Here is a 57671-nt window from a genome sequence, read left to right on the forward strand (position 1 = left end):
GGTCGGCAATGGCTTGCAGCCGGACAGCGAGATGGGGCCGCTGGTGACCGCAGAGCACAAGGCCAAGGTCATTGGTTTTATCGATCAGGGCGTGGCCCAGGGCGCGCAGTTGATCGTCGACGGTCGCGACCTGAAAGTGCCGGGCGCAGAACAGGGCTTCTTTGTCGGCGCTACCTTGTTCGATAACGTCACCACTGAGATGAGCATCTATCAGCAAGAGATTTTCGGACCGGTGCTGGGCATTGTCCGGGTGGCGGATTTCGCCAGCGCCGTGGCGCTGATCAATGCCCATGAGTTCGGCAACGGCGTGTCCTGCTTCACCAGCGACGGCGGTGTGGCCCGGGCCTTTGCCCGCACGATCAAGGTTGGCATGGTGGGCATCAACGTGCCGATTCCGGTGCCGATGGCCTGGCATTCATTTGGCGGCTGGAAGCGCTCATTGTTTGGTGATCATCACGCCTACGGCGAAGAAGGCATCCGCTTCTACAGCCGCTACAAAAGCGTGATGCAACGTTGGCCGGACAGCATCGCCAAGGGCCCGGAATTCAGCATGCCGACGGCCAAATAAACAACCACCCCACCTGACCTGCAGGAGCGAGCTTGCTCGCGAGCTTTTCAAGATCAAAAGATCGCGAGCAAGCTCGCTCCTACAGTCCGTAGTCGGGATATGTATTTATTCAAGGTGACAGCATGAGTACGACACGACTGACCATGGCCCAGGCCCTGGTGAAATTTCTCGATAACCAGTACGTCGAAGTCGATGGGGTCCAGAGCAAGTTTATCGCCGGTATTTTCACCATTTTTGGTCACGGCAACGTACTGGGGCTGGGCCAGGCGCTGGAGCAGGACAGCGGTGATCTGGTGGTGCATCAAGGTCGCAACGAGCAGGGCATGGCCCATGCTGCGATCGGGTTTGCCAAGCAGAACCTGCGGCGCAAGATTTACGCCTGCACCTCATCGGTTGGCCCGGGTGCCGCCAATATGCTCACTGCGGCAGCCACTGCCACCGCCAACCGGATCCCGCTGTTGCTGCTGCCGGGCGATGTCTATGCCAGCCGTCAGCCGGACCCGGTGCTGCAACAGATCGAGCAATTTCACGACCTGAGCATCAGCACCAACGACGCCTTCAAGGCAGTGAGTAAATACTGGGACCGCATCAACCGCCCCGAGCAGTTGATGAGCGCCGCCATCCAGGCCATGCGTGTGCTGACGGACCCGGCTGAAACCGGCGCGGTAACCCTGGCCCTGCCTCAGGATGTACAGGCCGAAGCCTACGATTACCCGGATTACTTCCTGCAAAAACGCGTACACCGCATCGATCGCCGGTTGCCGACCCCGGCGATGCTGGCTGACGCCCAGGCCATCGTGCAACGCAAGCGCAAGCCGCTGATCATTTGCGGTGGCGGGGTCAAGTACTCCGGCGCCAATGCCGCCTTGCAGGCTTTCGCCGAGCGCTTTGATATCCCGTTCGCTGAAACCCAGGCCGGCAAAAGCGCCATTGTCTCGGCGCACCCGCTGAACGTCGGCGGGATTGGCGAGACCGGCTGCCTGGCCGCCAACCTGCTGGCCCGGGATGCCGACCTGATCATCGGCATCGGCACCCGCTATACCGACTTCACCACCTCGTCGAAATCGTTGTTTCAGCACCCGGAAGTGGAGTTTCTCAACCTCAACATCAGCCCTTGCGATGCACTGAAACTTGATGGCGTGCAATTGCTGGCCGATGCCCGGGAGGCACTGCAAGCGCTGACCGGGATTCTCGAGCAACAGGGCTATCGCTCGAGCTGGGGCGATGCTCCCAGGCTGGCCCGGGCGCAACTGGACGCAGAAGTCGACCGGGTTTATCAGGTCGATTATCAGCAGCCGGACTTCGCCCCCGAGATCACCGACCACCTTGACCCGGCGGTACTGCGCGAATTTATCGAGCTGACCGGATCATGCCTGACCCAGAGCCAGGTGCTGGGCGTACTCAACCACAGCCTGGCCGACGACGCGGTGATCGTGGCAGCGGCAGGCAGCCTGCCCGGTGACTTGCAACGGGCCTGGCGCAGTAAGGGGGTCAACACCTATCACCTTGAGTACGGCTACTCGTGCATGGGCTACGAAGTCAACGCAGCGTTGGGGGTCAAGCTCGCCGAGCCCGGGCGTGAGGTCTACGCGCTGGTAGGGGACGGCTCGTACATGATGCTGCACTCCGAGTTGCCGACGTCGATTCAGGAGCGGCGCAAGATCAACGTGGTGCTGTTCGACAACATGACTTTCGGCTGCATCAACAACTTGCAGATGGGCAACGGGATGGACAGCTTCGGCACTGAGTTCCGGTATCGCAATGCTCAGACCGGCAAGCTCGACGGCGGCTTTGTACCGGTGGACTTCGCCATGAGCGCGGCCGCTTACGGTTGCAAGACCTACAAGGTCAGCACCCTTGAGCAGTTGCATGAAGCGCTGGCCGATGCGCGTTTGCAAACGGTATCGACCCTGATCGACATCAAGGTGCTGCCCAAAACCATGATTCACAGCTACCTGACATGGTGGCGGGTCGGCGTGGCGCAGGTGTCCACCAGCCCGCGCACCCATGCGGCGGCACAAAAACTCAACCTCGCACTTTCCAAAGCCCGGCAGTACTGATCGCAAACCTCTGATAAAAAATCCAACAGGAGCAGGCAAATGTCGTTGAACACTCAAGCACTGAAATTGGGCGTGATCGGTACCGGCGCCATCGGTCGAGACCACATCCGTCGTTGCAGCCAGACCTTGCTTAACAGCCAGGTGGTGGCCGTCACCGATATCGATTTGCAGCAAGCCGCCCGGGTAGTTGCTGATCTCGGGCTAACCGCCGAGGTGTATCCCGACGGTCATGCACTGATCAATGCACCTGAAGTCGATGCGGTACTGGTGACATCGTGGGGGCCAAGCCACGAAGAGTTCGTGCTGGCAGCGATCAAGGCCGGCAAGCCGGTATTTTGCGAAAAGCCGCTGGCAGTGACGGCGGCCGGTTGCCGGGCCATCGTTGATGCTGAGGTTGCCCATGGCAAGCGTCTGGTGCAGGTCGGTTTCATGCGTCCGTATGACGAAGGCTACCGGGCACTCAAAGCGGTGATCGACAGTGGCCAGATCGGCGAGCCGTTGATGCTGCACTGTGCGCACCGCAACCCGACGGTGGGCGAGAACTACAAGACCGACATGGCGATTACCGACACCCTGATCCATGAACTGGACGTATTGCGCTGGTTGCTGGATGACGACTACGTGTCAGTGCAAGTGGTGTTCCCGCGCAAAACCAGCAAAGCCCTGGCCCATCTCAAAGATCCGCAAATCGTGCTGCTGGAAACAGTCAAGGGCACACGCATAGATGTTGAAGTGTTTGTTAACTGCCAATACGGCTATGACATTCAGTGTGAAGTGGTGGGCGAGACCGGGATTGCCAAACTGCCAGAGCCGTCGCAAGTGCAACTGCGCAGCGGCGCCAAACTGTCCAACGCCATTTTGATGGACTGGAAAGACCGTTTCATCGGCGCCTACGACGTTGAGTTGCAAGCCTTTATCGACGCCGTGCGGGCCGGCCGTGTAGGTGGCCCGTCGGCATGGGACGGTTTTGCCGCAGCGGTGGCAGCGGATGCCTGCATCGAAGCGCAGCAAAGCGGGGCGATAGTTAAAGTCCAGCTGCCTGAGCGCCCACAGTTTTACGGCCCCGACGCCAAATAAACAACACACCAAATACCCTGTAGGAGCGAGCTTGCTCGCGAGCGCTTCAAGATCAACAGCTCGCGAGGCAAGCTCGCTCCTACAGGAATCAAGTTCGCCCAGGCGAATGGAGGCTTTATGCGTATTGGACTCGTCGGTTTTGGCCATGGCGGCCGCTTTTTTCATGCTCCGTTGATTGCCAGTTTGCCCGGGGTCACTTTCGCCGGGGTGGTTACCCGTTCGCCCGAGCGTCGCCAGTTGCTGGCCAATGAATACCCCGGCGTACCGGCCTGGGACAGTCTCGGCCAACTGGTCGAAGCCGGGGTTGACCTGCTGGTGATTTCAACCCCGCTGCACGGTCGCCCGGAGCTGATGATGCAGGCCATCGAGCTGGGCGTGCCGGTGGTCAGTGACAAGCCTTTCGCCGCCGACACTGCTCAGGCCGAACAATTAGTGGCCGCAGCTCAGCGCCAGAACGTGCTGTTGAGCGTGTATCAAAACCGGCGCTGGGATTCGGACTATCTGACCATCCGCAAGTTGCTGGATGCCGGGGCCCTGGGCCAGGTCAGCCGCTTTGAATCATTCGTCGAACGCTTTGCTCCCGACGCAGTGGGCGATGCCAGTGGTGGGGGCTGGCTCCGGGATCTGGGCAGCCACCTGGTTGACCAGGCGCTGCAGTTGTTCGGCCCGGTGAAGACGGTTTATGCCGAGCTTGCCGACAGCCCCGGGCATCCCGGTATCGACCACAGTTTCTTTATCGCGATGACCCATACCAATGGCGTGGTCTCCCATGTCGGTGGCAGTTGCCTGCAAAGCAGTCCGCGCCCCAGGTTCCGGGTTACCGGCACCCTCGGCTGCTATAGCGTTGAAGGCTTTGACGGGCAAGAGGCGGCAGTTCTGGCCGGGCTTTCGCCTAAAACCGAAGGCGAGCGCTGGGGCGCCGAAGAACATCGGCGCTGGGGCTGGTTCGAGCAGGGGGCTGAACGTGAGCGGGTACCCACTGAGCATGGCCGCTGGCAGCAGTTCTATACGCAAATGATTGACGCGGTAAAACACCAGGGAGCAGTGCCGGTGGATCCGCAGGATGCGTTGCAGGCTCTGCAGGTGCTGGACGCGGCGCGCTTGAGTGCTGAGCGAAAGCAGGTGATACGGCTGGACCCGTAAAGTTTAAATAGAATTATTTTTTCATTAAGTTCCAAATCATGTTGATATAGAAATTATTTTCCAATAGAGTCGATTCCAGTTCAGCGAGACCTTGCCTCACCCGTCATTCAAGTACGTACCGCATCTATAAAACCAACAAGAATGTGGAGACTGCCCTAATGAAACACCGCCTACGTTTTGCTTCCCTTGCACTGTCGATGACGCTGGCCAGCGGCGCCGCCATGGCCGATGTAAAAATCGGTGTGAGCATGTCCCAGTTCGATGACACTTATCTGACTTACTTGCGTGAGTCGATGAACGAAAGAGCTAAAAGCAACCCCGAAGGCGTGCAGTTGCAGTTTGAGGATGCGCGCGCTGATGTGGTCAAGCAGCTGAGTCAGGTCGAAAACTTTATCAGCCAGAAAGTCGATGCCATTGTGGTTAACCCGGTGGACACTGCTGCGACCCGCAAAATCACGGAAGCAGCGGTCAAGGCCGGGATTCCGCTGGTCTATGTCAACCGCCGTCCGGATGACGAAAAGCTGCCCTTGGGCGTTGCCACCGTAGCTTCCAAAGACATGGAAGCCGGTCAGATGCAGATGGAATACCTGGCGAAGAAAATGGGCGGCAAGGGCGATATCGTCATCCTGTTGGGCGACCTGGCCAACAACGCCACCACCAACCGCACCAAAGGCGTGAAAGAGGTGCTGGCCAAGTACCCGGATATCAAGGTCGATCAAGAGCAGACCGGCATTTGGTTGCGTGACAAGGGCATGACCCTGACCAATGACTGGCTGACCCAGGGCCGCAAGTTTGATGCGGTGATTTCCAACAACGACGAGATGGCCATCGGTGCGGCAATGGCCTTGAAGCAAGCCGGCATCGAGCCCGGGACTGTGCTGATTGCCGGTGTCGATGGCACCCCCGACGGCGTGCGCGCGGTGGAGAAAGGCGAGCTGGCAGTCACGGTGTTCCAGGACGCCAAGGGCCAGGCTTACGGCTCCGTCGACACAGCCCTGAAAATGATCAACAAAGAGCCGGTAGAGCAGGCGGTCTGGGTGCCTTTCCAGCTGATCACCAAAGACAATGCCAAGGATTTCAAGTAGTCGTCATCTCAATCCAATAACAACAATATGCGGCAGGGCTCACGCCTTGCCCGCTGTCTCGGACACTGCCCGAGGCATCTGAGGAGTACTGGCTATGCTCGCGTCAGCGACTGTTTCAAGCACCTCGACCATGGCGCCCGCGGCTATCGCTCAAGAGGTTCCCTACCTGCTGGAAGTGATCAATGTCAGCAAGGGCTTCCCCGGTGTGGTGGCGCTTGATGACGTGCAACTGCGGGTTCGCCCCGGTTCGGTGCTGGCCCTGATGGGCGAAAACGGCGCCGGCAAGTCAACCCTGATGAAAATCATCGCCGGTATCTATCAACCCGATTCCGGTGAGCTGCGACTGCGGGGCAAGCCGGTGACCTTCTCCGGTCCGCTGGCTGCATTGCAGGCCGGGATCGCCATGATCCATCAGGAACTGAACCTGATGCCACACATGAACATTGCGGAAAATATCTGGATCGGCCGCGAGCAGCTCAACGCGCTGCACATGATCGACCACCGCGAGATGTTCCGCTGCACCGCGCAACTGCTGGAGCGTCTGCGCATCAACCTCGACCCGCAGGAGCTGGTAGGCAACCTCAGTATCGCCGAGCGGCAGATGGTGGAGATTGCCAAGGCCGTGTCATACAACTCGGACATCCTGATCATGGATGAACCGACCTCGGCCATTACCGACAAGGAAGTCGCGCACCTGTTTTCGATCATTGCCGACCTCAAGTCCCAGGGCAAAGGCATCATCTATATCACCCATAAAATGAACGAGGTGTTCAGCATCGCCGACGAGGTGGCGGTGTTTCGAGACGGTGCCTATATCGGTCTGCAGCGGGCCGACAGCATGGACGGCGACAGCCTGATTTCGATGATGGTGGGGCGCGAGCTGAACCAGTTGTTTCCGGTGCGGGAAAACCCGCTGGGTGAATTGCTGCTGTCGGTGCGCAACCTGAGCCTGGACGGTGTGTTCAACGGGGTTTCGTTTGACTTGCACGCTGGCGAGATCATGGGCATAGCCGGTTTGATGGGTTCGGGGCGGACCAACATCGCCGAAACCATTTTCGGCATCACCCCCAGCAGTGGCGGTGAAATCCAGCTGGACGGGCTGCCCGTGCGTATCACCAGTCCCAACATGGCCATCGAGAAGGGCTTCGCCCTGTTGACCGAAGACCGCAAGCTGACCGGGCTTTTCCCCTGCCTGTCGGTGCTGGAAAACATGGAAATGGCGATCCTGGCGCATTACGCCGACAACGGATTTATCCAGCAAAAAGCCCTGCGCGCACTGTGTGAAGACATGTGCAAAAAGCTGCGGGTCAAAACCCCTTCCCTTGAGCAATGCATCGACACCCTGTCCGGTGGCAATCAGCAAAAAGCCTTGCTGGCGCGCTGGCTGATGACCAACCCGCGGGTGCTGATTCTGGATGAACCGACCCGGGGCATCGACGTCGGCGCCAAGGTCGAGATTTACCGGCTGATCTCCTTGCTGGCCAGCGAAGGCATGGCGGTGATCATGATTTCTTCGGAACTCCCCGAAATGCTGGGCATGAGCGACCGGGTGATGGTCATGCACGAAGGTGAACTGATGGGCACCCTGGACCGCAGCGAGGCGACCCAGGAGCGAATCATGCAATTGGCGTCCGGTATCACCGCGATTCATTAACGACTTCAGTGCTGCGGCCCGACAGGGCCAGTGGCGCAGCAGAACAAGAGAGAAAACGTCCATGAACGCAATAACTGAAAACAAGCCTGCCGTGGCCCCGCCCAAAACCAAAAGCCGTCGTCGGTTCCCGACCGAGCTGAGCATCTTTCTGGTGCTGATCGGCATTGGACTGGTGTTTGAAGTCTTTGGCTGGATCGTGCGTGACCAGAGCTTTTTGATGAACTCCCAACGTCTGGTACTGATGATCCTGCAAGTATCGGTGATCGGTTTGCTGGCGATTGGCGTCACCCAGGTGATCATCACCACTGGTATCGACCTGTCATCGGGTTCAGTGCTGGCGCTGTCGGCGATGATCGCCGCCAGCCTGGCACAAACCTCCGATTTCACCCGCGCGGTATTCCCTTCGCTGACCGACCTGCCGGTATGGATCCCGGTGCTGGCGGGGCTTGGCGTGGGGCTGCTGGCAGGGGCGATCAACGGCAGCATCATTGCGATTACCGGGATACCGCCCTTTATTGCGACCCTGGGCATGATGGTGTCGGCCCGAGGCCTGGCGCGTTACTACACCGAAGGCCAGCCGGTGAGCATGCTCTCGGATTCCTACACTGCCATCGGGCATGGCGCGATGCCGGTCATCATCTTTCTGGTGGTGGCGCTGATCTTCCACATTGCGCTGCGTTACACCAAATACGGCAAGTACACCTACGCCATTGGCGGCAACATGCAGGCGGCGCGTACCTCGGGGATCAACGTCAAGCGTCACTTGATCATCGTCTACAGCATCGCCGGGCTGCTGGCGGGTCTGGCCGGCGTCGTGGCTTCGGCACGGGCAGCCACCGGGCAGGCAGGCATGGGCATGTCCTATGAACTGGACGCGATAGCCGCGGCAGTGATTGGCGGCACCAGCCTGGCGGGCGGGGTAGGGCGCATTACCGGTACGGTGATCGGTGCATTGATCCTTGGGGTCATGGCCAGTGGTTTCACCTTTGTCGGGGTCGATGCCTACATCCAGGACATCATCAAGGGCCTGATCATTGTGGTGGCCGTAGTGATCGATCAATACCGCAACAAACGCAAACTCAAGCGCTAAGCGCACAACACCTGTAGGAGCGAGCTTGCTCGCGAGCTTTTCTGGCGCAGCCCCGAAGAGCTCGCTACTACGGTCAGGTCATGTACCTGGCCTGCCCAAAGAGGCTCAGTCCTGGCAGAAGCGGATGCGATTGCCGAACGGATCATGGACTTCCAGCACCTGGCCCCAGCCCTGCTGAACAATCTCGGGGCGTCCGTAGCCGTAGCGTTTGCCCTGCAATTCGTCCTGCAGCAACTGGATATTGTGCATCGGCACAAAGATCGTTGAACCGGGGCTTGCATCGCCGTGATGCTCGGAAAGATGCAACTGCAGACCGTTGCGGCTGATCCCCAGATACAGCGGCAAGTCAGCCTCAAACCGGTGTTCAAACTCGACACTGAAACCCAGAAAATCCAGATAAAACTCACGCGCCTTGCCTTCGTCAAACATCCTCAGGATCGGGATGGCCTTGTCGAAGGTAATCGCGGGCACAGGATCTTCACCGGGCAGCATTGCTGACGCCGTATTCCAGTCCTTGTGGCCCAGTTGGTGGGCCACGGTTTCCAGCGCCATGGCGTGTGTCATCGGTTGCTGGCGCAACTCATGCGAGGCACGCAGCCGCTTGGCCATCTGCTTGGCTTGTTCGATCGAAATCATGCTTGCTCTCCTGAGGTCGAGGTGTACGGTGCTCGCATTGCCAAACCTCGACTGTCAAAAGAAGCGGGAGGATTCGGGAAGAGAAGCAATACTTTCACCTTTCCTTACGGACGCGAGCGGCAGGCAGTATCAGCCTGCGCTGATAATACATAGGCCGCATCTGCTGCGGAAGAGGCGCGCAGTGGCCACTGCGCAATCCAGGCATGAGCGTCATCTTCAGGGGGGCGGTTATGATTGTCGGTCAGGTTTTGTCACAATGGGCAGCCACAACCAAACGTCAACAGACCCCTGGCCAAAGGTGTCGGACATTCGTGGTGAAAAGGAACTGCAGTTGAACGAACATACATTGTCCATGCGCCTTGAACGCGTGGCGGCGAATGTGCCAGCCGGTGCGCGGCTGGCCGATATCGGCTCGGACCACGGCTACCTGCCGGTGGCCTTGATGCGCCGAGGCATGATAGCGGCAGCGGTGGCCGGTGAAGTGGCATTGACCCCATTCAGCGCGGCGCAACGCACCGTGCGCGACAACGGCCTGGAGCAGCGGATCACAGTGCGCATGTCCAATGGTCTGGCGGCAATCGAGCCGGGCGACGGGATCACCGCCGTCAGCATCTGCGGCATGGGCGGCGAGACCATCCGCGACATCCTCGACAGTGGCAAGGCGCATCTGAGCGGCCAGGAACGCTTGATCCTGCAGCCTAACGGCGGTGAGCAGCCACTGCGCCAATGGCTGATGGAAAACGGCTACCGGATCCTCCGCGAGGAATTGCTGCAGGAAAACCGTTTCGACTACGAAATCATCGTCGCCGAACATGACGGGCCTGTGGTGTACACCGCCCGGGAGCTGTTTTTCGGCCCGCTGCAGATGCAGGCCCGCAGTCCGGCGTTCCTGCTCAAGTGGCAACGTATCCTGCGCCACAAGCAGCAGAACCTGAGCAATCTGGCCCGGGCGCAACAGGCCGTACCCGAGCACAAGGTGCAAGAGATCGCACGGGAAGCTGGATGGATTATCGAGCTGCTGGCAGGCGCCTGAATATCAGCTGCCCGCTTGGCTACGACGGCAGGTTGTTATCGACCCGCAGCGGTGATTCGCGCCTGGCACCTGATTCGATGGGGGTGTACCAGTGAACACTGGAGGCAACATGGAGGTGTTGTTGCTTTGGCGGCGTAAAGGGCGTGTCCAGTGTGCCCAGCGCTATCGAAACCCAGTCGCTGAATTCGCCCTCAGTACGTGACCAGAACAGGGTCGAACCACAGTGCGCACAGAACTCGCGCAGCACTGACTCCGATGAGGCATAGGAGGTGATGCTGGCGCTGCCACTGAGCATGCGCAGTGCGCTGCGGGGCACGCTGGCATAAGACGCGAATGCTGCGCCGTGGCCTTTGCGGCACTGGCTGCAATGGCAGTGACTGACCGCTTTTGGCGCAGTGAGCAGCGCGTATCTGACTGCCGAGCACAGGCAGCTGCCCTGGTGGGTACCGGTCATATATTTCTCCCTGAAAAGAACCCCAGCTTAACCATCCTGTTGCTCTCGCGGTCAACGTTTGTTCATCGACTATTCCTACATTCCCTTGGCGCGCTACCCGAAATTTGACCAGCGCTACCAGCCCGGGCACTCCACCTATCAACTGCTGCATGACGACTACGAGACCAGCGTGCGCAGTGACCGCAAGGTCATCGACGTATACACCGCCACCAAGGCCGAAGCCAAATGGCTGGGTTGCGAGCCCGGCGAGCCATTATTGCGCATCGGCAAAACCGCCTACGACCAGCACGGTCGTCCCGTGCACTGTTCCGAGCTTTACTGTCGGGCTAACCGGGTGAGTTTGACCATCGATAACACTTCCCGTTGAAGCAATTCTCAGCTCACCGCCGGTAGTACGTGCTGCGGGAAACCGGGCGGGTGGAATGAGCCGTGGATGTGTTGCGTTTCTGAAAACGCGAACGGGTGAGATGACTGCGGCGCACGTGCGGCCATCGCGGGCAAGCCCGCTCCCACAGGGTTTTATGCCGTCTCTGTAGGAGCGAGCTTGCTCGCGAGCTGTTTAAAGACTGGCGCAATGACTGCGGCGTACTTGCGGCCTGGGCCACTGTAAACAGGCTGCTATATTCAATCCAGCCGATCGCCCGCGTGTCCGCGGCCCCAAAAAAAACTGGATTTAAAACAGCATGATTGAATTGCTTATGGCTGTTCTGGAACTGCTGGGTCTGATTGATTCCCAGGCTAAAGAAGAGGGGCCCTTCAGATGGTATCGGCGTTATCCGAAACTGATACGCGGGGTTGTCATCACGTGCTGGACCCTGGTTTGTGCAGTGCTTTTGGTTTATCTGGTTGATTGGCTGGGCACGCTGCCCCTGTGGGGCAAGAGTCTGGTGATCGGGGTGATCGCAAGTCAGCTCGCAGGGCTTTTCATATTGCTGATTCGCCGGAACAAAGCTGGGCGCTGATTTCTCTGGATCATGCCACCTGAGCGGGAGTTTGTACCTTGGGCGAAGATGGAAAAATAAAAGGGCCAGCCTCGTAATTCCCGGCCATTGAAAAAAAGTATGGGCATCCCGTCACCCACTGGCTGAATCTGCTCGATACCGTAAAAGACATGAAGCATATGCACATGGTGGCCCTGCTCAATACAGAGCATGGCATGGCATGGGCCATGGCCATGCCAACGCGTTGGTTGCCTACTATTTGGCGGCCGGTAAACCCGGCTGAGTATCCCGGACCCCCGTGATGATCCGGTGTAACGGGGCTCGCCCCGGCTGACCTGAAGGCCTGCGCCCGTGGCCGTGGCAACCTGAGCAGGGGTATGCTTGGCCGCACCATAACAATACATATGCGCTGGCGTTTGCACATTGCAGCCGCATAAGGAGAGTCGTCATGTCCTTTCAGACCACGCAAACCGGGCCCGCTGACCTCAATGCATTTGTTGGGGACTATTTTGCCGACCGCAGCCTGCCGTCTGATGGCCTGATTGTTCAGTCTTGGTATCGCAGTGTCGTGGAGCACGGCCTGGAGCCAGCCGGGCTCGTCAACAAGGTCATTCTCAGCGCTGCCGAGATCCATCATCACCAGGAGTTCCACCACGATTACATGTCCATCGCCGGGCAGGGCGTAAGCGGCCTGGCCAGGCGGGTGGGGCAGGCCGGGTTTGCAGTGCTGCTGAGCGACGAGCGCGGTATCGCTCTGGACTCGCGGGTACCTGCAACCGGCAGTGTGTATGCCGACTCCGGGCTCATCGTCGGATCGCGCTGGGACGAAGCGCTGGTGGGCACCAACGGCATCGGCACCGGGCTGGCATCAGGCCGCGCGCTGATCATTCACCGCGATGAGCATTTTCTGCGCGAGAACGACCGGCTGAGTTGCTCGGTGTCACCGATCTTCGATTCACTGGGTAATGTGCGTGGTTGTCTGAATGCGTCCTGCCTCAACAGCAACGGCCCGAAGGCTGCGCAGTACCTGACCCTGCAGCTGGTGATCATGTACGCGCGGATGATCGAGAATGCGTATTTTCGCCACAGCCATCGCAATACCCTGACGCTTATGATCAAGCCCTGCGGGGAGCTCAGTGACCTGGCCAACGAGCAGCTACTGGCACTGGACGAGGAGGGCCGTGTCATCGGTGCCAATCGCTCTGCCTTCGTCGAGCATCAAACCCATGGCCAGGGCATCTTGCTGGGGCGCAAGCTCAGCGACCTGCTGGGGGTGGATGTAGACGAACTGCTGCGCCTGTGCAACGGCGGCGCCAACGTCGCACGGCTGCGGGCCGGGCAACAACGGCTGGTGGAGGTCGGTCTGCACATGCCAGTCAAAATCCGCCCGTCCCGATCCTCTGAACCCGCAGCGGCCTCACTTATCCACCGCGCACCGACCCTGCAACAATTAAGCGGTGACGATGCGCGTCTGCAGCAGAGCGTGGCGCGCCTGTACCGGGTGCTGGACAAGGATCTGCCGATCCTGATCAACGGCGAAACCGGCACCGGCAAGGAAGCTTTCGCGCGGGCGATCCATCTCGCCAGCCGGCGGCGCTCTGGGCCCTTCGTGGCGCTCAATTGCGCAGCCATTCCGGAAAGCCTGATCGAGAGTGAACTGTTCGGCTATCGCAGCGGCAGTTTTACCGGTGCCAGTAAAAAAGGCATGAAGGGCAAGCTGGAAATAGCCAATGGCGGCACGCTGTTTCTGGATGAGATCGGCGACATGCCCGCACACTTGCAAACGCGGTTGTTGCGGGTCCTTGCGGAGCGTGAAATCTCCCCCCTGGGGGCCGATACACCGTTGCCACTGGACATTCAGGTGATCTCTGCCACACACCAGAACGTGGCACAGATGATCGTCGACAAAACCTTTCGTGAAGACCTGTTCTACCGTCTTAACGGCATGACCCTGCAGTTGCCTGCACTGCGTGAGCGCAGCGATATTCAAGGGGTGATTGAAACGGTACTGCGCGAACAGCCCGGCGCAGAAAACTGCCGCATCGATGCCACCAGCATGGGGCTGCTGACCCGCTATGGCTGGCCGGGCAATATTCGTCAGTTGATCAACGTGCTGCGTTACGCCGTAGCCATGGCTGATAACAACTGGATCGATAGCGATTGCCTGCCCGTTGAATTGCTTGATCAGCCCGCCTATGGCCCGGGCCCGCCGCTCAGCCGCCCGCACCTGGTGGACGGTGGCGATGAGGGCCTGCGGTTGCTGGAGACGTTGCGCCGCCACCAGTGGAACATCACCGCCGTGGCCGATGAGCACGCAGTGGCACGCTCGACGCTGTACCGCATGATGAAAAAATACGCGATCGTGCCACCCAACCGCGGCATCTGAGGCTGTAGCGGGGCGGCCTCGATGTTTGCCCCGCTACGGATTCAACGCGTCAGATCTGGATATACACCACATGGGTATGGGTGAATTCGTAAAGCCCGTGCTTGCCATCGGCACCGCCGATTCCGGATTTCCGAACCCCGGCATGGAAACCCTGCATCGCCTCGAAATTTTCGCGGTTGATGTAGGTTTCCCCGAAGTCGAGCTCGTTGCTGGCGCGCAGGGCTGACGTCAGGTTACGGGTATAGATCGATGAGGTGAGGCCGAACTCGCAGTCGTTGGCCAGGGCAATGGCTTGGTCCAGGTCGTCGATGATCTGGATCGGCAACACCGGACCGAAGATCTCCTGGCGCATTATTTCCATCTCCTGGCGGCAGTTGGCGAGCACGGTGGGCTGGTAGTGAAACCCCTTGCCGTCACGGTCGGCGATGGCGCCGCCGGTAACCACCTGCGCGCCGTCTCCGACAGCGGTTTCAACCATGCGGGCCACTTTGTCGAGCCCGGCCTTGTTGATCAGCGGCCCCATATCCAGCCCTTCCTCGGCCAGCGGGTCACCGTATGTGGTGGCCGCCATGGCCGCGCTTATCTTCTCGACGAATTGATCCGCCACCGTGCGCTCGACGTAGACCCGCTCGGCGCAATTGCAGACTTGTCCGCTGTTGATCACGCGCGAGGCGGTGATTGCCTTCACGGCCAGATCCAGGTCGGCATCTTCCAGGACAATCGCCGGTGCCTTGCCGCCGAGTTCGAGGTTGAGCTTGGTGATATTTTGCGCTGCCGCCACCATGATCCGCTGACCGGTGGCGACGCTGCCGGTGAAGTTGACCATGTCCACTCCCGGGCTGGCACTGAGGGCATGGCCGACGGTGCCGCCGGTGCCGCAAACGATGTTGACCACGCCCTTGGGCAGATCCGTTTCGGCCAGCAGCCGGGCAAATTCGAAGCAGTTGATCGGTGTTTCTTCGCTGGGTTTGAGGATGATGGTATTGCCGGTGATCAGGGCAGGAGCGAGCTTGCGCGCGATCAGGAAAAACGGGAAGTTCCACGGCAGAATCCCGGCCACCACGCCCAGCGGTTTACGAAACACGAAGATGTTTTCGCCTGGTCGGTCGCTGGTGAGAATTTCCCCTTCCAGACGCCGGCCCCATTCAGCCATGTAATCCAGATAGTCGGCGGTGAAGTTGACCTCCACCAATGCCAGACCCAGTACCTTGCCCTGTTCGGCGGTGATGATCCGCGCCAGCCTTTGGGCATTCTCGCGGACCTTGCCGGCAATACGGTGCAGATAGCCTGCGCGTTCGTTGGCCGGCTTGCGGGCCCAGGCTTTTTGCGCGGTGCGGGCGGCGGTAATGGCACGCTCGACTTCGCTGAGGCTGGTTTGCGGTACCGCACCCAGCAGTTCACCGTTGGCCGGGTTGTAGACTTCAATCAGACTGTCGCCGGCGCTGAAGGCGCCGTCGATGTAGCTTTGATAGATGGGTAGCGGGCTGCTCATGGGTCTTGCCTCCGGGTTCTTGTTGTTTGTTGTGCACAGTGGCGGGTTTCTACTGCCGGGCTGACGTCTTTGCCGCCGCCATATCGCTCTTCAGATCATGGGCGCGCTTGATGATGTACTGGTGTACCAGCTCCACCTCATCCGGCTTGAGCTCTTCGGCGAACGACGGCATGCCGTCATTGACCCGGCCGCCGTAGACGATGCCGAGGAACATCTGGTGGTTCTCCTTGCTGAGCATGCGCAGATCTGGCAACACGCCGCCGCTGATGGCGTTAATGCCGTGACAGGTATCGCAGTGGCCGTTGAACAGCGCACGGCCCTGATCCACTTGTTCGGTGGTGCCGGTGAACGCCGGCGGGTCGACTTTGCGGTCGGCATATTTGTATTTCAGATCAGGCAGCCTGGCCGTGCCGCCGAGCTTGTAGGTCAGCACCTGGGCATTGGGCTTGACTCCGGCGCGTAACGACAGCGCCCCGGCAAAGGTGGAAAAAGCACCGCCCCAGCCCGCCATGAATGTCACGTACTGCTCGCCATCGACCTCATAAGTGACGGGCCCGGCCATTACCCCGGTGTTGGCCGGCTGCTCCCACAGGACGTCGCCCTTGTCCGCCGAATAGGCCACCACACGGCCGTCCGCCGTACCCTCGAACAGCAGATTGCCCGCTGTGCTCAAGGTGCCTCCGTTGAAGATGGTGGAGTACGGCACTTCCCAGCGAGCCTGCTGTTTGACCGGGTCCCAGGCGATCAGTTTGCCGGTCCAGGTATCCGCCAGCTTGCGCAGCCCCTTCGGGTCTTCAGGCATCATTCCGGTGTTGACCTGCAACTGGTACATGCTTTTGAATTTTTTGCGTGGAGGCTGGCCGTCGACGTCCTGGTACAACGCCGACATGATGTGTGCCGGGATGTAAACCAGCCCGGTCTGCGGGTTATAGGACATGGGCTGCCAGTCATGGGCGCCCCAGAATCCGGGCTGCACCCGCAGTGCTTTGTTCTGCGGATCGCGCCAATAGACGGCGGCTTTTTCGTCGACGATCGGGCGCCCGGTTTTCATGTCGACCCCGGTGGCCCAGTTGATAGGGACGATGTTTTTGGCTGACAGCAATTCGCCGGTCTTGCGGTCGAGAACGTAAAAGAAACCATTCTTTGGCGACTGCATCAGCACCTGGCGCTGTTTACCGTTGATCTTCAGGTCCGCGAGCATGATGTGGGCGGTGGCGGTGAAGTCCCAGGCGTCGCCGGGAGTGGTCTGGTAGTGCCAGACGTACTCGCCGTTGTCGGGGTTGATGGCGACGATAGAGGACAGGAACAGGTTATCGCCCTTGCCCTCGGAGCGCAGGCGCGGATTCCACGACGAGGCATTGCCGACGCCGATATACAGCAGGTTAAGTTTCGGGTCGTAGGACATCGAGTCCCAAACCGTACCGCCGCCCCCCTGCTCGACGAACTTGTCGCCGAACCAGGTCTTGCCGGCGATTTTCATGGCCCTGTTTTCGGGCGGCAGTTTCGGATCACCCGGGACGGTAAAGAACCGCCAGTCCTGTTTGCCGGTGTTGGCGTCGTAGGCGGTGATGTAGCCGCGCACGCCATATTCGGCACCGCCGTTGCCGATGATTACCTTGCCTTTGACCACGCGCGGAGCGCCAGTGATGGTGATACTGCGAGCGGGGTCGGAGCGGGTGTCCACCGACCAGACCTTTTCCCCGGTCCGGGCGTCGATCGCTTCCAGGCGCCCGTCGAGTACGCCGACGAAGACTTTACCGCCCCATACCGCCACGCCGCGATTCACCGCATCGCAACAGGCTTCGCCAGCACGACTGCGGTCGGAATGCGGGTCGTACTTCCACAACAGTTTGCCGTTACGGGCATCCAGCGCGTAGACCACCGAAAACGGTCCGGTGGTGTACATCACGCCGTCGACCACAATCGGTGTTGCCTCCACGCCACGGTCGATGTCCAGCTTGTAGGTCCAGGCCAGGCCCAGCCCCGCGACGTTGCTATCGTTGATTTTTTTCAGCGGGCTGAAGCGCTGCTCGTCGTAAGTGCGGCCGTGACTCATCCAGTTGCCGGGCTCCTGATCGGCAGCGCTGATGCGTGCACCATCCACGGCGGCGGGTTGATCGGCGGCGTAGCTTTGGGAGGTAAAGGCGACACTCAGGGCAATGGCAGTGATCAGCAGTCTGGCCGGTGCGCGGGGCAGACGAAGATATGGGCCGGATCGGTTCATGGGGCTCTCCGTTCTTATTAGAGCCGGGAGCGCATGTACTCCCGGCTGAACAGAGCAAAAGCAAAGGCTGTGCCATGCGAGACAATTGCCAATATTTCAAAGGCTTAAGAGATTTATGGTGTGGAGATACTGTCTTGTTGCGCTACACCTGTTGCGTTTCGCAGAGTCCGCAGCGCTACAGCTGTTTCACGGATAGTGTGTTTGTTCGGCCTTGCTCCGGCTGTCAGGTAGTCGATGTCTCAGGCGAGGCGAGCCTGATTTCTCGATGTGAACAAGGCCAACACCGCAGCGAGCACCAGCAACATAGCGCTTGCGAAAAAGGTCATGCGGTAGCCACTCCCGTCGAACAACAGGCCGCCGAGGGTAGAGCCCAGTGCAATGGAGAGCTGGATGACCGCCACCATCAGTCCACCACCGGCTTCAGCATCCTTGGGCAGCGCCCTGGCCAGCCATGACCACCACCCCACAGGTGCAGCCGTTGCAATCAGGCCCCACAGCCCCAGCAAAACAAAAGCTGCCACCACTGAGCTGCCAGCGACAATCAAGGAAAGGGCAATGGCGGCCATCAACAGTGGGATGCAGACCAGGACGCGGTACATGCCGGCTTTCAGGAAAGTACCGATCACAAGGGTTCCGACAACCCCCGCCACACCGATAACCAGCAGGATCATCGACAACCGGGAGACATCTACGCCTGTGACGGTTTCCAGGAACGGGCGCAGATAGGTGAACAATACAAACTGCCCCATGAAGAAGGTGCCCACACTCAACATGCCGAAACGGATCAAAGGGCTCTTGAGCAATCGAAAGACATTGCCAGCCCCCGTTTTACGCGGCGCCGCCGGCATGGCTGGCAGGCTGATCCACTGCCAGATAAACGCAATGATCGCTACCGGAATCAGGCAGAAAAAAGCCCCTCGCCAACCGATGACACTCCCCAGGTAGCTTCCCAGCGGGGCGGCCACTACGGTTGCCAAAGCATTGCCGCCGTTGAAGATTGCCAGCGCCCTGGGCACGCTACGGGGCGCAACCAGGCGCATGGCCATGGCTGCCGACATCGACCAGAACCCGCCAATCACCACCCCTATCAGCGCACGCCCCATCAGGTAGACCGTATAGTTTGGCGCCAGGCCGACCACCAGCCCCGACACGCACATGATTGCGGTCAGTAGCAGCAACAGCGTCTTGCGGTCCATAGCGCCCGCCAGCCTGGAAATCCAGAGGCTTGTCAGCACCGCGAAGGCACCGGAAATGGCAATGCCATACCCGGCCAGCCCTTCACTGATGTGCAGATCCGAAGCAATCGGTGTGAGCAAACTGACAGGCATGAACTCCGAGGCAATCAACGCGAATACGCACAGAGTCATCGCCAAGATGCCACCCCAGTGATCGGGGAGCGATTCAGTCTGCGGCGTGCCGGTGGCATCACCTGTGGGGGTGTCTAGTGGTTGAGCCGTCATTCAAAAAAATCTCATCAAATAGCTGTTGGCTTGTTCCTGGGAATCAAGTTCACGCGACCGTACAGATCCACGTGACCGGCGCCGATCAGGCTCTGCGGGGATCAAGGTTTTCATAGCTGCATTGAGGGGTGTCTCGCCATCATCAGTGTTGCGCTCCAGACAGGTGACAGAGCTTGACGTATTCGAGATATCTTGATTAGTAGGCATAATCTTCATGCAGTTTTGAGAAAAACTCAGCAATGGCCCATACCAAAGTCAATGATATCCAGGCGTTTCTCGCGGTAGCCCGCGATCGAAGTTTTACCAAGGCCGCCGCCAAACTGGGGGTTACGCCTTCTGCGCTGAGTCATACGATCCGCGCGCTTGAACAAAGACTGGGGCTACGGCTGCTGGCCCGCACGACACGCAATGTGTCGCCGACAGAAGCCGGAGAAAGATTGATGCACTCGGTTGCTCCGCTTTTTGATCAGATCAACGCCGAGCTTGAAGCGTTGGGTGAGCTGCGGGACAAGCCCAGTGGCACGATCCGTATTTCCTGTACCGACGATCAAATTGAGTTGTGCATTCGGCCAATGCTTGCAGGCTTCCTCAAGCGCTACCCGGATATCACCCTTGAGTTCTACGTCGACTATGGATTTACCAACGTGGTCGAGGAGCGATTCGATGCTGGCATTCGCATGGGCGAATCGATCAGCAAGGACATGATCGCGGTCCGCATAGGGCCGGACTGGCGGTTGGCGGTGGTGGGCTCTGCAGAATATTTCGAACGCAACCCGGCTCCGGCTACCCCCCATGAGCTGACCGGGCATGACTGCGTGAATATCCGGCACCGACCATCAGGGGCGATCTACGCCTGGGAATTTGAAAACAATGGTCAGGCTTTTACGGTCAAGGCAGATGGACAGCTGGTGTTCAACAGCATCATCCATGTTCTGAATGCCGCCGTTGATGGCATTGGTTTGGCCTACGTACCAGAGCAACTGGTAGCACCGTATCTGGCCGACGGTCGACTCCAGCAAGTCCTGGCCCACTGGTGCCCCGAGTTTCAGGGTTACCACTTGTATTACCCCAACAGACGCCAGGCGTCTCCCGCCTTTACTGCATTGGTTCAAGCATTGAAATATAGAAGCTGACCGTTCCATCCCCAGGGGCGCTCTTAGCGGATGCGGGCTTCCCTTGGGCAGCGCCCGGCGGGCGAGGGCAAATATTTCAAAATGTAGAAAAAATGTCGAAGGCTTGGTTGCTATTGAGTTAGATTATCATTAGCGTTATCAAGAATGACGTCTTCCTTGAATATTCAGCCGTAGGAATTTCAGCTTGAAACATCGTCTCCCCGCCAGCCTTTTGCTTGCCGGCGCTTGCAGCGCCATGCCTCTGGTTTATGCCGCTGAAGATTTGACGTTACCTGCCATGCAGATTGAAGGTAGCAATGAATATGTTGACGCTCCCAGCGTGGGCTACAAGGGCAATCCGGCTTCCAGCACAACCCGTCTGGGGCTGACCGACAAGCAAACCCCGCAGGCGGTGACCACCATTACCCGCCAGGCACTCGACGACTTCAAGATCACCGGCATCAAGGATGCGCTGCGCTCGGCACCTTCAGTGACGGTTGAGCAGACTGAAACCGACCGGACCGAATTCACTTCCCGCGGCTTCGATATCAACACCTTCCAGTACGACGGCGTGGGCATGCCGTTCGTGGGGACCGTGCTGGTGGGTGACCAGGATCTGGCCGAGTTCGAGCAGATCGATATCCTGCATGGCGCCAACGGCTTGATGAGCGGGGCAGGCAACCCGTCGGCCACGGTCAACTTCGTGCGCAAGCGCCCGACCGAGACGTTCCAGGCGCAAGTCGACACCCGTGTCAGCTCCTGGGACGGGCGTCGTGTGGACGTGGATGTGTCCGGTCCGTTAACGTCCACCGCCAATGTGCGCGGCCGGTTTATCTATTCCCATGACAAGGGCAATTCATGGATGGATCGCTACAGCCACGAGCGCAACGTCGCTGCCGGCCTGTTGGCGTTCGACCTGTCCGATGCCGACACCGTGACCGTGGGCTTCTCCCAGCACAATAGCGATTCCAATGGCAGCACCTGGGGTAACTTGCCGCTGGTCGATAATGACGGCAAGCCCATCCACTATGGCAGCCGCAGCTCCAGCATCGGCCAGCCGTGGAGTTACTGGAACCTGCATACCCAGCGCGCATTCGCCGAGCTCAAACATGAGTTTGGCAACGGCTGGAACGCCACGCTCACGGCCACCGGCATCAATGAAAAGCAAGACACCAACATGATGTATGTCGCCGGGGTCAGCGGTGACGAGGCCTCGGTGTTTGCCGCCCACACCACCAGCGAGGCTCATCAATTACTGGGGGATGCCAAGGTCTCAGGCCCGTTCAGCCTGTTTGGCCGCGAGCATGAGTTGACCCTGGGGGCTGCCTACGGCCGTACCCATCAAAAGGCCCGGGAATACGACGCGGTTGAAGGGGGCTACTACGACGTATCGTTCCCGGACGTGTTGGCGGGGAATCTGGCCCGTCCGTCCTTCCTGTTTACCAGCGATACCAACACCCAGAACTTCAGCGACACCCAGAAAAGCCTGTACGCCGGTGCCCGATTCAGCCTGGCCGACGACCTGCACTGGATCGTTGGCGCACGAATGCTCAGCCTGGATGCTTCTGGCGACAGCTACGGTTCCGATTACTACACCCGCGCCCACGGCAAGGTCACACCTTATACGGGCCTGGTGTACGACCTCGACAAGCAGTGGAGCGTCTATGGCAGCTGGACGAAAATCTACAGCGCACAGTACAACCTGGGCGCCGACGGCAAGTTGCTTGCGCCACTGGAAGGCAAGAGCATGGAAGCCGGCGTCAAGGGCAGCCTGCTGGATAACCGCCTGAACCTCACGGCTGCTGCGTTCAAGACCGAACAGCAAAATGTGGCGGAGTACGCAGGCCTGGTCGACGGTCGATACGTCTATAACCCCATGGACTACAAGAGCCACGGCGTTGAGCTGCAAGCCTCTGGCGAAGCACTGCCGGGTCTTGACCTGCTGGGTGGCTACACCTACGTACGCATCGACAACGACGATGGCGACAGGGCGCGTAAATATGTGCCGACCCATAGCGTGCGCGGCATGCTGACCTATCGCCTGCCGAGCTTGCCAAAAGCCAAAGTGGGTACCCGGGTCAGCTGGCAGAGCGCGGTGCAGAACGACAATAACAGCGCGATCCGGCAAAACGCCTACGCGCTGCTCGACTTCATGGCCAGCTATGACATAGACAGCAACTGGAGCACGTCGGTGAACCTGAACAACGTCACCGACCGCAAGTACCTGCTCTCGCTGTACAACAGCGCCACCACTGCCAGCTATGGTGCGCCGCGCAACGTGGTTGCTTCTGTCACCTGGAAATACTGATCGCTCCAGAGGGTTCAATCTGATTGAGCCCCCGCTTCTGCGGGGGCAGTGGTGGCTGCCTTGATCTGAGTGCGCTGCACCATTACCCCTGTGCTTTTTTCAGCCCTTTCAAGCGCACAGTCGCCCTCTGCACAGCGGCCATTTTTTCAGGCCGCTTCATGCGTTTCCACTTTCTGATGTCTTCCTTGCTTCGCCCGCAACTCACGCACAGATCGCCACTGATCTGGCAAATCGAGATGCAGGGGTTTTCGATTTCTTTAGCCATTGTCAGTCACCTTGCTTACATGTGATTGAGTCAGGCGACGGGCCCGTTCGGGTTTTCCTGGAGGCATTGCAGGTTCCTTTGAAGAAGGGTGGGGCGCTTGGAATCAGAGTGCTCGAAATTCGACCGTCAGGTGGCTGACTTCGTGAACCGGCTTGAGACGCTCACGAATGCTCTCGGTGTTTGCAGTGGCCTCACCCAGGACACTGACGATGGCCGCATGGGCTTGCGGTCCAACCCGCCAGACGTGCAAATCCGTGATGGTCGCATCCCCGGGTTTCTCCACCAGTTCGCGGATTTCCTCGGCAACGTGCACATCGGTCTGGTCCAGCAATACACCTGCAGTGGCCCCCATCAAGGTCCATGCCCAGCGCGCGATAACGATGGCGCCGACGATGCCCATGGCCGGGTCCAGCCACACCCAGCCCAGATAGCGGCCGGCGAGCAGAGCAGCAATAGCCAGAACCGAAGTCAGCGCGTCCGCGAGGACATGGACGTAGGCCGATTTCAGATTGTTGTCGTTGCCGTGATGAGCATGGTCATGGCCATGATCATCATGATCGTGGCCGTGGCCCAGCAGCAGGGCACTGACAATGTTCACGATTAATCCGGCAATCGCGATCAGCGTAGCGGTACCGAACTGAACTTCTGTTGGCTGCAAGAGGCGCATCACAGACTCAACGCCAATGCCCAGGGAGACCATGCCGAGAATCAATGCCGAGGCGAACCCGCCCAGGTCCCCGACCTTTCCGGTGCCGAAGCTGTAGCGCTGGCTGGACGCGTGGCGTTTGGCGTAAGCGTAAGCGAGGGCCGCGATGCCCAATGCCCCGGCATGGGTAGCCATATGAAAGCCATCGGCCAGCAACGCCATCGAACCCGTGAGATAGCCTGCGGTGATCTCGCCGACCATCATCACCACGGTCAGTGCCACCACCCAAAGTGTGCGCCTGGCATTTTCGTCATGCGCCGAGCCAAGGAATACGTGCTCATGTGTGTGGTTGATGCTGTTCATATTGTTCACTTGGAGTAACGGCGAATGGCTTCAAGCAGCTCTTCGACGCCCTTGTTGCGTTCTTCTTCGCTCAACGCAGGGTTAGCAACATGCTCGCGGGCGTGGTCCTCGATGATTTGCTCCATCAAGCCATTGATGGCACCACGAGTGGCGGCAACCAGGTGCAGTGTTTTGGCGCAATCGAGATCAGACGCCAAGGCCCGTTCTACGGCCTGGATCTGACCGGCGATACGTTTTACGCGTTTGAGAAGATCGTCTTTGTTTGCTGCGATATGACCCATGGGATACCCCTCCTGCCTATATGGCGAGCAGTATAGGTATACCCCCTATACCTATGCAAGGTGGTCGCGTGCAGTCATCGTCTACCGCTGCAGGCAGGCAAGGGCGGCTTAGATGGCTGGGGCAGGGTGGGTATGATTTGTAGGCTTATCTCAAGGAGGTGCTGAAGCGGCTGCCTGGGCAGCGAGCCAGAGAGATCGAGCAACTGCTGCCGCATCAGTGGGTGCCTGCCTGATCAAGGGGTGTTCGCTGGCCGCTCATACCGGGTCGTCTGAGCCCATGATATCTTCGACTATGCAACGCTGGCTTTTCTGGTTTGACCGCTCACTCACATCACCAAGGGCATCACATGCCTGCGATTATCCGCCTTGCTGTACCGCAAGATGCACAACTGCTGCCCGCCATTGAAACCTCTGCTGCTCAAGCATTTCGCATGATTGATGAGTTGAGCTGGCTGGCTGATTCGCCTCCGATGCCCATCGAACGTCATCGCCAACTCATTGCGCTATCGACATGTTGGGTTGCGCTTGATGCCGAAAATCGGCCGCAAGGATTTCTCAGCGGCGAGCGCCACGGCAATTGGTGAGCCAAAAACTCTCGCATTCAGACCTCTCGAAGATGAAGTTCGGCCAGCGTTTTCACCCTGATGAGCCTCCTGAGTCGCCTCTGACTTCATGGGCACTCTATGACGGCTTTTGGCCGGATGCTCCCGCTTACGAAAGGCAGCAATCGGCTAAAACCGGTCGCCAGCGCTGCCTACAGAAACGTGGGTGTGAAAAAAGGGACAGATCTATTTTCTTCGAAAACAAATCGGTCCCCTTATCTTGTGCAGCCGTCGTCACGACGCATTGCTCAACCGCGAATAAACGCCAACAAATCAGCATTGATCTGATCTGCGTTGGTCGTCGGCATTCCGTGAGGAAAGCCCGGGTACGTCTTGAGCGTGGAATGCTTCAAGAGTTTGGCCGAAAGCGGCGCAGAGTCTGCAAACGGCACAATCTGATCGTCCTCGCCATGCATGACCAGCGTCGGCACCTCAATCGCCTTTAAATCTTCGGTGAAATCGGTTTCGGAAAACGCCTTGATGCAGTCGTACTGAGCTTTTGCACCGCCCATCATGCCTTGACGCCACCAGTTGTCGATGACGCCTTGCGAGACCTTGGCCCCGGGTCGATTGAAGCCGTAGAACGGCCCCGCCGGCACGTCCACGTAAAACTGCGCACGACTGGCAACCAATGCCGAACGGAACCCGTCGAACACTTCCAGAGGTAAGCCTCCAGGATTCTTTTGCGACTTGACCATGATGGGTGGAACCGCGCTGATCAGTACGGCCTTGGCAACACGTCCCGGTTTGGCTCGCGCGGCGTAGCGTGCGACTTCACCCCCCCCGGTCGAGTGGCCGACATGTATCGCCCCCTTGAGGTCGAGCACATCGGTCAACTCGATGACATCGGCGGTGTAGGTGTCCATGTCGTTGCCCTCCCACGTCTGGGTCGAGCGCCCGTGTCCGCGGCGGTCATGCGCGATCACCCGGTAGCCTTTGAGCAAGAAGAACATCATCTGGTTGTCCCAGTCATCCGCGCTCAACGGCCAACCGTGGTGAAACACGATGGGCGACGCGTCTTTCGGCCCCCAATCCTTGTAGAAAATCCTGGTGCCGTCTTTGGTCGTAATTGCGTTCATGGCGTGTGTCCCCTCGCGATCTGTTTGGTGTGGGGTTGCAGGGTGCGTATCAGCGCCTGCGTCAACCCGCAACGGCTGGAAAGCGTTACCGGCAACGTGCAAAGACGGTGAGCCGAGGTCGTGACCAGCGCGGCACGAGCGAGCTTCGTCAGTGTAGAAGACGCACAGCAAGCAAGACTTTCAAGCGATAGATGGGGCTTGCCAGTTACAAACCGGCCGTTAATGACAGGCAGCTATCGGCCAAAAGTGGTCATAGGATGCTTATAAAAAGCGAGCCAATTCAATTGATGAGGTTGATTTTTCTATTCGATAAATTTACAACGCTATCGTGCACTGATTGAACTAAATTAAAATTTTAAAACCCTGCCTTAGGCGAGCTCATGAAAAATATTTTGATTGCATCTGTCTTGTTCGGCTCCGCGCTTTCTTTCAAGGTTTTGGCGAGCGGGTTAGACGTTGAGCACACATTAATTGAGCAGCGCTGGTATACTTTCGAAGACGTGATAGAAAAGAGGAGTAAATATAACAGGACAGATATTTCGCGAGGGTACATCGAATACTATTTCGAGGGTGATGAATATACCCCCAAGTATCCAGAAGAGAAATTGTCGCCGCGCCAAAAATTCTATTCCAATCATGGCAGCGTTGGAATATATGCGGCTGCTGATTATGAGGCCGAGCTAGACAAGGCGTGCATAGATGTTGTATCTGGTTCTTTAGGGTCATTTATAGGTGACTATGAGAACTTCAAAAGATCTGACAGGCAACACTATAAGCGTATGGTTGTTGGCATAAGGTCTTTAACGTACAAGGGCCCTGATTATAACTTCAAGAGCCCCTCATCTTGGTCGCCTGTGGCGTTACCCAAGGAAAACAGAAGTCTTCTTTGTGATATTTATGAAGTCAATAGTAAAGAGAGTGATGTGAAATACATTGTTTATGCGGCTTCAGTGGTAACCGCCATGTTTGACGAAATCCATACGGCCCCACTGCCAGATAATAAGATCGAGTGATTAAATCGCTACGCACTGATGCTGCGCCACCCATTACTGCGGCATTAGCGGGATCAACCTTGAGGCGGTGAACTGAATGATGGGTTTTGAGCAATTGGCTCAGCTACGTGACCGACTTCGGGTTGGGAGGGAGCAAGAGCTGTCTGGCACGATGGGCGGCAATTGGCCGATTGCTGCCCTTTGCTAGGGGCGGTAAGCGGCCATAAGTAGTCACTCCCATTTTCGCGGACTGCTTGATGGTATCGTTTCTGTTTGCCACGAGGGGTTGAAGTCTGCCAAGAGCTGGTCTTCGAGGGTACTTATTCAATCAGCGGCGACTCAACACTTTCAATCAAAACTGCTTTGTTGCACTGGCTATACGCCGGTACTTACGCAACTCCCGATAAGCGCTGCCGATATCCAGAAAAAATATCTCTGCGCTGCGCCAGAGCAGCATCCACACCGTAACGGTAAATACTGCCACCGGGATGGTGCTTTCAATCCCTAGAGCCCTGCCTGTTAGCCCCACCGCCAGTGCCAGGCCCAGGAGTGTCAGCGCTTCGAATCGCAGGATGAGAATATCCCCTCTGACTTGCTCGCTCTTTTCCGCAAAGGTATTGATGATGGCTTGCTGTAGGCGTTCTCGCTCATTTTCCGGACAGTTGATCTGCAGGCACAGCTTGGGGTAGTACCAGGCGCTATCCAACAGGTAGTCCGCCAGCTCCGGGCTTAGTTTGGGTGCGTCCAGCGAGGCAAATGGATTGAGGTAATCGTGGGTGATCGTCAAATCGATTTTTTTGAGCATTATGAACTTTGGCCTGGTTGAGTTGTGGGCGGAGGCTTCAGTGATTCAGGTAAAGCTAGTCCAAGTTAGCTGTTCTGCTTTGTCGGCACTCACTCGCGCTGTTGCAGGAGCGGATTTATTCGTAATGCGTTGACTGAATGTGCACCTCGAGCGCCTCCATCAACGCTGATTGTTATCGGTCTCAGCCTTGGGGGGATCAGGCAGCGGGCGACCCATTCGCGCAAAGGGCTCGAGGCAGCCATTGGCCGAAAGCTGCGCTTCGTGACAGGCTACTATCGGCCAGAAGCAGTCAATCCGATGTATTTAGAAAATCTGGAGCGATTCAAGGACACCGCCGGACGGATACAAGCACGCGCAACTAACGGAGTAGTCAAACGATGATTTTGGTTGTTGAAGGGATCAGTGCCAGCGGGAAAACCACGTGGTGCGCTAAGCATGGAGGGCAACATGTCATTGCTGAAAACGGTCGTTTTGAAAACGAGCCGGACCGGACAAAGGATTCATTGGGAGCAGCAACTTTTTGGGCAGAGCGAAACGTGGATCGCTGGCAAACGGCGCTGGCCATGGAAGACATTTCTTCGTGGGCTCTGTGTGACAGTGACCCTCTCAAACTCCACTACATTTGGTGCCTTTGGCAGATCGGTGAAGCGAGCGAACACGACTGGCAAATAGAGGTGCAAGCCACAAGAGAAACGATCGCACAAGGACGTATTGGCTTTGCTGACTGTTACATTGTTGGCCGCATAGATCCTCTGCTCGCGCGCGAACGAGCCAAAGCAGACACCACCCGCCGCCGGAGTAATTTCGAGCTACATGTGCGCCTCCAACAGGCTTTGCTGATCTGGTATGCATCTATGGACCAAGTGCTTCCCGGCAGAGTGCGATTTGGGTTTCCTTCCAAAATGCCCACTGTAGAAAAGCTTGAGGGCAGATATTCGTTAACGTCCTTTGATCAAATGATCGCATTGCTCCCCAGAAAATAGTCAGCCCTTTGGCAGGCAGGGATTTGGAAACCTGATGCATAACAACACTGATCAACAATGACTGAGGCCGCAGACCCGTATCGAGAAGAAGGGGTAATTCGAAATTACCCCTCCAGCAATCAGGCAATCTTGATAACGACCTTGCCAAAAGCTCCCCTCGCCAAGTGTTCATAGGCCTGGCGTGCCTCTGCAAACGGGTAGACCTTGTCGATTACCGGTCTGATCTGGTTCTCGTTGAGGAAAGAGTTCATGCGGTCGAACGACGAGCGAGGCGCGACTGCGATGCCGCGAATGGTTGTCTGCCGGAAGATCAGTGGCATCAGCCCTAGCTCGGTGGTTTGCCCTGTCAAAAAGCCGATCTGTGCGATCTTGCCTGCGGCCCGGGTCGCTGCGATTGACTGGTTCAGGCCATTGCCACCGGCAACGTCCAGAAGCAGGTCGACCCCTTTCCCGTCGGTGAGCTTCAGCACTTGCTCGGCCCAATCCGGGTGGGTCCGGTAGTTCACCCCAGCGACTGCGCCCAGCTTCATGGCAGCTTCCAGATTCGCGTCATTGCTTGATGTGACAATGACTTTGGCGCCCAGCGCGGTAGCCAGTTGAACAGCAAAGATCGATACGCCGCCCGTACCCTGCACGAGCACGCTTTCTCCTGCCTTGATCTGGCCGTAGTCCACGAGAGAGTACCAGGCAGTAAGTGCGGCGATAGGCAGTGTCGATGCTTCTTCGTCCGACATGTTATCGGGTGCGCGCACAGCGCTATCCTCGTGAATGATCATGTATTCGGCCAGACCGCCAGGCAGGGGCGAGCCAAAGCAGTAATCGGGTTCGTCGGGGCCCGGGGCGCCATCAATCCAGCGCGAATACAAATGCGAGTTTACCCGGTCGCCTACGTTGAATCGGCTTACCCCTTCACCAACAGCCACCACGGTTCCAGCTGCATCACTTACGGGTATCAGTGGTTTTGGCACCCTATGTGGCTCATAAATACCGTCGACAATGGCTTTGTCGCGGAAGTTGAGCGAAACGGCGCCAACCTTGACTAGCAACTCTCCGGTCTTCGGTTCCGGAGCAGGGGTGTCACCAAGGACTAAATTGTCGAGACCAAAATCATGCAGAAGCCAGGCTTTCATTTCGTTTCTCCTAAGAGGGCACCAGTCATGTCTGGTGAGGTGCAGCCATTGTTCCTTGAGAGTCGACAACAATAAATGCGCCAGCCAGAACAGGACTGTTGTCTTTAAAGGCAACAATAGCCTAGGGTTTGTACCTATAGCGGCAACAAAAACAGGGCGAGGGTGTATGGAACTGCTTCAATCAATGCAGGTTTTTGTTCGTGTTGCCGAGCTTGCAAGCTTCACGAAGGCCGCCGATGCCACTCAACTGGGGCGCCCTCAGGTCACCAGAGCCATACAGGATCTGGAAGCGTCTCTTGGGGTCAGACTTTTTCAGCGTACGACCCGACAAGTCCGGCTTACGACAGAAGGGGAGCAGTTTTACGAACGGGTCATGGATATTCTCGGTCGTCTGGCTGAGACGACGTCGATGTTCAATACGGCGGGGGCTTGCCTTCGAGGAAAGCTACGGGTTGATATTGCGTCGGCGCTTTCCCAGCCTGCATTCATCACAAGCTTGAGAGAGTTCACCCACACTCATCCGCAAATCGAAATGGCTTTGGGGGTGACCGACCGCACGGTGGATCTGGTTGCTGAAGGCGTGGATTGCGTGCTCAGGATCGGAGAGTTACCGGACTCCAGTCTGGTGGCCAGACGTATAGGTATGGCAATCATGGTGACGTGTGCGGCGCCAGGATATATCCAGGAGTTCGGGGCGCCGGATACTCTGGAGGGGCTGGATACTCACCGTTGCATAAGTTTTCTTTCCGGCCAGAGCCACCGGCCGCTCCCCTGGCAATTCTCCCAGGGCGGCGTCGACAGGGGTTACATCAGCCACCGCGGCATCGTTGTCAATGAGTCCAATGCCTATGTGCAATGTGGCGTAGCCGGTTTTGGCATTCTTCAGGCACCGGGGATCACGCTGCAGCGGTATCTGGCTGACGGATCTTTGGTGGAAGTACTTGAGCGCTTTCGGCCAAGACCGCGCCCGGTGTCCGTGTTGTACCCGAGCAGAACGCATCTTGCTCCGCAGGTACATGCTTTTGTCGACTGGGTAAGTCAGCGGTTTGCGCTTATTTATCCTGCGTGGCTTGAATAAAAGAGTACCGGGGATCAGGCGCGCAGTTCGCAACTACAGCCTTCGCTCAAGACAGCGCAAAGCCGACGGCAACTCCTTAAACAGTTTCTGATATTCCAGGGTGAAATAACTCGAATGGCCAAACCCCCAACGTTCGGCGATATCGGCAATGCTTGCATATGGGTCCTCTTTCAACGCGCGGCGCGCACCGTTCAAGCGAACAGACCGCAGATACTGCACAGGTGTAACCGCGGCCACCGACTGAAAACTATATTGAAGTGTGCGTCGTGACACTTTCAAACGTCGACAAAACTCAAGCACGTTCGTTGGCGCTGCGGGTTCTTCAATCAACCACTGATGACAACGTTCAACGATGTAATTGTGGGTCCCAGGCCGCGGCGTTTCCTGAGGTACATCAATCACTTGCTCCAGCCACTCGACGGCCATGAGAGTCAGCGACTGCCATGTCGAACTGGTCGGCGAGCCCTCCATCAAAGCCTTGAACATCACTATGCCAGGGGCCAGGCGGTGTGTTCGCAGACACACGCGCTTCGGTCGATCCAGTTGCATCAATGCATAGAGCACCGCTTCGTCCAGCAGCCCGCGTAACGTTGCATAGGGAATCGACATGCACAGCACATCCATGCCAGCCGGCGTGAACACGCGATATTCGTCGTTCGGCAGCAAAACAGTGGCGCATTTTTCCGCCATCGTCCCTTGATAATCCACTGCAGGCCAAGCCAGCGGGAACAATATGTTGACCGCATTGCGCGGTAGACAGATGTGCTGGATAACCTGCTGATTGAGACACTCACGAAACAGCTGAACTTCACCCGCCTGGACCACATCCAGCCAACCTTCGAGGCGGCCGCAACTGAGCTGGTCATAGCGCTGACGCCAGCCTGGCAATGCGTTGGCATGCTCGAAAATATCGGTTGTATGAAGGGATTGACGCACGCGGTACCTCTACGGGAAAAACGCTGGAACGGGTAAATGTTACAAATTGTTAGCAAGCGTTGTGCCAATAAAATTCCTCCCCCCAATGCATGCTGAAGGACCAATTAGTGCCGTTTAAAGCACTAACTTGCAGCATGCCTGCGACAAGTTAGTGCGCCGCTCTGGCGCAACTTTCACTGCTAGCCCCTGGCGTGATCAATTGCCAATTTGTGTTAAAGGACGCCAACAGCTTCGCCTTACAGTGAGTGTGCCTGCCGGCTCCCGACTACTTCGCCCTCCTGCATAGAACGCTGTTTGGCTCGCCCGCAAAATGGAAAAAACCCGTTGGCGAAAGAAACATGCCTCATGACTTTGCTGGGCACTTTAAGGACTTCACTGATGAGTCATACACTCAAACGCCGTCAATTTAATTTAGCGCCGCTGGCCTTGGCATTAACCCTTGCCGGCCTTGCCTCCACCGCCCATGCCCATGGCGGCGCGGCGCAGATGGTGCCCCTGAAGTCGACCCTGGAAAATTTCGGGGCCACTGTAAAATGGGACGACTATGCCAACCTCTTCGTTATTTCCAAAGACGGGGCATATATCAAGGTAAAACCGAACAGCAAAGTGGCGATGCTCAACGGCAAAAGGCTGGAACTTAGCGTTCCGGTGGTTTTCAAAAAAGATACGGCACTTATGTCGAATAACTTTATCAATGAAGTATTCCAGTCGGGCCTGGATAAAACGTTTAGCGTCGAAACCCGGCCTCATCCACTTAACGCTTTGAGTGCAGACGAAATCAAGTTGGCGGTCGAGGTGATCAAAGCGTCGCAGCACTACAAAAAAGACTTCCGGTACACGGCAATATCGCTCCGGGGGCCGAAAAAGAGCGAAGTCTGGGACTTCATCTATACCGGAAAACCCGTAAGTCAATCTCGCGAAGCCGATGTGACCGTGCTCGATGGCAGGCACGTCGTCGAAGCCGTGGTAGACCTGGGCAGCAAAAAACTCCTGAGTTGGGAACCGACCAGCAATGTTCACGGGATGGTCTTGCTGGACGACTTCGCGACCGTGCAATCGGTCATAGAAGGCAGCACTGAATATGCTCAGGCGCTGGCCAAACGTGGCATCAAAGACGTCAAGAAGGTCGTCACTACGCCGCTCACAGTGGGCTACTTTGATGGCAAAGACGGCCTTGTTCAGGACCAGCGTCTGCTTAAAGTGGTCAGCTATCTGGATGTCGGCGATGGTAACTACTGGGCTCATCCGATCGAAAACCTGGTGGCCGTCGTCGACCTGGAAACCAAGAGCGTGATCAAGATCGAAGATGGCGTGATAGTGCCGGTGCCAATGAAGCCTACGCCTTACGACGGGCGAGGGCGTAAAGCGGCGACCGTCAAGCCACTGGAGATCATCGAACCCGAGGGCAAGAACTACACGATCACCGGCAACAGCATCCACTGGCAGAACTGGGACCTGCATTTGGCACTGGATTCGCGGGTAGGCCCGGTGATTTCCACGGTCACCTATAACGATCAGGGCAAGAAGCGCAAAGTCATGTACGAAGGTAACCTGGGCGGCATGATCGTGCCCTATGGAGATCCGGACGTGGGCTGGTACTTCAAAGCCTATCTCGATTCCGGAGACTACGGCATGGGGACTCTCACCTCCCAGATCCAGCCTGGCAAGGACGCGCCTCAGAACGCGGTGTTTGTTGACGCGACCATCGCCGACTATGCCGGATCGCCCATCAATATCCCGCGCGCGATGGCGATATTCGAACGCTATGCGGGACCTGAATACAAGCATCAGGAAATGGGCCAACCCAACCTCAGCACCGAGCGCCGGGAACTGGTCATTCGCTGGATCAGCACCGTCGGCAACTATGACTACATTTTTGACTGGGTCTTCCAGGAGAACGGGGTGATCGGTATCGACGCAGGTGCAACTGGCATCGAGGCAGTCAAAGGTGTGAAGTCCACCACCATTCATGACGCCACAGCCAAAGAGGACACTCGCTACGGTACCTTGATCGACCACAACATTGTCGGCACCACTCACCAGCACATCTACAATTTCCGCCTGGACATGGACGTAGATGGCGAAAACAACTCGCTGGTCGAACTAGATCCCGTAGTTGCCAAAAATGACCGTGGCGGGCCGCGCTCCAGCACCATGCAGATTGACCAAAAGGTGGTCAGCACTGAACAGCAAGCTGCACAAAAATTCGACCCCGCGACTATTCGCCTGATCAGCAACACGAGTAAGGAAAACAAGATGGGATACCCGGTGTCCTACCAACTGATCCCTTATGCGGGTGGGACTCACCCTGTGGCCAAGGGCGCCAATTTCGGTAGCGACGAATGGCTGTACCATCGACTGAGTTTCATGGACAAGCAGATATGGGTGACCCGTTACGATCCACTGGAGCGCTATCCAGAAGGTAAATACCCGAATCGTTCTGCAACGGATACCGGTCTGGGCCTATTCACAGCCAACAACCAGTCGATCGAAAGCAGTGACAATGTGGTGTGGCTTACCACCGGCACCACTCACGTGGCACGCGCAGAGGAGTGGCCGATCATGCCAACCGAATGGGTGCACGTACTGCTCAAGCCTTGGAACTTCTTCGACGAGACACCCACGCTGAACCTCAACTCACCGAAATAAGCCCAGCCTCTGTAGCCGTTTCCAGCTACAGAGGCTTTTCCCTGGTTGTGCTCGTAACAAGTAATCCTTACCCAGCCAGTGATGGTGCACGACCTCCTGAAAGGGTTGGACGTGACGCTCCAGGTGAACGATTGCGAGTGTAGATTGAACGCGCTCGCATTGGGCGAGCAGTAAAAACCTCATAATGGTTGCGGCGCCTGCAGAGGCCTCACGTACTTTTCCACTCTTGCCAGGTACTCAATTAAATGGCGCCAACATGGTGCAACTCAGAACTTCTTGCACCACCGTCTCGCATGAAAAAACCGACCGGAAATCTCAAAGATCAAGCATGCCCGTTTGGCGATACATTATGGCCTTCCAGGGATAGAAGTCCTGCATCCAGAAATATAATATTAAAGCCCTCGATAATTTATTATTAAATACTCATTTGATTGTTACTTTCTGCGGCGATAGCGGAATAAATGATTGTGCCTGCTAATAATTAAGTTCTGAACTTTTTATCTATCTCTTCCGGCACTTAAAGCTTTTGGCATGCGCTTTGCTCTCACTCATTGTGACATTAACTTGGTTGCGAGTGCCGTCCAATGAATAGAGAACAATATTTAACAGAAAGCACCAGGGTTGAATTATTCAGTGCCCGTGGCTATCAGTTGGTCATTGGTGTTGTTTGTATGATGGCAATTTCCAGTCCGCAATATGTCTGGACACTTTTCACCGCGCCGCTTACTGAAAAACTGGGTGTTTCGCTGGCGCAGGTTCAAATAACCTTTTCATTGTTGATTATCCTGCAGACTTTCTTTTCGCCAGTGCAGGGGTATCTGGTCGATCGTTTTGGTATTCGTACACTCGTGGGTCTGGGTTGTGCGCTGTCGGGCCTCAGTTGGATTCTGGCCAGCCAGGCCTCGTCGCTGAGCATGCTTTACCTGAGCTATGGAGTGGTAGGGGGCCTGGGTACCGGAATCGTTTATGTCGGCATCATCGGCCTGATGGTGCGCTGGTTCCCGGATCGCCGCGGGCTTGCCGCCGGGGCTGTTGCTGCCGGGTATGGCATGGGCGCCATGATCACCACCTTTCCTATCAGCAACAGTCTAAAAAGTGCAGGTATGCAAACCACAATGCTGACCTTCGGCCTGGCGCTAGGGCTTGTGGGGCTGGTGGCATCGCGCTTTCTGCGCCAACCCCCGACATCGCAGAGTGATGATCTGCTGCCAAAAACGAAACAAATCGTAGTCGATGTGCCACCGCGAGAAGTGCTCAAGACACCTGTGTTCTGGCTGATGTTTGCCATGTTCACCATGATGTCGACGTCAGGCCTGATGGTCACTTCGCAAATGGCCAGTTTTGCCGAGGACTTTGGGATGACCTCCGTGATGGTGATGGGTATGGCTGCCTTGCCACTGGCCCTGACCATTGACCGGATATGCAATGGTCTGACACGGCCGTTGTTTGGCTGGATCTCCGACCGCTACGGCCGCGAGAACACCATGGCCTTCGCGTTTTTCTTCGAAGGTATCGCCATGACCCTTTGGCTGCTGACCAGCGATAACCCAGTGCTAGCTTCTACCGGGGTGCATTGGCCGACTCTATAGCCAAAGACCTGAGCGCGCTGGGCGCACCGGTCACCCGTGAGGATTTGGCCAACTACCGAGCCAAGCGCGTGCGCCCTCTGGAGTTGGAGCACAGCGCTGGCACCGTCTACAACCTGACACCGCCCAGCCAGGGGCTGGTATCGCAACTGATCCTGGGCATTGCCGACCATGCCGGTCTTGGTCATTACTCTGCGGACGGGGCTGATCATGTCCATACCCTGGTCGAAGCGACCAAATTGGCCTTTGCTGTACGCGACGCCCATATTACCGATCCTGAGCATATGACGATTGACCCGCAAAGCTGCCTCGATCCAGCCTACTTGCAAGCCCTTGCGGCACAAATCAACCCTCAGAAAGCCGCGCCTTGGGGCGAAGGCAAAGGCCCCGGCGACACGGTCTGGATGGGTGTGATCGATAACGACGGGCTAGCCGTATCGTTCATCCAGAGTATTTATCACGAATTCGGCAGCGGCATCGTGCTGCCGGAATCGGGGCTGAACTGGCAGAACAGGGGGGCTTCATTCAGCCTGGATCCGCAGCACCTTTTGACCCTGAAACCCGGAAAGAAGCCTTTCCATACCCTCAATCCTGCTGCGGCACGCCTGAAGGATGGCAGCACCATGGGCGGTGATGGGCAACCGCAGACGCAAGCTGCTGTGTTCAGTCGCTATGCCGTATTTGGTCAGCCGTTACAGCAAGCCGTGACGGCACCGCGCTGGTTGCTGGGGCGTACCTGGGGTGAAAGTTCCGACACCTTGAAAATGGAGTCGCGTTTTAACGATGAAGTTTTGAATGAGCTCAAGAGTCGAGGGCACGAAGTAGAGGTATTGAACCCTTTTTCCGAAACCATGGGCCACGCGGGAGCAGCGGTTCGGCGCGTTAATGGATCATTTGAAGGTGCATTTGACCCGAGAGGCAATGGAGCTGCTGCCGGTTATTGACAACTGTTAGCGAAAGCCCGCGACTGAAGCATGGCGCAATGGTGTTTTGGGATCATCTGCCGAAACGATTGTTTCAGCTTACGCTTGAAAGAAATTCCCTGGCGTCACGCTGAAGTGCTGCTGCAATGCTGCTATGAAGGCAGAAGGGGAGTTGTAACCGCAGTCAAGGGCGAGCAGGGGGAAGGGCAATGGTTGCATTTGGAGGGCTGACGCTAGCGCCTTTGAATTTGTCCGTTTGCAGACATTTTTTGCCCCTGTCGCGTTAGTCGGCATTCATAGCCAGGGTTAAAGTGGCCCGAGCTTCAATGACAACTATTGGATAAACACCATGGCCCGCTCCCGCTTGCTCCCGGACAACTTTACCCTGACGCTGATCGCCGTCGTCGCTACCGCCACTTTGTTACCCGCACAGGGACAGGTGGCAGTTGCCTTCAACTGGATCACCAACATTGCCATCTCTCTGCTGTTTTTCTTGCACGGCGCCAAACTGTCTCGCAACGCTGTGATTGCAGGTGCTGGCCACTGGCGCCTGCACCTGCTTGTATTCATCTGTACCTTTGGCCTGTTCCCGCTGCTTGGACTGGCCCTCAAACCGCTACTGGTGCCGATGGCAGGCGCTGAACTCTATGCAGGCTTCCTGTACCTCTGTGTCCTGCCCGCCACGGTGCAATCGGCCATTGCCTTCACCTCCATGGCCCGGGGCAACATCCCGGCGGCGATATGCAGTGCCGCTGCCTCCAGCCTGGTGGGCATATTTATCACGCCGGTACTGGTCGCCCTGCTGATGGGCGTACACGGAGACGGGGGTTCAACGATCGAAGCCATCCGCAAAATCAGCATCCAGCTGCTGCTGCCCTTCATTGCAGGTCAGGTTGCTCGCCACTGGATCGGTGACTGGGTGAACCGTAACAAGAGTTGGCTGAAGAACGTCGACCAGGGAAGTATCCTTCTGGTCGTCTACACAGCGTTCAGCTCCGCGGTGATCGGTGGTATCTGGCAGCAGGTTCCGGCCCCGAAACTGCTGGGCGTATTGTTCGGCTGCAGCCTGCTCCTGGCTCTAGCCCTGCTGTGCACTTATCTTCTGGCCAAATGGCTGGGCTTCAACCTGGAAGACCGTATTACCATCCTCTTCTGCGGCTCGAAGAAAAGCCTGGCCACCGGGGTTCCTATGGCACAGGTTCTGTTCGCCGGCAGCAGCATCGGTGTGCTCATTCTTCCGCTGATGCTGTTTCATCAGATTCAACTTATGGTCTGTGCCGTCTTGGCAAAGCGCTTTGCAAAGAGACCAGAGTTTCCACCGAGCCTATCTCCAGTTGAAACGTCTGCCCGCTCTTAGAGGGGGTAGGCAAAATCATGTCGTCAGTCGGCGCGCGAGCACGCGTGCCTGGGCCTGACTCTGCCGCCCCCCACGCTAGACTCAAGATCGATTGCTGCAAGAGGATTGGCCAGTGGCATTTGAGTGGTCGTGCCAGCCAATCTTGCATCTTTTGAAGAAACAGCGGCGCCTGCCGGCATTCGCTCTCAAAACTATATTGAGATACTCATTGGGAATGTAGGTTGCGCTTATAAAACTAGGCGCAACTCATTTAACTGCTGCTGGAGCACGGTTGCCTACCAGTCGACCGGCCAACATGAACGCTATCGGCGACACAACCATGGAAAAGCTGAAAGCTACGGGCCAGGCAATCACTAACGAGCTGATCCAAGCGTCAACCATTGCGCTCGTTAGACCGAGATGAAGCATGGCGAAAAATCCGGTCATTAGAAAGGCCATCATCCCGGAGATGAAAACTTGGGCGGTGATTATTACTTTCTTGCTATGCATGCAATTGTTCCTTTAATTAGAACGGGGTGAGCATGGGCAGCAAATATCACCACCCACAGCATCGCCCCAAGTTTACTAGGGAGATGCCGTGGGTTCTGAAGTCAGACTTTCTCGTGGGTTACGAGGGACGGAATAACCACACCGTCCAATAATTTTTCGACGTGCGGATCGTAAGTGCCCTCCCGGAGTAGGTCAAGGGTAGCGTTACCCTTTGCCAAGTCTGAAAATTCGGATCCACTATTTCGTAAGCAACTCTAAATGCCGCTGTTGCCATGGAGGCGACCATGGTGATAACGGCCGCTTTTGGCCGATTGCAGCCTTTCGTGACTGGTAGCAATCGGCCAGACAGACTCTCGATCATGCCCCTTCCAATGCACCGATGATCGCTCAGGAGGCATTTGAAAACAGATCATGGTATTGATGCACTCCCCGTATCAATTGGCCCGTGACACCCATGAGCATCAACTTCGACCTCAATGATCTTCAGGCTTTTCGTGCTGTCGTCGAAAAAGGCAGTTTTCGCAAAGCCGCCGACGCGATCCGTATCAGTCAGCCGGCTCTGAGCCGGCGTATCGAAAAACTTGAGTCAGCGCTCAACGTCAGACTGTTCGAACGTACGACGCGCAAAGTAAGCCTGACCACGGTGGGTCTGGCTTTCCTGCCGCAAGTGGAACGGATGCTCGATGATCTGGATATAGCCCTGATGAGCATCAGCGAAGTCGCCTCCACGCGCATGGCCAGCGTGACCATCGCCTGTGTTCCATCAGCTGCCTATTACTTCATGCCGCAAGTAATCAGCGCCTTTCACCGGCTGTACCCGAAGATCAAAGTCAAACTGCTGGATGCCAGCGCCAACGAGGTTAATAGTGCGGTTGCCCTCGGCGAGGCGGATTTTGGCGTGAGTTTCAGCGGCACCCTGGCACCGGAAGTCGATTTCGAGTTGTTGCTGCAAGAACGTTACGTGGTGGCCTGTCGACGGGATCATCCTCTTGCGGCTCGCGACTGCGTGAGCTGGGAAGATATGTACGAGCATGACTACATAACCTTGGACAAGACCTCTGGCAACCGGTTGATGCTGGACCAGGCACTGATGCGTCTGCACCCGAAAAAGCCGAGCATCTGCGAGACACGTCATGTCACCACTATGATCGGACTGGTCGAGGCCGGGCTGGGTGTGGCAGCAGTACCATCGATTGCCATGCCCGGACCGACTCATCCTGTTTTGGTCGGTGTGCCGCTGGTAGAGCCGCAAGTAATGCGCAATGTCGGGCTAATTAAGCGCCGCGGGCGGACATTGACGCCTGCGGCCATTGAACTGGAACAGTTAATCCGAGAGATGCCGATGCGCTCAGTGGGGAACTGAATCCAGACCTGTGGACTGCACCTGGGCCTGGACCTTGGCCGAAGACAGATAATTGAGCAGCGCTCTGGCCTGTTGCGGGTGTTGGGCGTTGCTCGCAATCCCGGCAGCGAAACGTGTCACCGACTGGACGCTTTCCGGAATTTTTCCAACGAAGATCACCCCGGGTACTGGCAACAACTCCGCCACTTGCTGAAAGCCCACTTGGTAGTCGCCCCTGGCAACTGCCGAGGCCACCGGAGTGCGTTCGATCATTTTGCCTTTGGGCCCAACCTGTTGCTCGATACCCAGTTTCTTGAACAGCTTGTTCTGGATATACACGCCGCTGGCACTGTCGGAATAGGCTACTGACGTTGCCTTGAGCAAGACGTCCCTGAGCTGTGCATCAGTATCGATCAGCGGCTTGTCGGCACCCTGTTTGACCACCATGCCGATCCGCGAATCAGCCAGTTCCACCCGGGAGGCCGGATCGACCTTGCCTTGCTTTATCAACTCATCCAGCGCATAGCCGACCATTATCACCACGTCGGCATGCTCGCCCCGCGCCAGGCGATTGGGAATTGCCTCGGGGGCCTTGCCCATCGACGGGCCAAGAATCGTCTCCAGGGTGTCACCGCTGGATGCAGCGTATTGCGGGCCCAGCAGTTTATAGGCCGCGGTGAAGCCTCCGGAGGTCATGACCTTGAGTTCCTCTGCCTGGGCAACGGCGTTGAGGGTAAGGCAGGCAACGCAAAGCGCAGCCAGTTGCTTGAATAATGTATTCATCTTCGGGACCCTCGATCACATAGCCGGTTGCAGGCGGGCTGAAATGTTGCGGTACAGCACCAGTGTGGCGCAGAGCGCGCAGACGGCAGCGAAGGTCATCCAGTACGCCGGTGCCGCCTTGTCGCCGGTGAGGTGAATCAGCCAGGTCGACACAGCAGGCGTGAACCCGCCGAACACCGCCGTGGCCAGGCTGTAGGCCAGAGAAAAACCGGCGACGCGCACTTCTACCGGCATGATTTCGGTCAGCGCCGGAATCATTGCGCCGTTGTACAAGCCGTACAGGAAAGAGAACCACAACAACACTTGCAGCATGTGGCTGAAGCTCGGCGCCTGGGCCAGGAACGACAGGGCTGGATGTGCAGAGACAATGGTCAGCAGGGTCATTGCCAACAGCAGTGGTTTGCGCCCGAAATGGTCGCTTAACACCCCGCCGATCGGCAGCCAGACAAAGTTCGAAACCCCCACCAGCAAGGTCACCAGCAGTGCATCTGCGGTACTCAGGTTGAGTACGGACTTGCCGAAGGTTGGCGCATAGACGGTGATCAGATAGAACGTCGTGGTCGTCATAGCCACCATTAACATGCCAGCAACAACAACACCCCAGTTCTGCAATAGCGTGGCTATCACTTGTTTCATGGTCGGGCGATGGGTGCGGGTTGCGAACTCTTCGGTTTCTTGCAGGCTGCGACGCAGTATGAAAATGAATGGAATGATCATGCAGCCTATAGCGAACGGAATGCGCCAGCCCCAATCGGCGACTGCGCTCGGCGCCATCCACTGGTTCAGGGCATAACCCAACGCAGCAGCGACTACGATTGCAACCTGCTGACTGCCTGATTGCCAACTGGTATAGAAACCCTTTCGACCGGGTGTGGCCATTTCTGCCAGATAAACCGAGACACCGCCCAGTTCGGCACCGGCCGAGAAGCCTTGCAGCAATCTCCCTAAAAGCACCAGCGCCGGAGCCCACAGGCCAATGCTTGCGTACCCGGGCACCAGCACAATCAGCAAGGTGCCACTGGCCATAATAGACAAGGTGATGATCAGGCCTTTGCGGCGGCCGACGTCATCGATGTAGGCACCCAGAATGACGGCTCCTAACGGGCGCATCAGGAAACCGGCACCGAACACGGCGAAGGTCATCATCAATGAAGCGAATTCGCTTGAAGCCGGGAAAAACGTGCCTGCGATCTGAGTGGCGTAAAAACCGAAGAGGAAGAAGTCGAACTGTTCGAGGAAGTTACCTGAAGTGACGCGAAATACGGCACCGGCTTTGGACTTGGCGGACGTCGCCCGCAGATGGGGTGAGCCTTGCATAATTATTCTCCAGCAATCTTGTTAATGTGCTTTTCAGCGCTTTATGGTTGCGGAGTTTGCTTGACACACTTTGAAACGATAAGTGCTATGTTTCTATCGATTGATGCGCATTACTTATCAATGCCACGACAGATATTCTGCAATTTCAATTCAATCGCGAACTTTTCTGGCGTCTCATCTGAACATGATCGCCGCCGCAGTTCTGATCGGCCATATACGGAGCTTCAGGCCAAGGAAAATCAATCTGTACCGTTGTTACCGCATCGCTTATCCGACCCGAAGCGGGCTGTAGACAGATAGCTGGTCAATCCAACAACCGCACAACGCTGGCAAGGAGCATTCATGTCTTTTCACAAATCAAGGCTGGCAATGAACCCTGGGCTTGAAGGGGGCTGCCTGCCCATCAAGGAGGCATGAAAAATATGAATACTCAGGTCGTCTCTCAACGCATACGAAATCGTACCGTCGAGCTGCTCGAGTGGCTGATTGAATGTGAGAACGAGCCCCCGCGTTTGGGCATGAATGAGTTAATCAATTCATGGGCAGACTGGGTGCCGGTTTCTGTGGCAAAGGACCATTTCATTGCTCAGGGCTTCACCCCGCTGCAGAGCGATCTTGTGCAAAAAGTCAGCGCCGCCATCGATGCTTTTTGCCAGGCTACACCTCAAAACATCGGGGACGACGCGGCGGTAATCGCGCTGCCCCAATGGGGCATTGTTGTCGCCGCTGCCAGGCAAGCGTTGATCGCTATAAATGTGAAAGAACAAAAACTCAACGGCTGATCCCGGAGCTTGCCTCGTGTAGCTCAGTCGTAAAAAAACTTAAGATCTGGCGAAAGCCGCAATGGAATATCTTGACCAAAGGACCCAGCATTTATGCAAACCCCTTGTTCTCAAATCAGCGAGCGTTTGAACGATCGCCGATTCACGGTAGCGGGCAACACCCACGGGTTATCCGGCGCCGGCACCGTATTTCATTACCAGGTCGAGGGTGATGCCGTTTGGGGGACTTATCAGGGCGGCCGCATCCGCATGGGGCATCAGGTGGGGCGTGTGACAGGCGCTGACACCCTTGAGCTTCTTTATCATTGCTTGACTACGGACGGTGAGATTCTTGCTGGCTGGTCTCGTGGCACAGTAGGCATTGATCACGCAGGGCGTACTACTTTGAGTTTTGTCTGGGGCTGGCTGTCGGGGGCAACGGGAGGAGGGGAGTCGAGCTACGTCGAGCTAGATGCGTAGCGGGTGGATCCCCTCGGCCATGGGGTAAAACGTTTTGCCTGTTGTGGCTTCGGCATTCTTAAAACCAGGTCTCCATCTGTACACCCAACTGCCAGTTGCCACCGGACTTGAAACCCTTTTGCCCAAAATCGTCTGTTGCGCTGAAGCTGTCCAGGTCCCTGGACCAGTTCATGTAAGTGGCGAACAAACGCAGTTCCGGGCGGATGAAAAAGTCACCGGTCCGGGCCTTGAAGGTCGGGCCGAAGGTGAATTTCCAATAGTCGCCATTGGCTGACTGGCGGCCATCGTAGCCCAGTGCATCCAGATCCATGGTCTGCCAGCTCAGCTCATATTGCATTTCGAAGTTACTGCTCAGTTCGTTGGCCAGGCGTACGTTGAGTGTCATGTAGCGATAGTCGTCGCCGGGTACGTAACGGTCCTTGCTCTGCTCGGCAATCAGGGCCGGTGCGATGCGCCAGTCCTGACTCAACCGGGTATGGCCATAGAGCGCCAGACGCACTGTGCGGGCCTGGTCCAGCAAGTCGCCGTCGGCACCGATGCTATTGACCTCCGCCCCCAGCCCCTGGCCATACAGCAGCGCGGCCTTGAAGTAGCCTTCCTGGCCAAAAAAGTCGGGTTGGTGGTAGGCCAGCATGCCGTGGGCGCCACTCAAGGCGGGGCTGAATCCGGACTTGTTTACCCGGCTGTCCCTGGCTTGTTCTTGTCGGTGCCGCTCGTCCAGGCGGGCATCGTTTTGGGCCGAGGAAATGCCATTGAGCATGACCTGCCAGCGGCCCTCGTCGAAAAATTGATTGAGGGTGGCGACATAGCTGCGGATGTCCTTGTTTTCCTCAGTGCCGAAGTCACCGTAGGAACGGCTCATCAGCGATGCATTGAGGCGCCAGTCTTCGCCCGGTTTTACGTCGTAGATACCGCCGCCGGTTCCGGCCAGGAACACGATTCCCCGGTCCATCCAGTGGATATCGGCATTGTCCCGATCAAAGCGCTTGCCCGCCCACAGGCTGGCATCGCGCAACATGGGACTGTCCTCAAAGGACGCCAGGTGGCCAAGTTCGGCGTAGGCCTGGCGCACATTCAGCGAGCTTTGTGCGGCGGTCCAGTCGTTGGGGGTCTCCAGGCCGTCGGCGAGCATCAGCGTGTACTTGGCGCGTGTTCCGTTGTCGGTCTGGTTTTGTTGGGTGAATTTGGCTTCGACGTAGGTATCGACTTCATTGCCCAGGCGACCCACCGCGCCACCTACAGAGCCTGCGGGGGTCAGGTACGGGCCGCCGTGGCCGGCACCCGATCCGTTGCTCATGAATCCCGAACGGGCATAGCCGCCGAAGCTGAAGCCATCGCTTAGCTGTCCATTTGTGGTGGCTGGCGTGGCCTTCGCTGCAGGAGAGCTTGCAAGGGCTTGTTGGTTGGCTTCTATGCGCGCGACTCGCTGGTCGAGGGCGCTTTGCACTGGGGTCTGCGGGCTGGCGATAATTTGCCGGTTGAGGCGTTCGACCTGCTGGCGCAATTTCGCTGCATCGGCTTCGGCCACCGAGGCCCGGGCTTCGGCGGAGGAGGTCCTGGCTTCAAGTCTGAGCAGACGCTCCTCGATGCTTTGCGCCGCCCCGGCCAACAGTTGCGTGGAGACCATCAGCAATGAAATGCCGGCCCAAGGCCGGTAAACCGCAGAACGCATAAATCACCCTTTTTTTTGTTGTATTCGGGTACCGCAAACGCTTTTGAGCAGTCGCCGGGCGTTGGCCGGGCTGCATTTTTTTGCCGGACCCCGCAGCAAGGGATTTGCGCCTTTTGCATGGCGTACCACTTGACAGCAAACCGGTCGAGGCCTCGTAATATGTTGCAATGTTAACGTTAACTTAAATAAAAACAAGAGGGGCGTCACATGCAAATTACAGCCAAACGTGAGTACTGGCTTATCAGTGGTTTGTTGTTTTTCTTCTTCTTCTCGTGGTCTTCCAGCTACTCGCTGTTCTCTATCTGGCTGCACCGGGTCATTGGCCTCAATGGCACCGAAACCGGGTTTGTTTTCGCCGCCAACGCCATTGCCGCTCTGCTGATTCAGCCGTTCTACGGTGCTCTTCAGGATCGCCTCGGCCTGTCGAGAAAACTTCTGGTGTGGATTGGCCTCCTGCTCTGTGCCGCTGCTCCGTTTGCGATTTATGTATATGCCAACCTGCTGGCGCAAAACGTGGTGTTGGGGGCCGTGGTCGGCGCGGCTTTCCTGGCGTTGGCGATGCTGGCGGGCGTGGGCGTGATCGAGTCCTACACGGAGCGGCTTTCGCGTCACGCAGGCTTCGAATTCGGCATCACCAGAATGTGGGGTTCGCTGGGTTGGGCCAGTGCGACGGGGATCGTCGGCGTGGTATTCAACATTGATCCGGACATCGCGTTTTATATGAGCAGCGCTGCCGGTGGCGTATTCCTGCTGATCTTGTACCGGCTCGATCTGAGCCGCTTCAGCCAGCCGCAGATGCAGTCAGGAGCTGCTGCCATCCCCGTGCGCATGCACGATCTGTGGAAGTTGCTGGCACTCCCGCGTTTCTGGGCATTCAGCATCTACCTGACCGGGGTGTGCGGGATCTACATGATTTACGAGCAGCAGTTTCCGGTGTATTTCTCTTCGTTTTTTTCGACCCCGGAGCAGGGCACACGAGCCTATGGCTACCTGAATTCATCCCAGGTTCTGGTCGAGGCAATTCTGATGCTGTTCGCCCCCTGGGTGGTCAGCCGCACGGGCGCCAAAAACGGGCTGATCCTGGCCGGCAGCATCATGTTCGTGCGGATTCTCTGCTCCGGGCTGGCCACTGAAGCCTGGACCATCGCGGCCTGCAAAATGCTGCATGCCCTGGAAGTGCCCATCCTGCTGGTTTCGGTATTCAAATACATTTCGCTCAACTTCGACTCCCGGCTGTCCGCCTCTATTTATCTGGTGGGATTTCAGTTCGCCCAACAATTGACCGCTATGCTGCTCTCGCCGCTGGTGGGCTACGGCTACGACCATTTCGGCTTCTCCAGCGTTTACGTGCTAATGGCTGGCCTGGTGGGCGCCTGCCTGTTGCTGTCATGGAACCTGTTGCGCAAGGACCCTGCGCGCAATCCCTCTAAAAACACGGTTGCCGAAGCGCTGGAGCTGCCTGCCATTGCTCAGTCCGTCACCCGTTACGAACCCTAGAAAGGATCAAGCCATGCATGCTGTACTGCTGGACGAAGCGAATCGTGCCATCGAAAAAACACTCCCCGCACGGGGTAACGACTATCGCCCCGGCTATCATCTGGCGCCGCCTGCGGGATGGATGAACGACCCCAACGGGCTGGTCTTTTTTCGCGGTGAATACCACGTGTTTTACCAGCATCATCCGTATTCGGTGCACTGGGGGCCGATGCACTGGGGGCACGCCAAGAGCAGCGACCTGGTGCATTGGGAACATCTGCCCATCGCACTGGCGCCGGGTGACAGCTATGACCGTGACGGCTGTTTTTCAGGCTCGGCGGTGGTCGCGCACGACAGGCTTTATCTGATCTATACCGGGCACACCTGGTTGGGTGCGCCGGGCGATGACAGCAATATTCACCAGGTCCAGTGCCTGGCCAGCAGCACCGATGGCCTGTCGTTCAGCAAGCACGGGCCGGTTATCGAGGCCGCGCCGGACCCGCAGACCCTGCATTTTCGCGACCCCAAGGTGTGGATGCGCGAAGGGCAGTGGTGGATGGCGCTGGGGGCTCGTCACGGCGACGACCCGCAGCTGCTGCTCTATCGTTCAGATGACCTGTATCACTGGGACTACCTGGGCTGCGCCTTGCAAGGTCAGCGCGAGGCCGATGGCTACATGTGGGAATGTCCGGACCTATTCGAGCTCGATGGCTGCGACGTATTTCTCTATTCGCCCCAGGGGCTCAAACCCAGTGGCTATGACAACTGGAACAAATTCCAGAACAGCTATCGAATGGGCCAGCTGGACGACAGGGGGCGTTTCAGTGAATGCGGGAAGCTCTACGAACTCGATCACGGTCACGATTTCTATGCTGCGCAGACCCTGCTGGCGCCGGACGGGCGCCGCCTGCTGTGGGCGTGGATGGATATGTGGGACAGCCCGATGCCGAGTCAGGCGCATCACTGGTGCGGCGCGCTGTCGTTGCCTCGGGAGTTGAGCCGTCATGGCGAACGGTTGCGTATGCGTCCGGCCCGCGAGCTCCAAGCGCTAAGGCGCGAACATTGGGCGCTGCAGGTCGGCGCGGTCGAATCCTGCAGCCACACCCTCCAGCTTCGGGGGGCGTTGCTGGAGATTGAGCTGGAACTGGATCTGGCCGCCAGCAACGCAGAGCGCTTTGGTCTGGCGTTGCGCTGCAGCGAGGACGGGCGGGAGCAGACCTTGCTGTATTTCGACGCCATGGCCCGGCGCCTGGTGCTCGACCGGCAACACTCGGGAGCGGGAGTGAGCGGTGTTCGCAGCATTGCGGTGAGCCTGTCGCAGACGCGGATTGCATTGCGGATTTTTCTCGACCGGTCCTCGATCGAGGTGTTCGTCGATGACGGCGCCTACAGCTTGAGCAGCCGGATTTATCCCGGGCCGGACAGCCTGGCGGTCCGTGCTTTTGCGGTCAACGGGGCAGGGGTACTGGGTAACGCCCAGGCCTGGGAACTGGCCGACCTGCAACTCTGAACCGCCTGACGGGCCGTTCGTGGCTGCTGCTGCCGGCAGCGTGTTGTCATGCTTTTGCCAGACATGACATGATGCCCGGCCTCATAAGCAATGGCACCCGCGAATGGCTTCAGTTAAAGATGTCGCACGGCTGGCGGGGGTTTCCTTCATGACAGTGTCCAGGGCGCTCAATACCCCGGAAAAACTCAATCAGGAAACCCTGACCAAAGTTCGTCAGGCAATCGAGACTCTGGGCTACGTTCCCAGCCTTTCTGCCCGCAAGATCCGTGGCGGTCATTCCAGCGGCAAGACCATCGGCGTCTTCGCACTGGATACCGCGACCACTCCCTTCGCCGTGGAAATGCTCCTGTCCATGGAGCGCACCGCCCGTGAAAACGGCTGGAACGTTTTCATCCTCAACGTGTTTGAAACACCGCCGAGCCAGCAGGCCATCGACCTGATGCTGGCCCATCAACCCGACGGGATCATCTTCAGCGCCATGCAGTTACGCACCGTCGAGATTCCTGCGGTACTGCGCAGCCTGCCGCTGGTGCTGAGCAATTGCATCAGTTCAGAACCCGGCGTGGCCTGTTACATACCCGATGATGCAGACGGTCAGTATCAAGCCGTGCGCCAGGCGCTCAAACGCGGTTACCGCAAACCGCTGTGCATCAACCTGCCGCACGCCAGCCTGGCCTGGGAGCCGCGCCAGCTGGGATTGCGACGTGCCCTGACAGAGGCTGGCATGTCTGGCGATGACGTTGCTCAATTCAGCCTGTCGACCGATGACGCCTACCAGGAAACGATTGCAGTGCTGGAGCAGCAATTGCAGGGGGTAAACGCCAAACCGCCTTTCGACCTGCTGGTGTGCGGCAACGACCGCATTGCTTTGGTCGCTTATCAGTACTTGCTCAGCCGGGGTTTGCGTATTCCGCAGGATGTGGCGGTGCTGGGTTACGACAACATGATCGGTGTTGCCGAGTTGTTCTATCCGCCGCTGAGTACGGTGCAATTGCCCTATTACGAGATGGGGCGCCGGGCCGCCCAGTATGTGATTGAAGGCAGCAACGAGTCGGTGATTCACCGGGTTGAATGCCCTCAGGTTGAGCGTGAGTCCTGTTGAGCACGATGCTGCATGGCCTTGTCCATTCAGCGTGCAGGTTTTTTCGCCGGGCCTGAGGTTGATTCTGCCGGGCAGCGGAGTAATAAAAAAATCGCCGCTACTGGCGCCCGGCAAGCGTATCTTCGAGTTGTTCGCCCATCCTGAACTGCACGGCGCCAGTGCAATCCATATAGGTTGGTGAACCGCGCAATTGAACCCCGGGAGTATCAAGCATGACTGATTACGTACCACCCAAGGTCTGGACCTGGAACAGGGAAAACGGCGGGGCATTCGCCAGTATCAACCGGCCGGTGGCCGGCGCTACCCATGACAAGGAGCTGCCGGTGGGGCGGCATCCGCTGCAGTTGTATTCCCTGGCAACGCCCAACGGCCAGAAGGTCACCATTTTACTGGAAGAGCTGCTGGCCCTCGGTCATCAAGGGGCGGAGTACGACGCCTGGCTGATCAAGATCGGTGACGGCGATCAGTTTGGCAGCGGCTTCGTCGCAGTAAACCCGAACTCCAAGATTCCGGCGCTGATGGATCACAGCGGGGCAAAACCCGTGCGCATCTTCGAGTCAGGCGCGATCTTGCTGTACCTCGCCGAAAAGTTCCGGGCGTTTGTGCCAACCGAGCCGGCGGCCCGTGCCGAGTGCCTTTCCTGGCTGTTCTGGCAGATGGGCAGTGCGCCTTATCTGGGAGGCGGTTTTGGCCATTTCTATGCTTACGCGCCGGTGAAGATCGAGTACGCCATCGACCGCTTTGCCATGGAGGTCAAACGTCAGCTGGACGTGCTGGACAAGCAGCTGGCAGTGAACGAATACGTCGCGGGGGATCAATACACCATCGCCGACATGGCGATCTGGCCCTGGTACGGCGGCCTGCTCAAAGGCCGGTTGTATGAAGCCGCGCAGTTCCTCTCGGTGCAGGACTATCGGCATGTGATGCGCTGGGCCGATGCTATTGAAGCGCGGCCTGCGGTCCAGCGTGGACGCCGGGTCAACTGTACCTGGGGCGAGCCTTCGCAGCAGTTGCCCGAGCGTCATGAGGCAAGTGATTTCGACGCGGGCACCTGATCGGTCATCAGCCGTCGCTCGACGCTTTATTGACCTGACGGGCAGCCGCTTCCAGGCGCTGCCCACATAAACGGATCAAGCCCGGGCCGGCGCTTACCCTTGCGGACCGTCCGGGTTTTATCCTTGCAATCAGGGTTTTTATCCCTTATAGCTAAAAGGCATTCATAACTAAAAGAGGCTGGATCAGCCCCCATGCACGAGAACACACGTATCTTTCGCTTTTCAGCCCCCCGTCCTGCGCATCGCAGTGATGGACATGGGCCCAACCTGAAATCCTCTGCGTTTACCGCTTTTCCTTGTGCCAATGCACAGCTCTCCAGACGCTATCAATACCAGCCAATTCTGCCACACGACGTGCTGGTGGCCTTTAAACGCAAGCGTTCGTTCCCTCCACCTGCAGCTTGACGCCTGAACTCTTTCTCCCGTTGCCTGCGGCTATAGCCGTGCGGGTCGGGTGTGTTTTTTCTGCGTTTATCTGTCGAGGGAATTCAATGTCTATTCGTGTCGCTATTATCGGTGCCGGCCCTAGTGGCCTGGCGCAACTGCGCGCCTTTCAATCCGCACATGCCAAAGGTGCACCCATGCCGCATGTGGTTTGCTTCGAGAAGCAGGCCGACTGGGGCGGGATGTGGAACTACACCTGGCGCACCGGCCTTGATGAGCACGGCGAGCCGGTCCACGGCAGCATGTACCGCTACCTGTGGTCCAACGGTCCGAAGGAATGCCTGGAGTTTTCCGACTACAGCTTCGATGAGCATTTCGGCCGCCCGATCTCTTCTTATCCACCCCGTGAAGTGCTTTGGGATTACATCCAGGGTCGGGTAAACAAGGCCGGTGTGCGTGATTACATCCGCTTCAATACGGCGGTCAAGCACGTCAGTTTCGATCAGGCCACCCGGGAATTTACCGTCACATCCCACGACTACAGCCGCCAGCAGAACGTGACTGAGACCTTCGATTTTGTGGTCGTGGCCAGCGGCCATTTCTCCACGCCGAATGTACCTGCCTTCGAGGGTTTCGAGCGCTTCTCGGGGCGAATCATGCACGCTCACGACTTCCGCGAAGCCACCGAGCTCAAGGGCAAGGACCTGTTGATTGTGGGCAGCAGCTACTCGGCTGAAGACATCGGCTCGCAGTGCTACAAGTACGGTGCGCGCTCGATCACCAGTGCCTACCGCACCCAGCCGATGGGCTATAAGTGGCCCAAAAACTGGGAGGAACGCCCGCAATTGAGCAAGGTGGACGGCGACATGGCGTACTTTGTCGACGGATCGAGCAAGCGGGTGGACGCAATCATTCTGTGCACCGGCTACAAGCACCACTTTCCCTTCCTGTCCGAGGAACTGACCCTGCAGACGGCCAACCGGCTGTGGCCCGCAGAGCTCTATCAAGGGGTGATATGGGAAGACAACCCGCAATTGATCTACCTCGGCATGCAGGACCTCTGGTACAGCTTCAACCTGTTCGACGCCCAGGCCTGGTTTGCCCGTGACTACATGCTGGGGCGTATTACCCTGCCTGAGCAGGCGGCCATGAAGGCCGACAGTGCCCGCTGGCGTGCCCGGGAAGAAAGCCTGGAGTCCACGGCCTCGATGTACGAATTCCAGGGCAGCTACATCAAGCACCTGATCGACCAGACCGACTATCCAAGCTTCGATATCGATGCCGTCAACCGGATATTCCTCAAGTGGAAGACCGACAAGAAGCACGACATCATGGGTTATCGCGACAAGTCCTATCGTTCGGTGATCACCGGTACGGCGGCGGTCCCGCACCATACCCGCTGGTTGCAGGCGCTGGACGACTCGATGGACGAGTACCTGCGCGAAACCCGGGCCAAGGGCGACGTCAACGCCCTGTATCAGCGCTAAGCCCGGGCGAGCCCCCTGACTTTGGCATATTCTGTCCCGCAGAAATTTACCGCTGACTGCCTGCGGGATGAATCTATCAAGGGGGTTTCACATGGTGCGCATTGAATGGCTCGACCGGCAAATGGCCCAATGCAACGAGATGGCGCAATGGATTCATCAGGAATTCAGTTACGAGTATGCCCATCAGTCTCTTGCAAGCTGGCAGCAGGAGTTCTCTGCCGGTCAGCAGGACGGCCGCTGGAAGTGCCTGGTCGCCATGGAGGGCGACCAGCTGCTGGGGGGCGCTGCGCTTGCCAGCAATGACTTGGCCGACCGGCCCGATCTTGGACCGTGGCTGGCGTGTGTATTCGTCGCGCCAGAGGCCCGCAGGACCGGGCTCGCAGCGCAGTTGATCGAAGGGATCTGCGACCATGCAAGGGACACCGGGATCACTACCCTGTACCTGCACACTCACAGCCAGAGTGATTACTACGCCCGGTTTGGCTGGGAAGTAGTGGAACATTTCCAGGCCTGGGGTAAAGAGCAATGCCTGATGTCCCGCCGTTTAAAGTGATCGGCTGCGCCCCTCAATCGCCCGTTACTTGCCGGTTCTCTTCATAGCGCAGCCAGCCGGCCAGCAAAGGGCCTTTGTCCGCACGGTCGTTTGGGTGGGCACGACCTTCAAGCACGGGCACTTCTGCGAAATCAAAGGGGCTCATGTTTTCGATACAGGCAATGTTCACCCCGTACTGATGGGGTGAAGAGCGGCGCTGGTGAAAGGTATAGATGCCACAGCGCGAGCAGAAGTAATGCCGCGCTTCTTTCTTGTTGAACTGGTAGAGCGTCAGCGCATCCTTGCCCTGCAGCACCTCGATGTCTGCCAGGTTGGCCGACACCGCTACCGAGCCGCGCATACGGCAATAGGAACAATTGCATCGGCGTACCGTGTTCAGGCCATCGGTCAGGCGTAGCCTGAAACGCACGGTGCCGCAATGGCAGGCGGCCAGGTAAACAGGGCGGTTATCGACGGTGGTGGTGCTCATGACAGGCCTCGCTGGTAACAGGAAGATGGACTCGGTGCTCGCTGGCCTAGGGTTACATGGCCAGGAAGCGCAGCCTGCGGACTGATCACGCAGGTATTTTCACCCTTCGGCAATCTGTCATATCCGGTGTCACTTCACTACAGGCAGTAGGCAGTCCACCCTTTTTCGTTCCGGCAGGAATTACTCAAGCTCAGCGCTATTCAGTGCGTCCAATCCCGAATAAAAATATTGAGTTCGGACGCGCACTGAATCAGTTTGTTACTGGCGCTACCCGCATAGGGAGATGAGCACTGTTTAGGTTATTTAAAGCGCATCTCGTTCAGTCGTTGTTTCATTTGGGTGATGCGGTGTTGGTGGTCGTCGTTGCGGCGCAGTGCCACGGCGGTGGACAGTACGTCTATGACCACCAGTGCCGCAATGCGTGAAATGGTCGGGGTGTACAGGCTGGTGTTTTCCAGGGTCTCGACCACGAGCGAAACGTCGCAGTAGCGCAGCAGCGGTGCTTCTTGCGCGCCGACAATCCCGATGACTTTCGCGCCGTTCTCATGTGCGGCGCGGGCCACGTCGCCGAGGGAGAGGGTCATGCCGGTGTTGGAGATCAGCACCGCCACATCGCCGGGCTTGAGCATCGAGGCGACCATAATCTGCTGGTGTGCGTCGGTTTGTGCACCGCACGGCACGCCGAACAGTGGAAACTTTTGCGCACCATCCAGTGCAACGATGCCAGAGGCGCCAAAGCCGAAGAATTCGATGCGCTGGGTATCGGCCAGCAGTTCAATCGCTTTGCTCAGTTGCTCCTTGTCCAGGTGATGGCGCGCCCAGTCGAGGCTGGTGAGGGTGTAGTCGAAGATCTTTTCCACGACTTCATCGGCAGTGTCGCTGTCGAGCAGCACCGAATGCGTAGCGGGCGTGCCCAATGCCAAACTTTGGGCCAGGCGCAATTTGAAGTCCGGGTAGCCCGAGCAACCAATCGCATTGCAAAAGCGCAGCACGGTCGGCTGGCTGACCAGCGCCTTGCGGGCGACGTCGGCGACGGTGTCGGTGAGGATCTGTCGGGGTTCGGCGAGCACCACATCGGCGACCTTGCGATCAGACTTGCGCAGTTCCACGCGCAGGGTGCGGATCACGTCGAGAATGTTCTGTGTGGGATCACGGGCGAGCGTGCTTTCGCGTGCCATCAAGTTAGCCTTGGGCGAGCAGATGCGCTCGATCGAGTGAAATTGAATTGCGTATGCAGTTGTGCTCGCAACAGGTTCAGGGGCAACACCTGGGGGATCCAGCCGTCAATCGTTTCTGGATCTGCCGTGTTAAACGCAAATAGGCCGTAGTGGTGGGCGATCATAAACGGTATCGCGCAATCTTGGCAAAGCTTGACCGCCTCCTGCAGGTCGAGGTTTCCCGGCACGCCACGGGCACTCAGTTCGGCGCAGCGACCGTTGACCGGCAGCAGTGCAATGTCGGCCTGCAGGGCACGCAGTTCCTCGACTTGCCCCGGATACGGGATGGTGTCGCCAGAATGGAAAATCCGCACGCCATCGATCTCGATCAGATAACCGAGAAAGCGATGGTTGCCCTGCGCATCGCGCTCCAGGGTTTCATGGCAGGCCCGCGCGGCACTGACCCAAACGCCCGGCAATGCTTCGATGCGTTCACCGGCCTCAATGTCCAGCAGCTGCGAATCGTTGACGCCGATGCGTTGCCGCGCTTCGTCCAGAGAGGCACGTGGTACCACGAATGACACCTGGGGATTGGTCTGCGCCAGCGGCGCCAGAGTGAGCGGGTCCATGTGGTCGCTGTGGTGGTGGGTGGACAGCACCAGGTCGACCCGGCCCAGCCCGTCGACGCTGATCGGCGCCGCTTCCATGCGCTGATGGGCGAGGGGACGTCCCTGGTACTTCTGCGCCAGGTAGTCCGACAGATAGGGATCAATCACGATCCGTCGCCCACCGCTCTGAATAATGAATCCTGCCTGCCCCAGCCAATAAAGCGACACGCCGCTGGACGACGTTTGCAGGTGCTGCGCCAAGGGTGCGTTGAATGCCGTGCGGCGATAGGCAATGGTCATGGTCTCAGCCTTCGCCGCGCAGCGCGGTCAGCAGGTTGGCGACGGCAATTTCCGTGGCGCGGTTGACGCTCTGGGTGGTGAAGCCGCCGATGTGGCTGGTGGCGATGACCTTGGGGTGGCTGGCCAGGGTCAGGGACTTTGGCGGTTCTTCCTTGAACACATCGGTTGCGTAGGCAGTAAGCCGACCGCTATCGAGGGCGGCGATGATCGCTACTTCATCCACCAGCGAGGCCCGTGCCGTGTTGATCAGAATCGTACCGTCACCCATCCGTGCCAGTTGCGCGGCGCCAATCAGCGGGCTGCCATCGCGAGGCGGCGGGCAGTGCAAGCTGATGAGTGTGGCCTGTTCCAGCAGTTCATCAATGCTCGCCCATTTGAAGCGCTCGGCGGGCAGGCCCAGGTCCGGCTGCATCGGGTCAAAACCAATCACATGACAATCCAGTGCACAGGCCAGGCGCGCGACTTCGCGACCGATGGCGCCGCAACCAATGATGCCAACGGTTTGCCCGCGAATTTCCGTGCCCTGGTTGCGTGGCCATTGCCCGGCCTTGATGCCGGTATTGGCGGTGTGGATATGCCGCAGGCTGGCGAACATCAGGCCGATGGCCAATTCCGCCACACCTGATGCATTGGCGCCGTCGGCGGTGCACACCTTGATCCCGCGCTGCTGGATGATCTGCAGCGGTAAATTGTCGGTGCCCACGCCGTTGCGACTGATCGCCCGCAATTGCGGTGCGGCTTCGATGACCTTGTCGGAAACCGGTTCGACACCTGCCAGCCAACCGACGCAACCGGGCAGCAGGCTGGACAGCTCCAGTTCATCGGGCAGCTTGCCGGGTGTGCAATACAGCACGTCAAAGCCGGCAGCGCGCAGATGGTCGAGGGCGGGATGGCCCGCAGATGTCAGTGAGCGAGGGGTGACCAGTACACGTTTCATTATTGTTGTCCTTGGGTGTGTAGACCGTTCAGCGTTGGGAGAAGCGGGCCGCGATCTGCGAAAGCGCGTCGAACTGCTCGCCGCTCGGGGCGATGGCGATATCGAAGACTTCGGCGATCACCTGGGTCCAGCCATGAATGAAGTAATTCCAGCCGTCCTCGACCTGCAACTGGCGGGCCTCTTGCTGGTGGCGGGCCTGTTCGAGGAACACCAAATCGCCGCGGTAATTGAGTTCCCAGACGATGCCGCGCTGCGGGAATATAGCCTTGCCGCTCAGGGGCGAACCCGGCGCGTCCTTGCCCAGGCCGGTGGCATTGATCACCACAGCGCCCGGTGAAAGTTCGCTGAGGATTTGATCGTTATCGCTGGCGTCTACTACCTGGCGGTACTGCACCGCGAATTGCGGATTGAACAGCCTGTGCAGACGGGCGATTTCTTCCAGGCGCGCGGCATCGCGGTCGGCGACAATGATTCGTGATGGGCGGTCCAGACCACGACTGGCTTGCATCAAGTGCCAGGTCATGGCAATGCATGAACCGCCTGCACCCATCACAAACACGTCGGCGCCGCTGGTTTCGAAGTGCCGTGGAGGCAGGAACGCATCCAGGGTCAGGCCTGAAGAAATCGGGTCTTTGGCATGGCAGACCAGGCGCCCGTCACGCTTGGACAGGCAACTGGTTTCGCCCATCAGCGCAGCGTGCGGATCAATCTCGTCGAACAGGTCCTGGCAGGCGTCGAACAGGTCGATCTTGTGGGTCGTCACCAGCGCGCCCAATGACAGCGGATCGTTCTTGATGAATTCCACGGCCTCACGGTAAGCCGCGGGCGCGGCATGCACCGGAAAGTCGATGCCCTTGATCTGCGCGAACGCCAGGCCAAGGAACTGCGCCCAGGCGGGAAACACTTTCATGATCGAACTTTGGCCGGTGGTAACGCCGATGAAGTACAGCGTCGGCTGCTGGGCAGCAGTCATGGCGATCACGCGCTGCGCTCCCGTACTCGTTGAGCCGCTTCGACTGCCGCTTTTGCCTTGCGGGTGATCTCTTTGAAATGCCCGTCGCGAATGTCTTCGGTACGGGCGATCCAGGTACCGCCAATGGCCAGCACCATCGGCAGGCTCAGCCAGTCGCCCAGGGTTTCCAGGGTGATGCCGCCGGTGGGGATAAAGCGAATGTCGCGATGGGCAAACGGTGCATGGATACCGCGCAAGGCGTCCGGGCCACCCGCGATGCCGGCCGGGAAGAACTTGACGATGCGCAGGTCGCGCTGCACCGCCAGTGACAGGTCGCTGGGTGTCATCACGCCCGGTGCGAAGGGCAGGTCATGCACCTGGCAAGCGTCGACGATGACCGGGTCGTAACCCGGCGCAAGCCCGAAGCGCGCACCACTTT

52 protein-coding genes and 1 pseudogene (2 of these 53 cut by a window edge) are annotated in these 57671 nt (G+C 57.9%); 31 read left to right on the plus strand and 22 right to left on the minus strand.

The window, feature by feature from the left end:
• From AOC04_RS05945 to AOC04_RS05975, 7 genes are all read left to right on the plus strand, one after another.
• Positions 1 to 568, plus strand: the final stretch of a protein-coding gene (locus AOC04_RS05945; protein ID WP_060691590.1) for a CoA-acylating methylmalonate-semialdehyde dehydrogenase. The gene continues 935 nt to the left of window position 1, outside the view; only the last 568 of its 1503 coding nucleotides appear in the window; its start codon lies beyond the left edge, outside the window; it ends in the stop codon at positions 566 to 568.
• A gap of 122 nt (positions 569 to 690) precedes the next feature.
• On the plus strand, positions 691 to 2628 hold the full coding sequence (gene iolD / locus AOC04_RS05950) for a 3D-(3,5/4)-trihydroxycyclohexane-1,2-dione acylhydrolase (decyclizing) (protein WP_060691591.1): 1938 nt from the start codon (positions 691 to 693) through the stop codon (positions 2626 to 2628).
• 39 nt (positions 2629 to 2667) lie between these two features.
• Entirely contained in the window at positions 2668 to 3705 is a 1038-nt protein-coding gene (iolG, locus tag AOC04_RS05955; protein ID WP_060691592.1) for a bifunctional inositol 2-dehydrogenase/D-chiro-inositol 1-dehydrogenase, read from the plus strand.
• A 117-nt stretch (positions 3706 to 3822) separates the two neighbouring features.
• Positions 3823 to 4848, plus strand: a complete 1026-nt coding sequence (locus AOC04_RS05960; RefSeq protein ID WP_060691593.1) for a Gfo/Idh/MocA family protein — start codon at positions 3823 to 3825, stop codon at positions 4846 to 4848.
• A 158-nt stretch (positions 4849 to 5006) separates the two neighbouring features.
• A complete protein-coding gene (locus AOC04_RS05965; protein ID WP_060691594.1) occupies positions 5007 to 5933 on the plus strand; it encodes a sugar ABC transporter substrate-binding protein in 927 nt (308 codons plus the stop codon).
• Between the two features lie 94 nt (positions 5934 to 6027).
• A complete protein-coding gene (locus AOC04_RS05970; protein ID WP_060691595.1) occupies positions 6028 to 7587 on the plus strand; it encodes a sugar ABC transporter ATP-binding protein in 1560 nt (519 codons plus the stop codon).
• Positions 7588 to 7648: 61 nt separating this feature from the next.
• Positions 7649 to 8677 carry an ABC transporter permease gene (locus AOC04_RS05975; protein WP_003447631.1) on the plus strand — a complete coding sequence of 343 codons (1029 nt, stop codon included), beginning with the start codon at positions 7649 to 7651 and terminating at the stop codon, positions 8675 to 8677.
• Positions 8678 to 8782: 105 nt separating this feature from the next.
• Here the strand turns inward: AOC04_RS05975 and AOC04_RS05980 are convergent, their stop codons facing one another.
• A complete protein-coding gene (locus AOC04_RS05980; protein ID WP_060691596.1) occupies positions 8783 to 9313 on the minus strand; it encodes a glyoxalase superfamily protein in 531 nt (176 codons plus the stop codon).
• A 331-nt stretch (positions 9314 to 9644) separates the two neighbouring features.
• Between AOC04_RS05980 and AOC04_RS05985 the strand changes: the two genes are divergently transcribed.
• A complete protein-coding gene (locus tag AOC04_RS05985) occupies positions 9645 to 10346 on the plus strand; it encodes a tRNA (adenine(22)-N(1))-methyltransferase (protein WP_060696883.1) in 702 nt (233 codons plus the stop codon).
• Positions 10347 to 10365: 19 nt separating this feature from the next.
• Here the strand turns inward: AOC04_RS05985 and AOC04_RS05990 are convergent, their stop codons facing one another.
• On the minus strand, positions 10366 to 10800 hold the full coding sequence (locus AOC04_RS05990; protein WP_060691597.1) for a GFA family protein: 435 nt from the start codon (positions 10798 to 10800) through the stop codon (positions 10366 to 10368).
• A 58-nt stretch (positions 10801 to 10858) separates the two neighbouring features.
• On the opposite strand from AOC04_RS05990, the gene AOC04_RS05995 reads away from it, so the two are divergent.
• The 4 genes and pseudogenes from AOC04_RS05995 to AOC04_RS06005 all read left to right on the plus strand — a co-directional run bounded on the left by AOC04_RS05995 (position 10859) and on the right by AOC04_RS06005 (position 14127).
• A complete protein-coding gene (locus AOC04_RS05995) occupies positions 10859 to 11167 on the plus strand; it encodes a UTRA domain-containing protein (protein WP_060691598.1) in 309 nt (102 codons plus the stop codon).
• Positions 11168 to 11483: 316 nt separating this feature from the next.
• Positions 11484 to 11762 carry a hypothetical protein gene (locus AOC04_RS06000; RefSeq protein WP_060691599.1) on the plus strand — a complete coding sequence of 93 codons (279 nt, stop codon included), beginning with the start codon at positions 11484 to 11486 and terminating at the stop codon, positions 11760 to 11762.
• 86 nt (positions 11763 to 11848) lie between these two features.
• Positions 11849 to 12024: pseudogene (locus tag AOC04_RS23345) on the plus strand (DUF4287 domain-containing protein).
• 165 nt (positions 12025 to 12189) lie between these two features.
• Positions 12190 to 14127 carry a sigma-54-dependent Fis family transcriptional regulator gene (locus tag AOC04_RS06005; RefSeq protein ID WP_060691600.1) on the plus strand — a complete coding sequence of 646 codons (1938 nt, stop codon included), beginning with the start codon at positions 12190 to 12192 and terminating at the stop codon, positions 14125 to 14127.
• Positions 14128 to 14176: 49 nt separating this feature from the next.
• On the opposite strand, the gene aldA is transcribed toward AOC04_RS06005, so the two are convergent.
• From aldA to AOC04_RS06020, 3 genes are all read right to left on the minus strand, one after another.
• Positions 14177 to 15619, minus strand: a complete 1443-nt coding sequence (aldA, locus tag AOC04_RS06010) for an aldehyde dehydrogenase (RefSeq protein WP_060691601.1) — start codon at positions 15617 to 15619, stop codon at positions 14177 to 14179.
• Between the two features lie 49 nt (positions 15620 to 15668).
• Entirely contained in the window at positions 15669 to 17843 is a 2175-nt protein-coding gene (locus AOC04_RS06015; protein ID WP_060691602.1) for a PQQ-dependent dehydrogenase, methanol/ethanol family, read from the minus strand.
• 239 nt (positions 17844 to 18082) lie between these two features.
• Positions 18083 to 19303 carry an MFS transporter gene (locus tag AOC04_RS06020; protein WP_060691603.1) on the minus strand — a complete coding sequence of 407 codons (1221 nt, stop codon included), beginning with the start codon at positions 19301 to 19303 and terminating at the stop codon, positions 18083 to 18085.
• Positions 19304 to 19542: 239 nt separating this feature from the next.
• Here AOC04_RS06020 and AOC04_RS06025 point away from each other — a divergent pair, with 239 nt between their 5' ends.
• Positions 19543 to 20436, plus strand: coding sequence for a LysR family transcriptional regulator (locus tag AOC04_RS06025; RefSeq protein WP_060691604.1), 894 nt, complete (start codon positions 19543 to 19545; stop codon positions 20434 to 20436).
• 235 nt (positions 20437 to 20671) lie between these two features.
• Positions 20672 to 22723 carry a TonB-dependent siderophore receptor gene (locus tag AOC04_RS06030; RefSeq protein WP_171970617.1) on the plus strand — a complete coding sequence of 684 codons (2052 nt, stop codon included), beginning with the start codon at positions 20672 to 20674 and terminating at the stop codon, positions 22721 to 22723.
• 82 nt (positions 22724 to 22805) lie between these two features.
• Here the strand turns inward: AOC04_RS06030 and AOC04_RS06035 are convergent, their stop codons facing one another.
• The 3 genes from AOC04_RS06035 to AOC04_RS06045 form a co-directional block, all read right to left on the minus strand.
• Positions 22806 to 22988, minus strand: coding sequence for a DUF1289 domain-containing protein (locus tag AOC04_RS06035; protein WP_060691605.1), 183 nt, complete (start codon positions 22986 to 22988; stop codon positions 22806 to 22808).
• Positions 22989 to 23091: 103 nt separating this feature from the next.
• The gene (gene dmeF / locus AOC04_RS06040) at positions 23092 to 23997 is read right to left on the minus strand and encodes a CDF family Co(II)/Ni(II) efflux transporter DmeF (RefSeq protein ID WP_060691606.1); all 906 of its coding nucleotides are present in this window, start codon (positions 23995 to 23997) and stop codon (positions 23092 to 23094) included.
• A 5-nt stretch (positions 23998 to 24002) separates the two neighbouring features.
• Positions 24003 to 24278 (minus strand): metal/formaldehyde-sensitive transcriptional repressor, encoded by a 276-nt coding sequence (locus tag AOC04_RS06045; protein ID WP_060691607.1) that lies wholly within the window; start codon positions 24276 to 24278, stop codon positions 24003 to 24005.
• Positions 24279 to 24625: 347 nt separating this feature from the next.
• Here AOC04_RS06045 and AOC04_RS06050 point away from each other — a divergent pair, with 347 nt between their 5' ends.
• Complete coding sequence (locus AOC04_RS06050; protein ID WP_237178894.1) at positions 24626 to 24862, plus strand: hypothetical protein; 237 nt, start codon at positions 24626 to 24628, stop codon at positions 24860 to 24862.
• A gap of 266 nt (positions 24863 to 25128) precedes the next feature.
• Here AOC04_RS06050 and AOC04_RS06055 read toward each other — a convergent pair whose 3' ends face one another.
• On the minus strand, positions 25129 to 25959 hold the full coding sequence (locus AOC04_RS06055) for an alpha/beta fold hydrolase (protein ID WP_060691608.1): 831 nt from the start codon (positions 25957 to 25959) through the stop codon (positions 25129 to 25131).
• Positions 25960 to 26339: 380 nt separating this feature from the next.
• On the opposite strand from AOC04_RS06055, the gene AOC04_RS06060 reads away from it, so the two are divergent.
• Positions 26340 to 26972, plus strand: a complete 633-nt coding sequence (locus tag AOC04_RS06060) for a hypothetical protein (protein ID WP_060691609.1) — start codon at positions 26340 to 26342, stop codon at positions 26970 to 26972.
• Positions 26973 to 27303: 331 nt separating this feature from the next.
• On the opposite strand, the gene AOC04_RS06065 is transcribed toward AOC04_RS06060, so the two are convergent.
• Positions 27304 to 27756, minus strand: a complete 453-nt coding sequence (locus AOC04_RS06065) for a hypothetical protein (protein ID WP_060691610.1) — start codon at positions 27754 to 27756, stop codon at positions 27304 to 27306.
• Between the two features lie 377 nt (positions 27757 to 28133).
• Between AOC04_RS06065 and AOC04_RS06070 the strand changes: the two genes are divergently transcribed.
• Positions 28134 to 28739, plus strand: coding sequence for a hypothetical protein (locus AOC04_RS06070; protein ID WP_060691611.1), 606 nt, complete (start codon positions 28134 to 28136; stop codon positions 28737 to 28739).
• Positions 28740 to 28858: 119 nt separating this feature from the next.
• Here AOC04_RS06070 and AOC04_RS06075 read toward each other — a convergent pair whose 3' ends face one another.
• Positions 28859 to 29869 carry a zinc-dependent alcohol dehydrogenase family protein gene (locus AOC04_RS06075; protein ID WP_060691612.1) on the minus strand — a complete coding sequence of 337 codons (1011 nt, stop codon included), beginning with the start codon at positions 29867 to 29869 and terminating at the stop codon, positions 28859 to 28861.
• A 166-nt stretch (positions 29870 to 30035) separates the two neighbouring features.
• Between AOC04_RS06075 and AOC04_RS06080 the strand changes: the two genes are divergently transcribed.
• The gene (locus AOC04_RS06080; RefSeq protein WP_171970616.1) at positions 30036 to 30947 is read left to right on the plus strand and encodes a LysR family transcriptional regulator; all 912 of its coding nucleotides are present in this window, start codon (positions 30036 to 30038) and stop codon (positions 30945 to 30947) included.
• A 33-nt stretch (positions 30948 to 30980) separates the two neighbouring features.
• Here the strand turns inward: AOC04_RS06080 and AOC04_RS06085 are convergent, their stop codons facing one another.
• Complete coding sequence (locus tag AOC04_RS06085) at positions 30981 to 31883, minus strand: helix-turn-helix domain-containing protein (protein ID WP_060691614.1); 903 nt, start codon at positions 31881 to 31883, stop codon at positions 30981 to 30983.
• Positions 31884 to 32261: 378 nt separating this feature from the next.
• Here AOC04_RS06085 and tynA point away from each other — a divergent pair, with 378 nt between their 5' ends.
• From tynA to AOC04_RS06105, 4 genes are all read left to right on the plus strand, one after another.
• A complete protein-coding gene (gene tynA, locus AOC04_RS06090) occupies positions 32262 to 34532 on the plus strand; it encodes a primary-amine oxidase (protein ID WP_060691615.1) in 2271 nt (756 codons plus the stop codon).
• Between the two features lie 650 nt (positions 34533 to 35182).
• Positions 35183 to 36121 carry an MFS transporter gene (locus tag AOC04_RS06095; RefSeq protein ID WP_269465020.1) on the plus strand — a complete coding sequence of 313 codons (939 nt, stop codon included), beginning with the start codon at positions 35183 to 35185 and terminating at the stop codon, positions 36119 to 36121.
• Positions 36106 to 37062 carry a gamma-glutamyltransferase family protein gene (locus AOC04_RS06100; RefSeq protein WP_269465021.1) on the plus strand — a complete coding sequence of 319 codons (957 nt, stop codon included), beginning with the start codon at positions 36106 to 36108 and terminating at the stop codon, positions 37060 to 37062. The genes AOC04_RS06095 and AOC04_RS06100 overlap by 16 nt, the downstream gene beginning before the upstream one ends.
• A 328-nt stretch (positions 37063 to 37390) precedes the next feature.
• Entirely contained in the window at positions 37391 to 38398 is a 1008-nt protein-coding gene (locus AOC04_RS06105) for a bile acid:sodium symporter family protein (RefSeq protein ID WP_060691616.1), read from the plus strand.
• Between the two features lie 246 nt (positions 38399 to 38644).
• Here the strand turns inward: AOC04_RS06105 and AOC04_RS06110 are convergent, their stop codons facing one another.
• The gene (locus AOC04_RS06110; protein WP_060691617.1) at positions 38645 to 38887 is read right to left on the minus strand and encodes a DUF2798 domain-containing protein; all 243 of its coding nucleotides are present in this window, start codon (positions 38885 to 38887) and stop codon (positions 38645 to 38647) included.
• Positions 38888 to 39341: 454 nt separating this feature from the next.
• Here AOC04_RS06110 and AOC04_RS06115 point away from each other — a divergent pair, with 454 nt between their 5' ends.
• Positions 39342 to 40250 carry a LysR family transcriptional regulator gene (locus AOC04_RS06115; protein WP_060691618.1) on the plus strand — a complete coding sequence of 303 codons (909 nt, stop codon included), beginning with the start codon at positions 39342 to 39344 and terminating at the stop codon, positions 40248 to 40250.
• Here AOC04_RS06115 and AOC04_RS06120 read toward each other — a convergent pair.
• Positions 40236 to 41012, minus strand: a complete 777-nt coding sequence (locus AOC04_RS06120; protein ID WP_060691619.1) for a substrate-binding domain-containing protein — start codon at positions 41010 to 41012, stop codon at positions 40236 to 40238. The genes AOC04_RS06115 and AOC04_RS06120 overlap by 15 nt on opposite strands.
• A gap of 15 nt (positions 41013 to 41027) precedes the next feature.
• The gene (gene tcuC / locus AOC04_RS06125; protein ID WP_060691620.1) at positions 41028 to 42329 is read right to left on the minus strand and encodes an MFS transporter; all 1302 of its coding nucleotides are present in this window, start codon (positions 42327 to 42329) and stop codon (positions 41028 to 41030) included.
• Positions 42330 to 42751: 422 nt separating this feature from the next.
• Here tcuC and AOC04_RS06130 point away from each other — a divergent pair, with 422 nt between their 5' ends.
• Together AOC04_RS06130 and AOC04_RS06135 are read left to right on the plus strand one after the other, a co-directional pair.
• A complete protein-coding gene (locus AOC04_RS06130; RefSeq protein WP_060691621.1) occupies positions 42752 to 43111 on the plus strand; it encodes a hypothetical protein in 360 nt (119 codons plus the stop codon).
• A gap of 93 nt (positions 43112 to 43204) precedes the next feature.
• The gene (locus tag AOC04_RS06135) at positions 43205 to 43570 is read left to right on the plus strand and encodes an avidin-fold protein (RefSeq protein WP_060691622.1); all 366 of its coding nucleotides are present in this window, start codon (positions 43205 to 43207) and stop codon (positions 43568 to 43570) included.
• A gap of 58 nt (positions 43571 to 43628) precedes the next feature.
• Here the strand turns inward: AOC04_RS06135 and AOC04_RS06140 are convergent, their stop codons facing one another.
• On the minus strand, positions 43629 to 45242 hold the full coding sequence (locus AOC04_RS06140) for a carbohydrate porin (RefSeq protein ID WP_060691623.1): 1614 nt from the start codon (positions 45240 to 45242) through the stop codon (positions 43629 to 43631).
• Between the two features lie 207 nt (positions 45243 to 45449).
• Here AOC04_RS06140 and AOC04_RS06145 point away from each other — a divergent pair, with 207 nt between their 5' ends.
• The 6 genes from AOC04_RS06145 to AOC04_RS06170 all read left to right on the plus strand — a co-directional run bounded on the left by AOC04_RS06145 (position 45450) and on the right by AOC04_RS06170 (position 52809).
• Positions 45450 to 46739 (plus strand): MFS transporter, encoded by a 1290-nt coding sequence (locus AOC04_RS06145; protein WP_060691624.1) that lies wholly within the window; start codon positions 45450 to 45452, stop codon positions 46737 to 46739.
• Between the two features lie 13 nt (positions 46740 to 46752).
• Positions 46753 to 48228 (plus strand): glycoside hydrolase family 32 protein, encoded by a 1476-nt coding sequence (locus AOC04_RS06150; RefSeq protein ID WP_060691625.1) that lies wholly within the window; start codon positions 46753 to 46755, stop codon positions 48226 to 48228.
• A gap of 103 nt (positions 48229 to 48331) precedes the next feature.
• A complete protein-coding gene (locus AOC04_RS06155; protein WP_060691626.1) occupies positions 48332 to 49330 on the plus strand; it encodes a LacI family DNA-binding transcriptional regulator in 999 nt (332 codons plus the stop codon).
• Between the two features lie 212 nt (positions 49331 to 49542).
• Positions 49543 to 50385: a glutathione-dependent disulfide-bond oxidoreductase gene (gene yghU / locus AOC04_RS06160; protein ID WP_060691627.1), complete on the plus strand. Its 843-nt coding sequence runs from the start codon at positions 49543 to 49545 to the stop codon at positions 50383 to 50385.
• Between the two features lie 491 nt (positions 50386 to 50876).
• On the plus strand, positions 50877 to 52256 hold the full coding sequence (locus AOC04_RS06165) for an NAD(P)-binding domain-containing protein (RefSeq protein WP_060691628.1): 1380 nt from the start codon (positions 50877 to 50879) through the stop codon (positions 52254 to 52256).
• A 91-nt stretch (positions 52257 to 52347) separates the two neighbouring features.
• Positions 52348 to 52809, plus strand: coding sequence for a GNAT family N-acetyltransferase (locus AOC04_RS06170; protein WP_060691629.1), 462 nt, complete (start codon positions 52348 to 52350; stop codon positions 52807 to 52809).
• A 13-nt stretch (positions 52810 to 52822) separates the two neighbouring features.
• On the opposite strand, the gene AOC04_RS06175 is transcribed toward AOC04_RS06170, so the two are convergent.
• The 6 genes from AOC04_RS06175 to eda form a co-directional block, all read right to left on the minus strand.
• Positions 52823 to 53278, minus strand: coding sequence for a GFA family protein (locus AOC04_RS06175; protein WP_060691630.1), 456 nt, complete (start codon positions 53276 to 53278; stop codon positions 52823 to 52825).
• A gap of 299 nt (positions 53279 to 53577) precedes the next feature.
• On the minus strand, positions 53578 to 54456 hold the full coding sequence (locus AOC04_RS06180) for an SIS domain-containing protein (RefSeq protein ID WP_060691631.1): 879 nt from the start codon (positions 54454 to 54456) through the stop codon (positions 53578 to 53580).
• A complete protein-coding gene (locus AOC04_RS06185; protein ID WP_060691632.1) occupies positions 54456 to 55343 on the minus strand; it encodes an MBL fold metallo-hydrolase in 888 nt (295 codons plus the stop codon). The genes AOC04_RS06180 and AOC04_RS06185 overlap by 1 nt, the downstream gene beginning before the upstream one ends.
• Before the next feature lie 4 nt (positions 55344 to 55347).
• The gene (locus tag AOC04_RS06190) at positions 55348 to 56280 is read right to left on the minus strand and encodes a phosphoglycerate dehydrogenase (protein WP_060691633.1); all 933 of its coding nucleotides are present in this window, start codon (positions 56278 to 56280) and stop codon (positions 55348 to 55350) included.
• 28 nt (positions 56281 to 56308) lie between these two features.
• Positions 56309 to 57262, minus strand: a complete 954-nt coding sequence (locus AOC04_RS06195; protein WP_205891788.1) for a shikimate dehydrogenase family protein — start codon at positions 57260 to 57262, stop codon at positions 56309 to 56311.
• Positions 57259 to 57671 carry the 3' portion of a bifunctional 4-hydroxy-2-oxoglutarate aldolase/2-dehydro-3-deoxy-phosphogluconate aldolase gene (gene eda / locus AOC04_RS06200; RefSeq protein ID WP_060691634.1) on the minus strand. 241 nt of this gene lie beyond the right edge of the window, so the window shows 413 of its 654 coding nt (coding positions 242-654); its start codon lies off the right edge, out of view; its stop codon occupies positions 57259 to 57261. The genes AOC04_RS06195 and eda overlap by 4 nt, the downstream gene beginning before the upstream one ends.

The sequence above is a fragment of the Pseudomonas versuta genome, assembly GCF_001294575.1.
GTDB classification, from domain to species: Bacteria; Pseudomonadota; Gammaproteobacteria; order Pseudomonadales; family Pseudomonadaceae; genus Aquipseudomonas; species Aquipseudomonas versuta.

Bases quoted from the DNA above. Each gene is read 5' to 3' on its own strand.
- AOC04_RS06080 (WP_171970616.1), top strand. From the start codon at position 30,036: ATGGAACTGCTTCAATCAATGCAGGTTTTTGTTCGTGTTGCCGAGCTT.
- AOC04_RS06000 (WP_060691599.1), top strand. From the start codon at position 11,484: ATGATTGAATTGCTTATGGCTGTTCTGGAACTGCTGGGTCTGATTGAT.
- AOC04_RS06020 (WP_060691603.1), bottom strand. From the start codon at position 19,303: ATGACGGCTCAACCACTAGACACCCCCACAGGTGATGCCACCGGCACG.
- AOC04_RS06185 (WP_060691632.1), bottom strand. From the start codon at position 55,343: ATGACCATTGCCTATCGCCGCACGGCATTCAACGCACCCTTGGCGCAG.
- AOC04_RS06170 (WP_060691629.1), top strand. From the start codon at position 52,348: ATGGTGCGCATTGAATGGCTCGACCGGCAAATGGCCCAATGCAACGAG.
- AOC04_RS06060 (WP_060691609.1), top strand. From the start codon at position 26,340: ATGAAAAATATTTTGATTGCATCTGTCTTGTTCGGCTCCGCGCTTTCT.
- AOC04_RS06120 (WP_060691619.1), bottom strand. From the start codon at position 41,012: ATGAATACATTATTCAAGCAACTGGCTGCGCTTTGCGTTGCCTGCCTT.
- AOC04_RS06130 (WP_060691621.1), top strand. From the start codon at position 42,752: ATGAATACTCAGGTCGTCTCTCAACGCATACGAAATCGTACCGTCGAG.
- dmeF (WP_060691606.1), bottom strand. From the start codon at position 23,997: ATGAACAGCATCAACCACACACATGAGCACGTATTCCTTGGCTCGGCG.
- AOC04_RS06105 (WP_060691616.1), top strand. From the start codon at position 37,391: ATGGCCCGCTCCCGCTTGCTCCCGGACAACTTTACCCTGACGCTGATC.
- AOC04_RS06055 (WP_060691608.1), bottom strand. From the start codon at position 25,959: ATGAACGCAATTACGACCAAAGACGGCACCAGGATTTTCTACAAGGAT.
- yghU (WP_060691627.1), top strand. From the start codon at position 49,543: ATGACTGATTACGTACCACCCAAGGTCTGGACCTGGAACAGGGAAAAC.
- AOC04_RS05975 (WP_003447631.1), top strand. From the start codon at position 7,649: ATGAACGCAATAACTGAAAACAAGCCTGCCGTGGCCCCGCCCAAAACC.
- AOC04_RS06150 (WP_060691625.1), top strand. From the start codon at position 46,753: ATGCATGCTGTACTGCTGGACGAAGCGAATCGTGCCATCGAAAAAACA.
- AOC04_RS05960 (WP_060691593.1), top strand. From the start codon at position 3,823: ATGCGTATTGGACTCGTCGGTTTTGGCCATGGCGGCCGCTTTTTTCAT.
- AOC04_RS05965 (WP_060691594.1), top strand. From the start codon at position 5,007: ATGAAACACCGCCTACGTTTTGCTTCCCTTGCACTGTCGATGACGCTG.
- iolD (WP_060691591.1), top strand. From the start codon at position 691: ATGAGTACGACACGACTGACCATGGCCCAGGCCCTGGTGAAATTTCTC.
- AOC04_RS05980 (WP_060691596.1), bottom strand. From the start codon at position 9,313: ATGATTTCGATCGAACAAGCCAAGCAGATGGCCAAGCGGCTGCGTGCC.
- AOC04_RS06050 (WP_237178894.1), top strand. From the start codon at position 24,626: ATGCCTGCGATTATCCGCCTTGCTGTACCGCAAGATGCACAACTGCTG.
- AOC04_RS06065 (WP_060691610.1), bottom strand. From the start codon at position 27,756: ATGCTCAAAAAAATCGATTTGACGATCACCCACGATTACCTCAATCCA.
- AOC04_RS05970 (WP_060691595.1), top strand. From the start codon at position 6,028: ATGCTCGCGTCAGCGACTGTTTCAAGCACCTCGACCATGGCGCCCGCG.
- AOC04_RS06015 (WP_060691602.1), bottom strand. From the start codon at position 17,843: ATGAACCGATCCGGCCCATATCTTCGTCTGCCCCGCGCACCGGCCAGA.
- AOC04_RS06045 (WP_060691607.1), bottom strand. From the start codon at position 24,278: ATGGGTCATATCGCAGCAAACAAAGACGATCTTCTCAAACGCGTAAAA.
- aldA (WP_060691601.1), bottom strand. From the start codon at position 15,619: ATGAGCAGCCCGCTACCCATCTATCAAAGCTACATCGACGGCGCCTTC.
- AOC04_RS06140 (WP_060691623.1), bottom strand. From the start codon at position 45,242: ATGCGTTCTGCGGTTTACCGGCCTTGGGCCGGCATTTCATTGCTGATG.
- AOC04_RS06075 (WP_060691612.1), bottom strand. From the start codon at position 29,869: ATGAAAGCCTGGCTTCTGCATGATTTTGGTCTCGACAATTTAGTCCTT.
- AOC04_RS05990 (WP_060691597.1), bottom strand. From the start codon at position 10,800: ATGACCGGTACCCACCAGGGCAGCTGCCTGTGCTCGGCAGTCAGATAC.
- AOC04_RS06035 (WP_060691605.1), bottom strand. From the start codon at position 22,988: ATGGCTAAAGAAATCGAAAACCCCTGCATCTCGATTTGCCAGATCAGT.
- tynA (WP_060691615.1), top strand. From the start codon at position 32,262: ATGAGTCATACACTCAAACGCCGTCAATTTAATTTAGCGCCGCTGGCC.
- AOC04_RS06115 (WP_060691618.1), top strand. From the start codon at position 39,342: ATGAGCATCAACTTCGACCTCAATGATCTTCAGGCTTTTCGTGCTGTC.
- AOC04_RS06190 (WP_060691633.1), bottom strand. From the start codon at position 56,280: ATGAAACGTGTACTGGTCACCCCTCGCTCACTGACATCTGCGGGCCAT.
- AOC04_RS06030 (WP_171970617.1), top strand. From the start codon at position 20,672: ATGCCTCTGGTTTATGCCGCTGAAGATTTGACGTTACCTGCCATGCAG.
- tcuC (WP_060691620.1), bottom strand. From the start codon at position 42,329: ATGCAAGGCTCACCCCATCTGCGGGCGACGTCCGCCAAGTCCAAAGCC.
- AOC04_RS06135 (WP_060691622.1), top strand. From the start codon at position 43,205: ATGCAAACCCCTTGTTCTCAAATCAGCGAGCGTTTGAACGATCGCCGA.
- iolG (WP_060691592.1), top strand. From the start codon at position 2,668: ATGTCGTTGAACACTCAAGCACTGAAATTGGGCGTGATCGGTACCGGC.
- AOC04_RS06005 (WP_060691600.1), top strand. From the start codon at position 12,190: ATGTCCTTTCAGACCACGCAAACCGGGCCCGCTGACCTCAATGCATTT.
- AOC04_RS06175 (WP_060691630.1), bottom strand. From the start codon at position 53,278: ATGAGCACCACCACCGTCGATAACCGCCCTGTTTACCTGGCCGCCTGC.
- AOC04_RS06070 (WP_060691611.1), top strand. From the start codon at position 28,134: ATGATTTTGGTTGTTGAAGGGATCAGTGCCAGCGGGAAAACCACGTGG.
- AOC04_RS06165 (WP_060691628.1), top strand. From the start codon at position 50,877: ATGTCTATTCGTGTCGCTATTATCGGTGCCGGCCCTAGTGGCCTGGCG.
- AOC04_RS06155 (WP_060691626.1), top strand. From the start codon at position 48,332: ATGGCTTCAGTTAAAGATGTCGCACGGCTGGCGGGGGTTTCCTTCATG.
- AOC04_RS06025 (WP_060691604.1), top strand. From the start codon at position 19,543: ATGGCCCATACCAAAGTCAATGATATCCAGGCGTTTCTCGCGGTAGCC.
- AOC04_RS06145 (WP_060691624.1), top strand. From the start codon at position 45,450: ATGCAAATTACAGCCAAACGTGAGTACTGGCTTATCAGTGGTTTGTTG.
- AOC04_RS06180 (WP_060691631.1), bottom strand. From the start codon at position 54,456: ATGGCACGCGAAAGCACGCTCGCCCGTGATCCCACACAGAACATTCTC.
- AOC04_RS06110 (WP_060691617.1), bottom strand. From the start codon at position 38,887: ATGCATAGCAAGAAAGTAATAATCACCGCCCAAGTTTTCATCTCCGGG.